The organism is Streptomyces sp. NPDC052012 (assembly GCF_040689265.1).
GTDB lineage: Bacteria > Actinomycetota > Actinomycetes > Streptomycetales > Streptomycetaceae > Streptomyces.
Genome location: NZ_JBFAXA010000015.1, coordinates 127,645 through 172,374 on the forward strand (window position 1 = coordinate 127,645; position 44,730 = coordinate 172,374).

The 44,730-nt window shown below is 71.6% G+C and carries 37 protein-coding genes and 1 pseudogene; 20 read left to right on the forward strand and 18 right to left on the reverse strand.

The window, feature by feature from the left end:
* Positions 1-63: 63 nt before the first annotated feature.
* Together AB0412_RS23330 and AB0412_RS23335 are read right to left on the reverse strand one after the other, a co-directional pair.
* Positions 64-315 (reverse strand): hypothetical protein, encoded by a 252-nt coding sequence (locus AB0412_RS23330; protein WP_366404497.1) that lies wholly within the window; start codon positions 313-315, stop codon positions 64-66.
* Positions 312-1,247, reverse strand: a complete 936-nt coding sequence (locus tag AB0412_RS23335; RefSeq protein WP_366404498.1) for an SPFH domain-containing protein — start codon at positions 1,245-1,247, stop codon at positions 312-314. Before AB0412_RS23335 ends, AB0412_RS23330 begins: the two co-directional genes overlap by 4 nt.
* Positions 1,248-1,489: 242 nt before the next feature.
* On the opposite strand from AB0412_RS23335, the gene AB0412_RS23340 reads away from it, so the two are divergent.
* Positions 1,490-3,772: a transglycosylase domain-containing protein gene (locus AB0412_RS23340; protein WP_366404499.1), complete on the forward strand. Its 2,283-nt coding sequence runs from the start codon at positions 1,490-1,492 to the stop codon at positions 3,770-3,772.
* Between the two features lie 141 nt (positions 3,773-3,913).
* Here the strand turns inward: AB0412_RS23340 and AB0412_RS23345 are convergent, their stop codons facing one another.
* The 4 genes from AB0412_RS23345 to AB0412_RS23360 all read right to left on the reverse strand — a co-directional run bounded on the left by AB0412_RS23345 (position 3,914) and on the right by AB0412_RS23360 (position 10,457).
* On the reverse strand, positions 3,914-6,121 hold the full coding sequence (locus AB0412_RS23345) for a SpoIIE family protein phosphatase (RefSeq protein WP_366404533.1): 2,208 nt from the start codon (positions 6,119-6,121) through the stop codon (positions 3,914-3,916).
* Between the two features lie 402 nt (positions 6,122-6,523).
* Positions 6,524-7,216, reverse strand: a complete 693-nt coding sequence (locus AB0412_RS23350; protein ID WP_366404500.1) for a DUF402 domain-containing protein — start codon at positions 7,214-7,216, stop codon at positions 6,524-6,526.
* 83 nt (positions 7,217-7,299) lie between these two features.
* Positions 7,300-8,703, reverse strand: coding sequence for a class II fumarate hydratase (locus AB0412_RS23355; protein WP_366404501.1), 1,404 nt, complete (start codon positions 8,701-8,703; stop codon positions 7,300-7,302).
* Between the two features lie 77 nt (positions 8,704-8,780).
* Positions 8,781-10,457, reverse strand: coding sequence for a fumarate hydratase (locus AB0412_RS23360; RefSeq protein ID WP_366404502.1), 1,677 nt, complete (start codon positions 10,455-10,457; stop codon positions 8,781-8,783).
* 146 nt (positions 10,458-10,603) lie between these two features.
* Here AB0412_RS23360 and AB0412_RS23365 point away from each other — a divergent pair, with 146 nt between their 5' ends.
* The gene (locus tag AB0412_RS23365; RefSeq protein WP_366404503.1) at positions 10,604-11,320 is read left to right on the forward strand and encodes a DUF1707 domain-containing protein; all 717 of its coding nucleotides are present in this window, start codon (positions 10,604-10,606) and stop codon (positions 11,318-11,320) included.
* A 119-nt stretch (positions 11,321-11,439) separates the two neighbouring features.
* Entirely contained in the window at positions 11,440-11,817 is a 378-nt protein-coding gene (locus AB0412_RS23370) for a WhiB family transcriptional regulator (RefSeq protein WP_366404504.1), read from the forward strand.
* A gap of 152 nt (positions 11,818-11,969) precedes the next feature.
* Here AB0412_RS23370 and glpX read toward each other — a convergent pair whose 3' ends face one another.
* The gene (gene glpX / locus AB0412_RS23375) at positions 11,970-13,004 is read right to left on the reverse strand and encodes a class II fructose-bisphosphatase (protein ID WP_366404505.1); all 1,035 of its coding nucleotides are present in this window, start codon (positions 13,002-13,004) and stop codon (positions 11,970-11,972) included.
* 143 nt (positions 13,005-13,147) lie between these two features.
* Here glpX and AB0412_RS23380 point away from each other — a divergent pair, with 143 nt between their 5' ends.
* Positions 13,148-13,654 carry a DUF4245 domain-containing protein gene (locus tag AB0412_RS23380; RefSeq protein ID WP_366404534.1) on the forward strand — a complete coding sequence of 169 codons (507 nt, stop codon included), beginning with the start codon at positions 13,148-13,150 and terminating at the stop codon, positions 13,652-13,654.
* A gap of 71 nt (positions 13,655-13,725) precedes the next feature.
* Here the strand turns inward: AB0412_RS23380 and AB0412_RS23385 are convergent, their stop codons facing one another.
* The 3 genes from AB0412_RS23385 to xseA all read right to left on the reverse strand — a co-directional run bounded on the left by AB0412_RS23385 (position 13,726) and on the right by xseA (position 15,970).
* Positions 13,726-14,316: a malonic semialdehyde reductase gene (locus AB0412_RS23385; RefSeq protein ID WP_366404506.1), complete on the reverse strand. Its 591-nt coding sequence runs from the start codon at positions 14,314-14,316 to the stop codon at positions 13,726-13,728.
* Between the two features lie 151 nt (positions 14,317-14,467).
* Entirely contained in the window at positions 14,468-14,752 is a 285-nt protein-coding gene (locus tag AB0412_RS23390) for an exodeoxyribonuclease VII small subunit (RefSeq protein ID WP_366404507.1), read from the reverse strand.
* Between the two features lie 9 nt (positions 14,753-14,761).
* On the reverse strand, positions 14,762-15,970 hold the full coding sequence (gene xseA / locus AB0412_RS23395; protein WP_366404508.1) for an exodeoxyribonuclease VII large subunit: 1,209 nt from the start codon (positions 15,968-15,970) through the stop codon (positions 14,762-14,764).
* Between the two features lie 66 nt (positions 15,971-16,036).
* Here xseA and AB0412_RS23400 point away from each other — a divergent pair, with 66 nt between their 5' ends.
* Together AB0412_RS23400 and ppgK are read left to right on the forward strand one after the other, a co-directional pair.
* A complete protein-coding gene (locus AB0412_RS23400) occupies positions 16,037-17,062 on the forward strand; it encodes a 4-hydroxy-3-methylbut-2-enyl diphosphate reductase (protein WP_366404509.1) in 1,026 nt (341 codons plus the stop codon).
* A gap of 59 nt (positions 17,063-17,121) precedes the next feature.
* Positions 17,122-17,868 carry a polyphosphate--glucose phosphotransferase gene (ppgK, locus tag AB0412_RS23405; protein ID WP_366404510.1) on the forward strand — a complete coding sequence of 249 codons (747 nt, stop codon included), beginning with the start codon at positions 17,122-17,124 and terminating at the stop codon, positions 17,866-17,868.
* Between the two features lie 18 nt (positions 17,869-17,886).
* Here the strand turns inward: ppgK and AB0412_RS23410 are convergent, their stop codons facing one another.
* The gene (locus AB0412_RS23410) at positions 17,887-18,657 is read right to left on the reverse strand and encodes a DUF6542 domain-containing protein (RefSeq protein ID WP_366404511.1); all 771 of its coding nucleotides are present in this window, start codon (positions 18,655-18,657) and stop codon (positions 17,887-17,889) included.
* Positions 18,658-18,856: 199 nt separating this feature from the next.
* On the opposite strand from AB0412_RS23410, the gene ychF reads away from it, so the two are divergent.
* Entirely contained in the window at positions 18,857-19,945 is a 1,089-nt protein-coding gene (gene ychF, locus AB0412_RS23415) for a redox-regulated ATPase YchF (RefSeq protein WP_366404512.1), read from the forward strand.
* Positions 19,946-20,020: 75 nt separating this feature from the next.
* Here ychF and AB0412_RS23420 read toward each other — a convergent pair whose 3' ends face one another.
* The 3 genes from AB0412_RS23420 to AB0412_RS23430 all read right to left on the reverse strand — a co-directional run bounded on the left by AB0412_RS23420 (position 20,021) and on the right by AB0412_RS23430 (position 23,213).
* Complete coding sequence (locus tag AB0412_RS23420; protein WP_366404513.1) at positions 20,021-20,749, reverse strand: SDR family NAD(P)-dependent oxidoreductase; 729 nt, start codon at positions 20,747-20,749, stop codon at positions 20,021-20,023.
* Positions 20,750-20,851: 102 nt separating this feature from the next.
* Complete coding sequence (locus tag AB0412_RS23425) at positions 20,852-22,168, reverse strand: phosphatase PAP2 family protein (RefSeq protein WP_366404535.1); 1,317 nt, start codon at positions 22,166-22,168, stop codon at positions 20,852-20,854.
* Positions 22,169-22,298: 130 nt separating this feature from the next.
* Entirely contained in the window at positions 22,299-23,213 is a 915-nt protein-coding gene (locus tag AB0412_RS23430; protein WP_366404514.1) for a LysR family transcriptional regulator, read from the reverse strand.
* A gap of 91 nt (positions 23,214-23,304) precedes the next feature.
* Here AB0412_RS23430 and AB0412_RS23435 point away from each other — a divergent pair, with 91 nt between their 5' ends.
* From AB0412_RS23435 to AB0412_RS23490, 12 genes and pseudogenes are all read left to right on the forward strand, one after another.
* Positions 23,305-24,135 carry an oxidoreductase gene (locus AB0412_RS23435; RefSeq protein ID WP_366404515.1) on the forward strand — a complete coding sequence of 277 codons (831 nt, stop codon included), beginning with the start codon at positions 23,305-23,307 and terminating at the stop codon, positions 24,133-24,135.
* A 118-nt stretch (positions 24,136-24,253) separates the two neighbouring features.
* Positions 24,254-26,458, forward strand: coding sequence for a DEAD/DEAH box helicase (locus AB0412_RS23440; RefSeq protein ID WP_366404516.1), 2,205 nt, complete (start codon positions 24,254-24,256; stop codon positions 26,456-26,458).
* 186 nt (positions 26,459-26,644) lie between these two features.
* Positions 26,645-28,213 carry a S8 family peptidase gene (locus AB0412_RS23445; RefSeq protein WP_366404517.1) on the forward strand — a complete coding sequence of 523 codons (1,569 nt, stop codon included), beginning with the start codon at positions 26,645-26,647 and terminating at the stop codon, positions 28,211-28,213.
* 505 nt (positions 28,214-28,718) lie between these two features.
* Positions 28,719-29,954: a DUF4190 domain-containing protein gene (locus AB0412_RS23450; protein WP_366404518.1), complete on the forward strand. Its 1,236-nt coding sequence runs from the start codon at positions 28,719-28,721 to the stop codon at positions 29,952-29,954.
* 147 nt (positions 29,955-30,101) lie between these two features.
* Entirely contained in the window at positions 30,102-30,854 is a 753-nt protein-coding gene (locus AB0412_RS23455) for a GntR family transcriptional regulator (protein WP_366404519.1), read from the forward strand.
* Positions 30,855-31,180: 326 nt separating this feature from the next.
* Positions 31,181-31,402, forward strand: a pseudogene (locus AB0412_RS23460) (SPOR domain-containing protein); the annotation flags it as partial.
* Positions 31,403-31,440: 38 nt separating this feature from the next.
* Positions 31,441-31,866, forward strand: a complete 426-nt coding sequence (locus AB0412_RS23465) for a (deoxy)nucleoside triphosphate pyrophosphohydrolase (RefSeq protein WP_366404520.1) — start codon at positions 31,441-31,443, stop codon at positions 31,864-31,866.
* A gap of 154 nt (positions 31,867-32,020) precedes the next feature.
* On the forward strand, positions 32,021-32,449 hold the full coding sequence (locus AB0412_RS23470) for an ATP-binding protein (RefSeq protein WP_366404521.1): 429 nt from the start codon (positions 32,021-32,023) through the stop codon (positions 32,447-32,449).
* Positions 32,450-32,696: 247 nt separating this feature from the next.
* Positions 32,697-35,357: a SpoIIE family protein phosphatase gene (locus AB0412_RS23475; protein ID WP_366404522.1), complete on the forward strand. Its 2,661-nt coding sequence runs from the start codon at positions 32,697-32,699 to the stop codon at positions 35,355-35,357.
* Positions 35,358-35,362: 5 nt separating this feature from the next.
* Positions 35,363-35,905, forward strand: coding sequence for a GNAT family N-acetyltransferase (locus tag AB0412_RS23480; RefSeq protein ID WP_366404523.1), 543 nt, complete (start codon positions 35,363-35,365; stop codon positions 35,903-35,905).
* Between the two features lie 63 nt (positions 35,906-35,968).
* On the forward strand, positions 35,969-37,102 hold the full coding sequence (locus tag AB0412_RS23485) for a hypothetical protein (RefSeq protein ID WP_366404524.1): 1,134 nt from the start codon (positions 35,969-35,971) through the stop codon (positions 37,100-37,102).
* A gap of 112 nt (positions 37,103-37,214) precedes the next feature.
* Positions 37,215-38,102, forward strand: coding sequence for a class I SAM-dependent methyltransferase (locus tag AB0412_RS23490; RefSeq protein WP_366404525.1), 888 nt, complete (start codon positions 37,215-37,217; stop codon positions 38,100-38,102).
* On the opposite strand, the gene AB0412_RS23495 is transcribed toward AB0412_RS23490, so the two are convergent.
* From AB0412_RS23495 to AB0412_RS23510, 4 genes are read right to left on the reverse strand one after another with little or no spacing between them, the layout of a single operon-like run.
* On the reverse strand, positions 38,094-38,870 hold the full coding sequence (locus AB0412_RS23495; protein WP_366404526.1) for a succinate dehydrogenase/fumarate reductase iron-sulfur subunit: 777 nt from the start codon (positions 38,868-38,870) through the stop codon (positions 38,094-38,096). The genes AB0412_RS23490 and AB0412_RS23495 overlap by 9 nt on opposite strands.
* Positions 38,867-40,801: a fumarate reductase/succinate dehydrogenase flavoprotein subunit gene (locus AB0412_RS23500; RefSeq protein ID WP_366404527.1), complete on the reverse strand. Its 1,935-nt coding sequence runs from the start codon at positions 40,799-40,801 to the stop codon at positions 38,867-38,869. The genes AB0412_RS23495 and AB0412_RS23500 overlap by 4 nt, the downstream gene beginning before the upstream one ends.
* Positions 40,801-41,637, reverse strand: coding sequence for a hypothetical protein (locus tag AB0412_RS23505; RefSeq protein WP_366404528.1), 837 nt, complete (start codon positions 41,635-41,637; stop codon positions 40,801-40,803). The genes AB0412_RS23500 and AB0412_RS23505 overlap by 1 nt, the downstream gene beginning before the upstream one ends.
* Before the next feature lie 55 nt (positions 41,638-41,692).
* On the reverse strand, positions 41,693-41,986 hold the full coding sequence (locus AB0412_RS23510) for a hypothetical protein (protein WP_366404529.1): 294 nt from the start codon (positions 41,984-41,986) through the stop codon (positions 41,693-41,695).
* A gap of 291 nt (positions 41,987-42,277) precedes the next feature.
* Here AB0412_RS23510 and AB0412_RS23515 point away from each other — a divergent pair, with 291 nt between their 5' ends.
* Entirely contained in the window at positions 42,278-44,536 is a 2,259-nt protein-coding gene (locus tag AB0412_RS23515) for an ABC transporter family substrate-binding protein (protein ID WP_366404530.1), read from the forward strand.
* Positions 44,537-44,730 lie beyond the last annotated feature (194 nt).

The window sequence follows — 44,730 nt, forward strand, 5'->3', positions numbered from 1 at the left end:
CGAGTGTGTAGATCATGGCGGGGTGTAGGAGAGCGCAGGTGGGGCGCGATTGTCACGGTTCTGCTACTGAGGCCGCTGACCGTCGCCGGGAGGCTGTGCGGGTGGCCGGCCCCGGCGGGGGAGCGGCCCGGTGTTGCCCGGCAACCGCCCGGCCTCCGCCAGGGCCCGCCGCAACAGGAACTCGATCTGTGCGTTGGCCGACCGCAGCTCGTCGTTCGCCCAGCGGGCCAGCGCCTCGTACACCGCCGGGTCCAGCCGCAGCAGCACCTGCTTGCGCTGCGGCCGGCCGCGGGAACCTTCTGAGGGGGCCGTCACTGGTAGAGGGTCCCGGTGTTGAGGACCGGCTGCGCGGAACGGTCGCCGCACAGCACCACCATCAGGTTGGACACCATCGCCGCCTTGCGCTCGGAGTCCAGCTCCACGAGGTCCCGCTCGGCGATCCGGGTCAGCGCCGACTCGACCATGCCCACGGCGCCCTCCACGATCTGCTTGCGAGCCGCCACGACCGCCCCGGCCTGCTGCCGCTGGAGCATCGCCGAGGCGATCTCGGGAGCGTAGGCGAGGTGGGTGAAGCGGGACTCGATGATCTGCACGCCGGCCGCCTCCACGCGGGCGTGCAGTTCGACGGCGAGCTTCTCGGTGATCTCCTCGGCGTTGCCGCGCAGCGACAGGCCGTCCTCGTCGTGGGCGTCGTAGGGGTACTCGATGGCGATGTGGCGTACGGCCGCCTCGGTCTGGGTGGAGACGAACTCGATGTAGTCGTCCACCTCGAAGGTGGCCTGCGCGGTGTCCTCCACCCGCCACACCACGACCGCGGCGAGCTCGATCGGGTTGCCGTAGGCGTCGTTGACCTTCAGGACGGCGGTCTCGTGATTGCGTACGCGCGTCGAGATCTTGGTGCGCGAGGTGAAGGGGTTCACCCAGCGCAGCCCGTCCTGCCGGATCGTGCCCCGGTAGCGGCCGAAGAGCTGCACCACGCGCGCCTCGCCCGGCGCCACCATGTTCAGCCCGGCCATGGCCAGGAACGAGGCGAGCACCACCAGGACGCCGGAGATGATCAGCGCCGCCTTGCCCCCGGCCCCGGAGACCGCCGTGGCGCCCACGATCAGCCCGGCGCCGGCCAGCAGTCCGACCAGTCCGAGCAGCAGGGCCAGCCCGCCGCCGATGCTGTGCGCCGCGAACTCCCGTACGCGCGGGGCGGGCATCTCGGGTACGTCGGCGGTGGTCTGCGCTTCGTGTGCGGACATGAGCTGTCCCCCGTTTCGTCTAGCTCAGTGCTTACTAAGTGCTAGCACTTTACCCGATTGCGGCAACCTCAACCCCCTCTCGGACGTCGGTTCCGTTGGGGCGGGTGCTGATTGTCACGTCCGTAACGACCGCATCGGCAGCCCTTTGTCATATCTCCCGGTGTTAGCTTTCTGAGCTGACCTGAGCGGCGAATCTGTGTGGCACGCGGGCACACACGAGCGAAGCGGAGCAGAAGGAACCCATGGGACGAGCGGAAGAAAGACGCGCACGACAGCGCGGTGGGCGCCGTGCGGCACCCAACGGCCGCCGCTCGTCGGGCGCGGCCGGCCGCACCGGCATACGCCGCTTCTTCACCTGGAAGAAGATCCTCGGCACGTTCTTCGGCCTCTGCCTGCTCGGCATGGGCGCCTTCATCGCGCTGTACATGATGATCGACATCCCGGCCGCGGGGAACGAGGACGCCAAGCGGCAGGGCAACGTCTACAAGTACAGCGACGGCTCGATCCTGGCCCGCAGCGGCTTCAACCGCGAGGTCGTCGACCTGGCGCAGATACCGAAGCCGGTCCAGAAGACCTTCGTCGCCGCCGAGAACAAGACCTTCTACAAGGACGCCGGCGTCGACCTCAAGGGCACCGCACGCGGTCTGTTCAACACGCTGTCCGGCAAGGGCGCGCAGGGCGGCTCGACGATCACCCAGCAGTACGTCAAGAACTACTACCTGACGCAGGACCAGACCGTCACGCGCAAGCTGAAGGAACTGGTCATCTCGCTGAAGCTGGACCGCGAGAAGTCCAAGGACTACATCCTCGCCGGCTACATCAACACCAGCTACTACGGCCGCAACGCCTACGGCATCCAGGCCGCCGCCCAGGCCTACTACCGCGTCGACGCCGAGGACCTCTCCGTCGCGCAGGGCGCGTACCTGGCCGCGCTGCTCCAGGCACCGAGCCAGTACGACTGGGCGGTCGCCTCCGAGAGCAGCAGGAAGCTGGTCAAGGCCCGCTGGAACTACGTCCTGGACAACATGGTCGAGCAGGGCTGGCTGGACCGGTCCGAGCGCGCCGGCATGAAGTTCCCCGTGCCCGAGTCGCCCAAGGGCGACCCCGGCCTGAAGGGACAGGCCGGCTACCTGGTGAACGCGGCCAACTCCGCGCTGAAGGAGCAGCTCGTCGCCGAGGGCACCGCCGAGGACGCCAAGCAGGCCGACGCCCTGGTGGACGCTGGCGGCTGGACGATCACCCTCAACATCGACAAGAAGAAGCAGGCCGCGCTCGAGAAGGCCGTCAAGACCCAGCTCACCAGCAAGCTGGACCCGAAGGACCGCAAGGTCGACGCGGACATCCAGGCAGGTGCCGCGTCCGTGAACCCCAAGACCGGCGCGGTCGTGGCCATGTACGGCGGCGAGGACTACCTCAAGCACTACATGAACAACGCCACCCGCACCGACTACCAGGTCGCCTCGACCTTCAAGCCGGTCATCCTGGCCGCCGCCCTGGAGGAGAAGGCCCAGACCCAGACCGGTAGGCCGATCACCGCCAACACGATCTACGACGGCACCAGCGAGCGCGAGGTCGTCGACGACGGCAGGAAGGTCGGCTTCGCCCCCGAGAACGAGGACGACGGCAACTACGGCCCCATCACCGTGCAGTCGGCGATGAACAAGTCCGTCAACTCCGTCTTCGCGCAGATGGGCGTCGACGTCGGCATGCCGAAGGTGATGGAGACCGCCGGCAAGCTCGGCATGCGCGTCGAGGACCTGGAGGCGGTGCCCGCGCAGACCCTGGGCTCCATGGGCGCGAGCCCGCTGGAGATGGCCGGCGTCTACGCCACCCTCGACAACCACGGCAAGAAGGTCACCCCGACCCTCATCAAGTCGGCCGAGCACCGCACCCGTACGGTCACCATGCCGGACGCGGTCGGCGAGGAGGTCATCAGCCGTGCGACCGCCGACACCGTGACCTCGGTGCTCACGGGCGTGGTCGACGACGGTACGGCCCGCCGGGCCGTGCGGGACAACCCGCTGCGCGACGGCCAGCAGGTCGCCGGCAAGACCGGCACCTCCGACAACAACAAGTCGGCCTGGTTCACCGGCTACACGCCCGATCTGGTCACCGCGGTCGGCCTGTTCGGCGAGGACGACAAGCCCCCGCACAAGCAGGTCGAGATGTACGGCGCGGGCGGCAACGACCGTGTCAACGGCGGTGGCTTCCCGGCGGAGATCTGGGCGGCGTACATGTTCGGCGTGCTCGACGAGACCAGCAAGTTCGACCTGGACACCGACCAGGGCGCGGCCGTCCAGCCGTCGTGGACGCCGTCGGCCACGCAGAGCCCGTCACAGACGCCCAGCCAGGAGCCGACGACGAAGGCACCGACCTCCGAGGCCCCGTCGCAGACGCCGTCCCAGGAGCCCACGTCCGAGCCCCCGAGCCAGACGCCGACGACCAAGCCGCCGACGGACGAGCAGCCCACGGCCCCACCGACCTTCGAGATCCCGAAGGACCCGGACGAGCCCCAGCAGGACTAGAAACAGGCGGCGACCGCCACCCCCTGAGGGGCGCGGGGCTGTGTTCACCGTGCGGCTCCGCCGCGTGGGCGCGACCAGCCACAACACACCGGCACGCGCGCACGCACCTCGCGCCCCGAGCTCATAGGCGCCCCGACGACATCAGCCGCCCCGGTTCAGCTCGAACCACACCACCTTGCCGGTACTCAACCGAGTCGCACCCCACCGCCGCGCCAGCCGGTTGACGAGGTAAAGACCACGGCCCCCCTCGTCCGTGGCGCGAGCCTGCCGCAGCCGCGGCAACTGCGGCACATCGTCCCCGACCTCGCACCGCAGCACATCCGTCCGCAGCAACCGCAGCGTCACCGGCCGGGTGGCATACCGCACGGCATTCGTCACGACCTCGCTGACCAGCAGCTCCACCGAATCACTGAGCTCCTCCATGCCCCAGCGGGACAGCGCCCGCCGGGCCAGCCGCCGGGCCCGCCCGGGCGCCGCGTCCTCCGGCTCCAGGAACCAGTACGCCACGTCGCTCGGCGCGATCCCGTCGAACCGGGCGGCCAGCAGCGCGATGTCGTCGTCCCGGTCGCCCGGACCGAGCATGTCCAGCACCTCGTCGCACAGGGCCTCGAGGGGCGGCGGATGATCGGGCCCGGTCAGCCGGGCGGTCGCGGCGAGCTTCTCGCGCAGCTGCTCGATGCCGGTCCACACGTCGCGCAGACGCGACTCGACCAGGCCGTCGGTGTACAGCAGCAGCGTCGCCCCGGCGGGCGCGTCCAGCTCCACGGCCTCGAAGTCCACCCCGCCGACGCCGATCGGGGCGCCCGCGGGGACGCGCAGCACCTCCGCCTCGCCGCCCAGGTGCAGCAGCACGGGCGGCGGGTGACCGGCGTTGGCGATGGTGATGCGGTGGGATACCGGGTCGTAGACCGCGTACAGGCAGGTCGCCATGCGGTCCACGCCGAGCCGCTGCGCCTGCTCGTCGAGATGGTGCAGCACCTCCTGTGGCGGCAGGTCGAGCCCGGCGAGGGTCTGCGCGGTGGTGCGCAGCTGACCCATGATCGCGGCGGAGGTCATGGAGTGCCCCATGACGTCACCGACGACCAGCGCGACCCGGCTGCCGGGCAGCGGGATCGCGTCGTACCAGTCGCCGCCGACCCGCGCGGTCTCCGCCGCGGGCAGATAGCGCGAGGCCAGCCGTACGCCGGTGCAGCGGGGCAGGTTCTCCGGGAGCATGGTGCGCTGCAACTCGTCCGCGATGTACGCCTCGCGCCCGTACAGCACCGCCTTGTCGATGCCGAGGGCGCTGTGCGTGGCGAGCTGCGCGGCGACCAGCAGATCGTCCGCCTCGAACGGGATGCGCTCAGGGCCGCGCAGGAACAGCGCGGCGCCGATCACCCGGCGCCGGCCGCGCAGCGGCGCGAGGATCGCCCGCTGCCCGTCGGGCACCGCGGACTCACCGTCCTCGCCGAGGAGTTCGGGCAGGGCGGCGCGGGCGGCGGGCGCGTCGGTGAACACCGGGCGCACGCCGCGCAGGACTTCGGCGAGCGCGCTGCCGGGCCGTACGGTGCACAGCTCGGCGCCCACCGACTCCAGCTCGGACGACGGCTCCGGCTGGACGGCCGCGGCGAAGCCGCCCTCGGTGTCACGCTCGGCCGGGACGCGGTCGGTGCGGCGCAGCCGCAGCACCAGCGGGCCGGTGGGACGTTCGTCACCGACCGGCAGCGGGTCGCGCAGATAGACGAGGATCGCGTCGGCGAAGGTGGGCACGGTGGCCCGGCACAGCCCCATCACGATCTCGTCGAGGTCGATCCCGCGGGCGATCCGCCGGGTCGCGGCCCCGACGAAGCGCAGCCGGTCACCGTCCCGCCGCATCGGCGTGGGCCGCCCGGGCGGCGCCCCTTTCCCGGTCCGCCGCTCCTGCCCGTCGGAGCGCTGCGCGGGCGTGCCCGGCTCGCCGGCCGGCTGGACCGGGATGCCCTCGGGCACGGGCCGCGGCCGGTGCGCGTCGGGCTCGGCGCTCTGTTCGGCCCGGGGCTGGGAGTGCTCGGCCCGGGGCACCGATCCGGGGCCGTCGCTGCCCCTGCCCGTGCCGGGCGCGGTCGCCGGGTCCTGGCCGGTGCCGCCGGGCGCGACCGTGTCCGGCGCCGGGGATTTCGACGTGCCGGCCGTTTCCGAGGCAGCCCGGGTCCGCGCGGCATCCGGGATCTGCGAGGCGCCCGACGCCCCTTCGGCGGCGGACGTGCCCGCGGTCGCCGGTGCCGCCGAGGCACCGGACGGGCCCGAGGCGGACGGGGACGCCGCCCCGGACGTCGGCGGCTCCGCGCCGGAGCGGCTCTGTGCCGGTAAGGCGGAGGCCGCACCGGGCATGCGGAGCGGTGCCGGGGTGTGCACGAGTGCCCCGCGGGGATCCGCGGGGGTGACGCCCGGCTGGGGGCGTTCGAAGGAGGTCGGCTGCTCCGTCACGCGTGTCGGGTCCGTCCGTCCGGCGCTGCGCGCCATGCGTGCGCTTCGTCCCGCCGAGATTCCGATACCCGGAATACGTGTCCCGGGAACGGAATTCCCGTGTGGTCAGGGGATGTTCCTGTGCCGTCGGCCGACCGTCCCCGGCCCGTACCGGTGTTGCCGTACCCCTCGCTCACGTCCTGCCGCCCCTCGGTGACGTCCGGTCAAGCCCAGCGCGTGCTCCGGTAGTTGCCGCCCGGTCGATTACTGCTCCCTGTCTTGCGGAGGACGATCCTACGTTTCCTGCCCGGGGGCGCATCAAGGGTCTCATGAGGACACATGCGCGGGCGTGCGGTCCCAGTCCTGCGGCAGCGACGGTACCGGCCAGGACGGATCCGGGCGCCAGTTCTGCCAGCCGTCCGAGAACGGCGGCCCCCACCCGGAGATCACCTCCACCGCGGCCCGCCCGGCCTCCCGCACGCGTCCGGCCAGCGCGGAGTCCACCAGCCCGTCCCGCTGGGCCTGGGCGAACTCGTCCTCGTCGCGCCAGTGCCAGCCACCGTCCGGGTGCACGGAGATGTCCAGGAAGTGATCCTCGGAGTCCACCCCGCCCTCCCAGCGGACCAGCGGCTCCTCGAGGTTCACGTACCAGTTCTTGAACCGCCAGCCCGGCTCCCAGAACAGCCACACCGACCAGGGCTCACCGGGCCGCGCCAGCTTCAGCACACCCGTGCCGAACCACCGGTCGCGCTGCACGGTCCGCGGCTTGGTGTAGCGCGTGCTCAACGGCTCCCGGTGCACCGGCGTGCCGTCCGCGAGGACCGGCTTCACACACTCGGTGCCGGGCGCCAGCCACACGGCGAGCAGCTCCGGGTCGTCGCGTACGACCGTGACGGGGCGCGCGATGTGGAAGCGCGCGCCGCCGTTCTCCCGGTACCGCCACAGGATCTGTGTCCCGGGCGTCCAGAAGACCGCCGCACCACCCGCCTGACCGCGCCTCACCGCTCCGCCCTCTGTCATGCGCAGATATTAGGTGTCACAGGCATACGACGCTGCGGCCCCCGTCACGGTTCACCCTCCGGGGACCGGCCCTGCCGCAGCTTTTACGGCCGTGTCATCCGCAGGACATCCAGCGCCTCGTCGAGCTGCTCGACCGTGAGGTCGCCCCGCTCGACGTACCCGCTCTCCAGCACCACCTGCCGGATGGTCTTCCGCTCGGCCAGCGACTTCTTGGCGACCTTCGCGGCCTCCTCGTAACCGATGTACTTGTTGAGCGGGGTGACGACGGACGGGGAGGACTCGGCGTACTCCCGGGCCCGCTCCCGGTCGGCGACGATCCCGTCGACCGTGCGGTCCGCGAGCAGCCGGGAGGCGTTCGCGAGCAGCCGGACGGACTCCAGCACGTTCTTCGCGATGACCGGCAGCATCACGTTGAGCTCGAAGTTGCCCGAGGCACCGGCCGTGGCGACGGTCGCGTCGTTGCCGACGACCTGCGCGCACACCATGAGCACCGCCTCCGGGATCACCGGGTTGACCTTCCCCGGCATGATCGACGACCCCGGCTGGAGGTCGGGCAGCCGGATCTCCGCGAGGCCGGTGCGCGGGCCGGAGGACATCCACCGCAGGTCGTTGGCGATCTTCGTCAGGCCGACGGCGATGGTGCGCAGCTGACCGCTGGTCTCCACGAGCCCGTCCCGGGCGCCCTGCGCCTCGAAGTGGTCCCGCGCCTCGGTCAGCGGCAGCCCGGTGGCGTGGGCGACCTCCTCGATGACCGCGGCGGAGAACCCGGGCGGGGTGTTGATGCCGGTGCCGACGGCGGTCCCGCCGAGGGGGAGTTCGGCGAGGCGCGGCAGGGAGGCCTGGAGCCGCTCGACGCCGTAGCGCACCTGCGCGGCGTACCCGCCGAACTCCTGGCCCAGCGTCACGGGTGTGGCGTCCATCAGATGCGTCCGCCCGGACTTCACCACGTCGGCGAACTCCTCGGCCTTGCGGCCGAGCGAGCCCGCGAGATGCTCCAGGGCCGGGACGAGGTCCCGGGTGACGGCGGCCGTGGCGGCGATGTGGATGGAGGACGGGAAGACGTCGTTGGACGACTGGGAGGCGTTGACGTGGTCGTTGGGATGCACGTCGCGGCCGAGCCGCTCGCTCGCGAGGGTGGCGATGACCTCGTTGGTGTTCATGTTGGACGACGTCCCCGAACCGGTCTGGAAGACGTCGACGGGGAAGTGCTCGTCCCACCGGCCCTCGGCGACCTCACCGGCCGCCTCCTGGATCGCCTCGGCGACGTCCTTGTCCAGCACCCCGAGCCGCGCGTTCACCTTGGCCGCCGCGCCCTTGATCCGGGCGAGGGCCTCGATGTGGGCCCGCTCGAGCCGCTGCCCGGAGATCGGGAAGTTCTCCACGGCCCGCTGTGTCTGGGCCCGCCACTTCGCGTGCGCGGGGACGCGCACCTCACCCATGGAGTCGTGCTCGGTGCGGTACGCGGTCCTGTCCTGCTCGTCGGCCATCGACGATCACCTCCACGTGTCACAGCGTCCTCGACGCGACGACTGTTCCCCGTGGAGGCGCACCGTCACCGCGGGATTCAGGCGAGTCCGGGTCCCCGCACGGGAATCGACGTGAACGTGGGAGCGGGCGCCGGGTCCTGGAAGAAGTCGTTGCCCTTGTCGTCGACGACGATGAACGCCGGGAAGTCCTCGACCTCGATCTTCCACACGGCCTCCATGCCGAGCTCCTCGTACTCGACGACCTCGACCTTCTTGATGCAGTCCTGCGCGAGCCGGGCCGCCGGGCCGCCGATGGAGCCGAGGTAGAAGCCGCCGTGCGCGGCACACGCGTCGGTGACCTGCTTGCTGCGGTTGCCCTTGGCCAGCATCACCTTGGAGCCGCCCGCCGCCTGGAACTGCTCGACGTAGGAGTCCATGCGCCCGGCGGTCGTCGGGCCGAAGGAGCCGGACGCGTATCCCTCCGGGGTCTTCGCGGGCCCGGCGTAGTACACCGGGTGGTCCTTGAGGTACTGCGGCATCTCCTCGCCCGCGTCCAGCCGCTCCTTGATCTTCGCGTGCGCGATGTCGCGGGCCACGACCAGCGGGCCGGTCAGGGACAGCCGGGTCTTGACCGGGTACTTGGTCAGCTCGGCGAGGATGGCGTCCATCGGCTGGTTGAGGTCGATCTTCACGACGTCGCCCTCGTCGGCGAGCTGTTCGTCCGTCGTGTCCGGCAGGAAGCGCGCCGGGTCCGTCTCCAGCTGCTCCAGGAAGACGCCCTCCGCGGTGATCTTGGCGACGGCCTGGCGGTCCGCGGAGCAGGACACGGCGATGGCGACCGGGCACGACGCCCCGTGCCGCGGCAGCCGCACCACGCGCACGTCGTGGCAGAAGTACTTGCCGCCGAACTGCGCGCCGATGCCGATCTTCTGCGTCAGCTCGAAGACCTTCTCCTCCAGCTCCTTGTCCCGGAAGCCGTGCCCCAGGGGGGAGCCCTCGGCCGGGATGTCGTCCAGGTAGTGCGCGGAGGCGTACTTGGCGGTCTTCAGCGCGTACTCGGCGGACGTGCCGCCGACGACGATCGCCAGGTGGTACGGCGGGCAGGCGGCCGTACCGAGCGAACGGATCTTCTCCTCCAGGAACTTCATCATGGAGGTCTCGTTCAGAACGGCCTTGGTCTCTTGGTACAGGAAGGACTTGTTGGCCGAGCCGCCGCCCTTGGCCATGAACAGGAACTTATAGGCGCCGCCGTCGGTCGCGTACAGCTCGATCTGCGCGGGGAGGTTGGAGCCGGTGTTCTTCTCCTCCCACATGGTGAGCGGGGCCATCTGCGAGTAGCGCAGGTTGAGGTTCTGGTACGCGTCGTAGATGCCGCGGCTCAGCGCCTCCTCGTCCCGGCCCTCGGTCAGAACGTTCTGCCCGCGCTTGCCCATCACGATCGCCGTGCCCGTGTCCTGGCACATCGGCAGCACGCCCGCCGCCGCGATGTTGGCGTTCTTCAGCAGGTCCAGCGCCACGAACTTGTCGTTGCCCGACGCCTCGGGGTCGTCGATGATGCGGCGCAGCTGGGCGAGGTGGGCCGGGCGCAGATAGTGCTGGATGTCGTGGATGGCCTCCTCGGCGAGCTTGCGCAGCGCCTCCGGCTCCACCTTGAGGAAGGTCCGCCCGTCGGCCTCGAAGGTGGAGACACCTTCGGAGGTCACCAGCCGGTACGGGGTGGTGTCCTCTCCCATGGGGAGCAGATCGGCGTACTCGAACTCAGGCATCTCGCCCATTCCTCACTCGACAGACGGCCGCCCGCCTCCATTGGCGGGCGTCAACCAGCGTAGAACCTGCCACTGACGGCGAGCCTGTGAGGTAAGGCTCAGTTGCGAGGAATGGGGGGGTGTCGCGATCTATCGTGTGTGGGTACGCTGCTGTCGTGGACCTTCAGAAGCACGCCCCGCAGCAGGACAGCGCACCGAGCCCCGCCGATCTGCGCGCCTCGGACGCCGACCGTGACCGCATCGCCGACCTCCTGCGCGACGCTCTCGGCGAGGGCAGGCTGACCGCCGAGGAGCACGCCGAGCGTGTCGAGGGCGTGCTGGCCGCCAAGACGGTCGGCGAGCTCGACGCCTTCGTCCGGGACCTCCCGGCCGCCCACCAGCGCCGCGCGGCTCCCGTCTCGGCGCCGAACCGCCCCACCCTCGGCGCCATCCCGATGGACCCCGACGACAACGTGGTCGCGGTCTTCAGCGCCGCCGTCCGCAAGGGCCGCTGGCGCGCCGGCCGCCGCATCCACGCCTACGCGATCTTCGGCAGCGTGGAGATCGACCTCAGCGAGGCGCTCTTCGACCACCAGCAGGTCGTCGTCAAGGCCTTCTCGGTCTTCGGCAACGTGGAGGTCCGTGTCCCGGAGAACGTGTCGCTGCGCGGCATGGGCGGCGGCGTCCTCGGCAGCTTCGAGGTGGCCACGCTGGACGCCGAGGACCCCGAGGCGCCCGTGGTCTACGTGGACGGCTGGGCGGTGCTGGGCAACGTGGAGGCGCGGCCCAAGCGCGGCAAGCTCGTCGCGGACATCCTGGACCGGGTCCAGCGCTCGATGGACCGCGCGCAGCGCTCCGTGGACCGGAGCATGCGCAAGCATCTCGGCCACTGACGCCTCCGAACGCGGCCTGCAGCACCGGGCGGTTGGGGACTCAGTGCATAGGCGCGCGTACATCGGGTAAGCCTTGCTGCATCGTCTCTCGCTCGCGAAGCCGTCGTCAGGAGTAGACCGTGCTGCAACCGCCGCATTCGTCCCTGCAGGTAGCTGCCGTTCCGGCCCAGCGGGTGCCAGCGCGAGACAGGGACCAAGACGCCCCCTGGCACACCGAGGCGGTGTGCCGCCGCGACGAGGCCGGCCTGTTCTTCGCCCCGTCGAAGGAACCCACCGCCGCCCGCCTCTCCCGCGAGGAGGCGGCCAAGCGGGTCTGCGCCCGCTGCCCGGTGATGGTCGAGTGCCGCGAACACGCCCTCCTCCAGCCCGAGCCGTACGGCGTCTGGGGCGGCCTGACCGCGGCGGAACGCCGAGTCGTCCTGGCCCGGCGCCGCCGCCGCGAGATGGAACTGAAGAAGGCGGCCCGCACGACGAGCCGCATAGCGGCGGCAGGCTGAGAACACACACGGGAAAAGGGCGCCCCCTCCGCACAGGGGGCGCCCTTTCATTGCCGGTGAAGGCGACCTACCCAGGGGCGCGGGGAACTGCGCGACCAGCCACGGCGCACCCGCAGCCGCCGACGATCAGCACCCCCACCCACCTGGCGCCTTCACTTGGCGCGGTCGAAATCAATCGCGCTGTAGGCCCGCAGCTTGCTCAGCCGGTGCTCGGAGTCGATCCTCCGCACCGTCCCCGACTTCGACCGCATCACGATCGAATCGGTCGTGGCCGTCTCCGACCGGTAGCGCACACCCCGCAGCAGCTCACCGTCGGTGATCCCGGTGGCCACGAAGAACACGTTGTCCCCGGTGACAAGGTCCTCCGTGGTCAGCACCCGGTCCAGATCGTGCCCGGCGTCGATCGCCCGCTGCCGCTCCTCGTCGTCCTTGGGCCACAGCTTGCCCTGGATCGTCCCGCCCAGACACTTCACGGCACAGGCGGAGATGATCCCCTCAGGGGTGCCGCCGACGCCGAGCAGCAGGTCGATGCCCGTACCCTCACGCAGGGCCAGGATCGAGCCCGCCACGTCACCGTCGGAGATCAGCTTGATCCGCGCCCCGGTCTCCCGGATCTCCTTGATGATGCCCTCGTGCCGCGGCCGGTCCAGGATCACCACGGTGACGTCCTCGGGCGTGACCCGCTTCGCCTTGGCGACCCGGCGGATGTTCACGCTCACCGGCGCGTTGATGTCGACGAAGTCCGCGGCCTCGGGGCCGGTGACCAGTTTGTCCATGTAGAAGACGGCCGACGGGTCGAACATCGAGCCACGCTCGGCGGCCGCCAGCACCGCGATCGCGTTGGTCATGCCCTTGGCCGTCAGCGTCGTGCCGTCGATCGGGTCGACGGCGATGTCGCACTCGGGCCCGGTCCCGTCGCCCACGCGCTCCCCGTTGAAGAGCATCGGGGCCTCGTCCTTCTCGCCCTCCCCGATGACGACGACGCCGTTCATCGAGACGGTCGAGACGAGGGTCCGCATGGCCCGTACAGCGGCCCCGTCGGCGCCGTTCTTGTCTCCGCGCCCGACCCAGCGGCCGGCGGCCATCGCCGCGGCCTCGGTCACCCGGACCAGCTCCAGGGCGAGGTTGCGGTCGGGTGCCTCGGAGGGCACATCGAGCTCGGACGGCAAGTGATGATGCTCGGTCATCGGAGCGCACCTTTCTGTACGACGACGGCCGGATGAGGGTGTTGGGGCCGACTCTATCGTTAGGCAGACAAAATGAGCAGGGGCCCCCACGGATGAGCGCTCCGGGTACCTGCGACGATAGGGGCGTGGCAGGAAAGAACAGCATGCAGAAAACGGCCCGGGACATGATCCTCTCCCTGGGTCTCATCGGACTGGTCGCGGGAGTGGTCTGGCTGTTCATCCCGCACGACGACAGCGACCCGGACCTCAAGCGGGTCGACTACCGGGTCGACCTGCTCACGGCCCGCCGCGCCGCCTCCTACCCGGTGGCCGCCCCCGAGGGACTGCCCGAGGCGTGGAAGCCCACCTCGGTGCGCTATCGCGGCGAGGAGGGCGAGTCCTGGCACCTCGGCTACCACACCCCCGACGGGGAGTACGTGGCGGTGGAGCAGTCCACGCGGAAGCCGGTGCTGTTCATCGAGGACGCGACCCAGGGCGCCGAGAAGACCGGGGTCACCCAGCGCATCGACGGCAAGACCTGGACGCGCTACGAGGGCGAGCGCTACGACGCGCTGGTGCTGGAGGGGACGGACGGCTCGACCACGGTGGTGACGGGCACGGCGTCCTTCGGGCAGCTGACGAAGATGGCGGAGTCGCTGCGCACGCAGTGAGCACCACGGCATACGGGAAGGGCCCCTGCGGAGTGATCCGCAGGGGCCCTTCCCGTATGCCGCGACGTGACTCAGACGACGCTGACGACCTGCTCGTACTCCAGCCGCGGGCTGCGCGGGAACCAGGCGTCCGGGCCGGGCCGGCCGATGTTGACGATCATCAGCGGGGTGTGGTCGTCGTCCAGGAACTCCTTGCGGACGCCCTCGAAGTCGAACCCGGTCATCGGTCCGGCGGCCAGTCCCGCGGCCCGCACGCCGACGATGAAGTAGGCGGCCTGGAGGGCGGCGTTCAGCGCGGCGGCGTTCTCACGCACCGGGCGCTCGGCGAAGAAGACGTCCTTGGCCTGCGGGAAGTGCGGGAACAGGGCGGGCAGCTCCTCGTGGAACTCGTTGTCCGCGGAGAGGATCGCGACCAGCGGCGCGGAGGCCGTCTTCGGCCGGTTGCCCTCGGCCATGTGCGCCACCAGACGCTCGCGGGCCTCGGGGGAGCGGACCAGGGTGACGCGCAGCGGGCTCTGGTTGAAGGCGGTCGGGCCGTACTTGACCAGGTCGTAGATGGCCCGCACCTGCTCGTCGGTCACCGGCTCGTCGGTGAACGTGTTGGCGGTGCGCGCCTCGCGGAACAGCAGGTCCTGGGCGGCCGGGTCAAGAACGAGAGACATACGTGAACCTTCTGAGGTGGTGCGGTCTGACGTCATCGACCGTACGCCCAATGAAGTTCAACGCTCAACAAAATCCGGAGTGTGGTGATCCACTTCACAGACTCCGTCGAGGGGCACCCGGGGGTTGCTACGACCTGCTCGCCCCTATGCCCTACCCGGCTTCCCCGGTGTCGGCCTCGGTCTCGGCCTCCGCCTCCTCCGCCAGCGCCGCGTCCAGCCGCGCCCGCGCGCCCTCCAGCCAGCGCCGGCACACCTTGGCCAGCTCCTCGCCGCGCTCCCACAGCGCGAGGGACTCCTCCAGCGTCGTACCGCCCGCCTCCAGCCGCCGCACGACCTCGATCAGCTCGTCCCGCGCCTGCTCGTACCCCAGTGCCTCGGCCACCGCCGCCTTCTGCTGCGTCCCGCCGGTCACCGTCTGCTCCGTCTCGCCGGTCATCCGCCCACCCTACGCATCCACCCGGACCGTGAACTCGCCCTCCGACACCCGCGCCCGCAGCGCCTCACCGGCCTCCACCTCGCCCGGGGCGCGCACCGCGTGACCGTCGGACCGCTGGAGCACCGCGTACCCGCGCTTCAGGGTCGCCGCGGGGGACAAGGCCACCACGCGTGCGTGCGTGTGGGTCAGCTCGGAGTCCGCGCGGTCGAGCTGGTGCCGCAGACAGCGCCGGCCCCGCTCCAGCAGCGCGGTCACCTCCTCCGCCCGCGTGTCGATCATCCGGTGCGGATCCTGTATCGACGGGCGGGCCAGCGCATGCGCCAGCCCCCGCTCCTCCCGGTCGACGAGCGCCTCCACGCAGCGCCGCGCCCGGTCCCGCAGCAGCCGCACCCGCTCGAACTCCTCACCCACGTCCGGGACCACCTTCTTGGCGGCGTCCGTCGGCGTCGAGGCGCGCAGATCCGCCACGTGGTCGAGCAGCGGATTGTCCGGCTCGTGCCCGATCGCCGAGACGACCGGCGTACGGCACGCGGCCACGGCCCGCACCAGCTGCTCGTCGGAGAACGGCAGCAGGTCCTCCACGCTGCCGCCGCCCCGCGCCACGATGATCACGTCCACGTCGTCGATCGCGTCCAGCTCCTTCACGGCCTGGACGACCTGCGGCACCGCGTGCACCCCCTGCACCGGCACATTGCGCACCTCGAAGCGGACCGCCGGCCAGCGGTGCCGGGCGTTCTCCAGGACGTCCCGCTCGGCCGCCGAGGCGCGCCCGCACACCAGCCCGATCAGCTGCGGCAGGAACGGCAGCGCCTTCTTGCGCTCCGGCGCGAACAGTCCCTCCCGCGCGAGGGACTTCTTCAGCTGCTCCAGCCGCGCCAGCAGCTCCCCGACCCCGACCGGCCGGATCTCGGCGGCCCGCAGCGACAGCTGCCCACGCGGCGCGTACCACTCGGGCTTGCAGTGCACCACCACGCGCGCACCCTCGCTCACCACATCGGCCACCGCGTCGAACACCTGCCGGTAGCAGGTCACGCCCACCGAGATGTCGTACGACGGATCGCGCAGCGTCAGGAACACCACCCCGGCGCCCGGCCGCCGCGACAGCTGGGTGATCTGTCCCTCGACCCACACCGCGCCGAGCCGGTCGATCCACCCCCCGATGAGCCGCGACACCTCACCGACCGGCAGGGGCGCTTCCGCAGACGTGTTGACAGCCATGCCGCGAGAGTAGTGCGCCCCACCGACAACGCACCGTGATCGGCCCCTGTGGACTCGGCCCTTACGATGGGACGCATGACTGCTTCGCCTGGCCGCCGTGTCCTGCTCGCCGCCCCCCGGGGCTACTGCGCGGGTGTGGACCGCGCCGTGATCGCCGTCGAGAAGGCCCTGGAGCAGTACGGGGCCCCCGTCTACGTCCGGCACGAGATCGTGCACAACAAGTACGTCGTGCAGACCCTGGAGAAGAAGGGCGCCATCTTCGTCGAACGGACGGAGGAGGTCCCCCCGGGCAACATCGTGATGTTCTCCGCGCACGGCGTGGCCCCCGTCGTCCACGAGGAGGCCAAGCGCGGCCGGCTCGCCACCATCGACGCCACCTGCCCGCTGGTCACCAAGGTCCACAAGGAAGCGGTCCGCTTCGCGGGCGAGGACTACGACATCCTCCTGATCGGGCACGAGGGCCACGAGGAGGTCATCGGCACCTCAGGCGAGGCACCCGACCACATCCAGCTCGTCGACGGGCCGGGCGACGTGGACAAGGTCGAGGTCCGCGACCCGTCGAAGGTCGTCTGGCTCTCCCAGACCACCCTCTCCGTCGACGAGACCATGGAGACCGTCGACGCCCTCAAGGAGAAGTTCCCGGAGCTGATCTCCCCGCCCAGCGACGACATCTGCTACGCCACGCAGAACCGCCAGCTGGCGGTCAAGCAGATGGGCGCCGAGGCCGACCTGGTGATCGTGGTCGGCTCGCGCAACTCCTCCAACTCCAAGCGGCTGGTCGAGGTCGCCAAGCTCGCGGGCGCCCGCGAGGCGTACCTGGTGGACTTCGCCGACGAGATCGACGAGGCCTGGCTGGAGGGCGTGACCACGGTCGGCGTCACCTCGGGCGCCTCGGTGCCGGAGGTGCTGGTCGAGCAGGTCCTGGAGTGGCTCGCCCAGCGCGGCTTCGAGGACGTCGAGATCGTCAAGGCGGCCGAGGAGTCCATCACCTTCTCGCTGCCCAAGGAGCTGCGCCGCGATCTGCGCGAGGAGGCGGCGACGCTGGTGGCCGAGCGCGGCGGCGCCGGGACCGGTGACAACGCGGGGGAGTGAGTGTGACGGTCACGGAGATCGACTCCGTGACCGTCCGTCGTCCGTCGTAACGTAGGGCCATGCAGATCTTCGGCGTGGACATCGGCGGATCCGGGATCAAGGGTGCCCCGGTCGACCTGGACGAGGGGGACCTGGCGCAGGAGCGCTGCAAGGTCCTCACCCCGCACCCGGCGACGCCGGACGCGGTGGCCGACGGCGTCAAGCAGGTGGTCGACCACTTCGGCTGGACGGGCCCGGTCGGCGTCACCTTCCCCGGAGTGGTCACCGAGGGCACCACGATCCGTACGGCGGCCAACGTCGACAAGAGCTGGATCGACACCGACGCACGCGTGCTGCTCGGCGACCGCCTGGGCGGACTGCCGGTGACGGTGGTCAACGACGCGGACGCCGCGGGCATCGCCGAGATGCACTTCGGCGCGGGCCGCCACCGGCGCGGCACGGTCGTCATGCTGACCTTCGGCACCGGCATCGGCAGCGCCCTGTTCACGGACGGCGTGCTCGTCCCCAACAGCGAGCTCGGGCACCTGGAACTGCACGGCCACGACGCGGAGAAGCGCGCGTCCAGCAAGGCCCGCGACGACCACGACCTGTCGTGGGAGGAGTGGGCGCACCGGGTGCAGAAGTACCTGGCCCACGTGGAGATGCTGTTCTCGCCGGAGCTGTTCATCATCGGCGGCGGCGTGAGCCGCAAGGCCCACAAGTTCCTGCCGCACATCGAGGGCATCAAGGCCGAGATCGTCCCCGCACAGCTGCAGAACAACGCGGGCATCGTCGGGGCGGCGATGCGGGCGGCGACGGGCGTCTGACGGGGGTGCGGGGGCGAGTCACTGCTGGACGCGGCTGCGTGCGCCGCGGCGGTTGCGGGTGATCATGCGGATCCTGCGGCCGATCACGATGATCCCCGCGACCAGCGTCCCCCCGTACAGCCACCCGGCCTGCGTGGCGAGGCCCGTCACCAGCCCCATCAGCTTGCTTCCGGTACTGCCGTCCCCGTCCTCGGCGACCGGCACGAGCCCCACCAGGAAGGCGATCGGCACGACGACGGGCGCGGTGAGCAGATCACTCCGCCGCACCCACACCGCCGTGAGCACGCACACGGGCAGGAACAGCACGCCGTAGACGGTCTGAGCCGCGCCCCCGAACAGCACGGCGGCCAGGAGACCGAGGGCGAGCATCACCAGCGCGCAGAAGAGACCACCGCCGAGGCCGGTGAGCCGGGGGTTGGGGAGTGCGCGGGCGGCAGCGGGCGGGGCGGCGGGCGGCCGTCGTACGGTCGCGGGCCGCCGCTGCGGTGTGCGGGGCGAGGACCGCGCGGCCGGGGCGGACCGTACGGGCCGGGCAGCGGACCGGTCGGACGACAGGGGCTGCTGCCCGGAGGCTGATCGGGCTGATTGGGGAGACCGCGCGACGCCACCCCCGGACGTGCGCCCCGCCTGCGGAGGCAGAGGCGGTCCGGTCGTCCTGGCCGACGACTGGGCCGAACGGGCCGACGACCGGGCCGCCCGGGCTGACGACTGGGCCGATCTGGTCGCCCCGGCCGCCGGCCTGTCGCGTCGCGGCGTGTCCTGCGCGGATCGCGTCCTGGGTTGCTCCACTGGACCAACTTAGGTCGGTTTATGTGCCGAATAGCCCGACAGACACGCCGGGGGCGGCGGCTTGGCCAGGCGTTCGATACGCCGCCGGGGCGGGCGCGGGCACGCCGTAGACTGGTGGATCGGCCCACGCGGACCAGTCGGCCAGGCCCACCCCCCAGTCCTGATCCAGTCCTCATCCTCACGTACGGGAAGTCGCAACGTGTCGCTCACGATCGGAATCGTCGGTCTGCCGAATGTCGGCAAGTCGACCCTGTTCAACGCCCTGACCAAGAACGACGTGCTGGCGGCCAACTACCCGTTCGCCACGATCGAGCCGAACGTGGGCGTCGTCGGCGTCCCCGACGCCCGGCTGGCGAAGCTGGCGGAGATCTTCAACTCCCAGCGGATCCTCCCGGCGACCGTCGACTTCGTCGACATCGCGGGCATCGTGCGCGGCGCCTCCGAGGGCGAGGGCCTGGGCAACAAGTTCCTGGCCAACATCCGGGAGTCGGATGCGATCTGCCAGGTCATCCGGGCCTTCAAGGACGAGAACGTCGTGCACGTCGACGGCAAGGTCTCGCCGAAGGACGACATCGAGACGATCAACACCGAGCTGATCCTCGCGGACCTCCAGACGATCGAGAAGGTCCTCCCGCGCCTCCAGAAGGAGTCGCGCATCAAGAAGGACCTCGCCCCCAAGGTCAAGGCCGTCGAGGAGGCGAAGGAGATCCTGGAGAAGGGCGACACCCTCTTCTCGCAGGGCATCGTGCAGGGCAGCGAGCGCGCGGAGCTCCTCCACGACCTGCACCTGCTGACGACGAAGCCCTTCCTCTACGTCTTCAACGTCGACGAGGAAGAGCTGATCGACGAGGACTTCAAGAACGAGCAGCGCGCGCTGGTCGCCCCGGCGGAGGCGATCTTCCTGAACGCCAAGCTGGAGGCGGACCTCGCCGAGCTGGACGAGGACGAGGCCCTGGAGCTCCTCCAGTCCGTCGGCCAGGACGAGCCCGGCCTCGCCACTCTGGCCCGCGTCGGCTTCAACACCCTCGGCCTGCAGACCTACCTCACCGCCGGCCCCAAGGAATCCCGCGCCTGGACCATCAAGAAGGGCGCCACCGCCCCCGAGGCCGCCGGAGTCATCCACACCGACTTCCAGAAGGGCTTCATCAAGGCGGAGGTGATCTCCTTCGACGACCTCGTGGAGACCGGCTCGGTCGCCGAGGCCCGCGCCAAGGGCAAGGCCCGCATGGAGGGCAAGGACTACGTGATGCAGGACGGCGACGTGGTCGAGTTCCGCTTCAACGTGTGAGCGAGCGCCGCCAAGATCATCCTGACGAACTGCAGGTCAGATGGGGTCTGCTCCTTCGCGAGCAGGCCCCGTGCTTCAGCTGAGCGCGACGCCCGTCTCCTCGGCCAGCGCCCGCAGCAGACGGTCCTGGAAGTCCTCGTCGTGGACGGCCGGATGCGGCTGCTGCCGCCTGCGGTGGTACCAGTAACCGCCGGTGGTGCGGGCCTCGGGGCTGTCGCTGACGGCGAGCCACTCCTGGGTCCGGTGGCCGAGTTCCAGATCGTCCGGCGCGTTCGGTCCGCCCATCCTGGTCGGGACCCAGCCCGGATCCACGGCGTTGCTCAGCACCCCGGGGCGCAGCCGGGCCACCGCGGCGGCGAGGGCGGTGACGTAGAGCTTGCTGTCGGCGTACGAGCCGGCGCTCCTGCCCTGCCAGTCGACGCGGGCGAGCGTGGGGCGCCCGCTGAAGTGCGAGCCGCTGCTCAGGTACACCAGGCGGCGCGGTGCGGGGAGCAGGGCCGTGAGCAGGTACGGGGCGATGATGTTGACCGGCATGACCGCAGGGCCGCTCCACACGCCGGCGTTGTGGACGACCGCGTCGAGCGGCTCGGCGTCGTTCAGCTCCGCGGCCATGTCCCGTACGGCGTCGCGGTCCGCGAAGTCGCCCACCACCAGGTGCGCCCCGCGGTCGGTCAGCGCGTCCAGGGCGGCGGCGCGCCGCTCGTTGCGGGCGTGCACGATCACGTCGTGCCCGGCGGACAGCAGGGCGTCCGCCGCGGCGCGTCCGAGACCGTCCGCGGAACCGGTCACCAGGACCCTGCTCACGGGGCCTCCCTTCGCTCTGCCGTCTTTCTCGACCAGGCCGCCGAGCGTACCGGGCGATGCGTGAGCGCCGTGCCGGCGACTCGCTGCTCGCCGTCCGAGCGATCAGACCAGTTCGGCCTGCGGGCCCGCGGGCTGCGGCCCCGCGGCCTCCGGCTCCGGAGGGGCGGTGGGAGCGGGCTTCCGCTCCCACCGCCGGGTGACCCGTACGTAGCCGTAGACGACCGAGGCCATCGCCAGGAGGACCAAGGGGCCGGAGGCCCACGCGTGTTCGGCCATCCGCACCGGCAGGAAGCGGTACGACAGCAGGAGCGCGGTGAAGACCGTCGCGCCGTACGTGACCAGCTGGATGCCGGAGCGGTCCCAGCCGAGGGCGCTCGCGCGCATCGCCGCGTCGATCGTGAGCACGAAGACCACGCCCGCGACGAGGTCCGCGCCGTAGTGGTAGCCGAAGCCCAGGGTCGCGCCAAGGGTGCCGATCAGCCAGAACGTGCCCGCGAAGCGCATCGGCCGTGAGCCCTTGCGGGAGTGGATGAACAGGGTGACGGCCCACGCCGTGTGCAGGCTGGGCATGCAGTTGCGCGGGGTGATCTCGTCGAACGGCATCGGCTGCGGGACGTCCAGCGGCGGGAGCGTGTTCGGCCACAGGTGGGCCGTCGCCCAGGCGCCGCCGTCGGCGCCGAAGGCGTACACCGGGCCGACGACCGGGAAGATCATGTAGATGCCCGGTCCGATCAGGCCGATCACCAGGAAGGTGCGCACCAGGTGATGGCTCGGGAAGCGGCGCTCGACCGCCACGCGGCGCAGCTGGTAGAGCGCGACGAGGGCCGCCGCCAGCGGAAGCTGACCGTAGACGAGGTGGAGGACGAGCGTGCTGACCGGCTCGGTGGCCTCCACGATCCGGCCGGCCAGCCACGAAGGGTCACCCAGCGCGTGATCGGCGGTGACCACGTACTCGTCGAGCACCGTCGCACGGGTCTTGGACGTGATGAGGAGCCAGGTGTCGCCCGCCTTCTGGCCGGCCATCAGCAGCAGGCCGAGACCTACGCCCTTCAGCAGCAGCGCGCGTTCGGGGCCGGTCCGGCGGATGACGGCGATGCCCGCGATGCCCACGATCACCCACAGCGCGCCGTTGCCGAAGTTGCCGTCGGCGAGGGTCGTCTCGGCGCCGATCGCCCACCGCACCAGAAGGAAGGCGAGGTCGATGACGAGCGCGGTGCCCACCGCGATGAACCGCTGCCGCCAGGTGAGCACCACCAATGTCAGGGCCAGGCCGGCGTAGAGGCGGGGTCCCGATTTGGGCGGAAATATCAGTTCCTGGAGCTGGAGGGTGAGAGGTCCCGCCGTGCCGTAGCGGCGCGCGGCGACTTCCATCGTGAGCAGGAAGGCCAGCGCCGCCACACCGGCCGTGGTCCACAGCAGCGCCCGTCGTGGGGATATGCGGGCTCGTGCGGGTCTCAATTGTTGCGCCCCCGTGAAGAACAGATGACCAGTCGATGGTCGTGAGTTCGAACATGCTAAGGGGTCGCTGTGAGCCGTCGGTGCGGTCCCGCTACTTCCGCCCCGTCGCCTCCCGGCACGCATCGGCGTACGCCCGTACCAGCGGACGGTGAGCGTCCTCCTTGCGCCAGGCCAGGGCGTAGCGCGTGGGGGAGAGGTCGTGGACCGGGCGGGTGGTGATGCCGCCGAGGGTGATGAGCGGGGCGTTGCCGGTCGCGACGAAGCAGACCCCCAGACCCGCCACCAGTGCCTCGTACGTCTCCTCCGTGCCGGCGATCTCCGCGCCGATGCGGGGCGGACCGGTGGGGCGTTCGTCGAGGGCGAGCCAGTGGTCGCGCAGGACGCCCGCGCTCGCGGGGAGGGCGAGGAACGGTTCGTCGGCCAGGTCCGCGAGGCTGAGGTCGGTGCGAGCGGCGAGCGGGTGGGTGTCGGGGAGGGCGACCAGGCGGGGCTCCTCGGCGACGACCGTCACGTCATAGCGATCGGCACCGGGCAGGGGCAGCCAGACGAACGCCACGTCCACCTCGCCGTTCGCCAGGCCGGCGGTCGGGTCCTCCCAGGTCATCTGCCGCATCCGCACCACCGCGTCGGGACGCGCCGCGGTGAACCGGGAACGGATCGCCGGGAGCAGGCCGCCGCGGCCCGGGCTGGTGCTCATGCCCACCACCAGCGTGCTGCGCCGGGCCGCCCGCGCCCGTTCCACCTCCGCCGCGGCCTGCTCCCACGCCGCCAGCACACGGCGGGCGTGCGGGAGCAGAGCCGTACCGGCCGCGGTGAGGGCCACGCCCTGCTGCCGGTCGCGGCGGAACAGTTCGGTGCCCAACTGCCGCTCCAGCGCGCGCACCTGCTTGCTCAGGGCGGGCTGGGACACATACAGGCGCTCGGCGGCGCGTGTGAAGTGCAGTTCCTCGGCGACCGTCACGAAGTAGCGCAGGTCTCGTACGTGTACGTCCCTCGTCATAGCCATCGGTTATCAGCGTGGGTCTTGGACGGGCAACTCGGCGCCACGGCAGGGTGGTTCCCGTAACCGAAGGGCAACCGAGACGCGAGGAGCCGTCATGAACAAGGTGTGGCTGATCACGGGTGCGAGCAGCGGGTTCGGGCGGGCGATCGCCGAGGCGGCCCTCGCCGACGGTGATGTGGTGGTCGGCGCGGCCCGCCGCCCCGAGGCGCTCGACGACCTCGTCGCGGCCCACCCCGACCAGGTGGAGGCGCTGCGCCTGGACGTCGCCGACACCGCCGCCGCCGAGGCCGCGGTACGGGACGTCGTGGAGCGGTACGGGCGTATCGACGTCCTGGTCAACAACGCGGGCCGTACGCATGTCGGGGCCTTCGAGGAGACCACCGAGGCGGAGCTGCGCGACCTGTTCGACGTTCATGTCTTCGGGCCCGCCGCCCTCACCCGGGCCGTGCTGCCGCACATGCGCGAACGTCGGTCCGGCGCGATCGTGCAGATGAGCAGTATGGGCGGGCAGATGTCCTTCGCGGGCTTCGGGGCGTACAGCGCCACCAAGTTCGCCCTGGAGGGCATGTCGGAGGCGCTCGCCGACGAGGTGCGGGACTTCGGGATCAAGGTGCTGATCGTCGAACCGGGCTCGTTCCGCACCGGGCTGTTCGACACCAGCAGGGCCGGGATCAGCGCGGACAGCGGCGTGTACGCCAAGGTCGGCGAGACCCGCGGCTTCGTCACCGGCGGCGACGGCACGCAGCCGGGCGACCCCGCCAAGGCGGCGGCCCTCATTCTGACGGCCCTGCGGGCGGAGCGGACCCCGCTGCACCTCCCGCTCGGCGACGACGGCGTCACCGCGGTCCTCGCCCACCTCGACCAGGTCCGCGAGGAGGTCGTGGCCTGGGAGAAGCAGACCCGCGCGACGGCCTTCGACGACTGAGCCCCCTCCCCGCTCCCCGCCACCCGCCCCCGCCCCTCGTCCTGCGGCCCCGCTCTGTCAGTCCTCCGTGCCACGATGGCCCTCTCATCGAGCTGCCGATTCCGGGCCGGGGGGTGTGATGGCGACCGAGGGGCCGCAGGCCGGGCGTGGGGTGCGCCGGGTGTGCGCGCAGGCCGGCGAGTTGTACGGGGCGGCCCGCGCCCTGCGGGAGGATCATCACCGTGCCCTGGACGCCGTGCGCTTGGCGCTCGCTCCGATCCGGGACCGGCTCGTCGCCGAGGAGCTCGAGTCCATCCCCGTCGGCCGGCTGAAGGACGTCACCGAGGGGCGCCTGCGGCTCCAGGCGATGGAGGCCGCGGGAATGACGTCCGTGCGCGCGGTGCACGAGGCGAGCCGGTACGAACTGCGGCAGCTGCCCGGGGTCGGGGAGCAGACGGCCGACCGGGCGCTCGCCGCCGCCCGGCAGATCGCCCGCGCGGTCGCCGAGACCGTCTCCGTCCGCATCGACGTCGACCGTCCCGAACCCCGCACCACCGCCCTCGTCGTCGCCCTGCACCGGCTGGTCGAGGCCGGTCCCGAACTGCGCCGCGCCCTGGACGCCGCCGCGCGGCTCGACGAGCGGCTCGGCGCGCTGCTGCCGGTGGCCAGGCCCGCCGCCGGCCGGCTGCGGATGGTGTTCGCCGGGCGGAAGCGACGCACGCGAGCGCTCGCCGCGGTCGCCGAGCTGCAGCAGATCGTCCGTGACGCACAGGAACGCGACCTGCGGCTGCTGCTCGCCCAGGCCACCACCGACCTGCTGCGCCCGCCCGTCTCCGAGATCGAGGCGTGGGTCGACTTCGAGCTGCGTTCCGCCGAGTACTACAGCCAGCTCGCCGAGATCTCCGAGCACCGCACGGACGTCGCGGCGGGCGAGGGCTTCCTGCCCTCCGAGGTCGCCGAGCGGGTGCACGCCCAGCCGCTCGACGACACCCACCGCCGGGTCTCGCTGCGCGGCTACCAGTCCTTCGGCGCCCGCTTCGCCCTCGCCCAGCGCCGGGTGATCCTCGGCGACGAGATGGGGCTCGGCAAGACCGTCCAGGCCGTCGCGGCACTCGCCCACCTCGCGGCCGAGGGGCACAGCCGCTTCCTGGTGGTCTGCCCGGCCGGCGTGCTGATCAACTGGACCCGGGAGATCCGCGCCCGCAGCACCCTGCGCGCGCTGCCCGTGCACGGCCCGGACCGGCAGGACGCGTACGCCCAGTGGCGCGAGCGCGGCGGAGTCGCCGTCACCACCTTCGACGTCCTGCACACCCTCCCCGCTCCGGACACCTCCAAGGGCAGCGCCCCCGCCCTGCTCGTCGTCGACGAGGCGCACTACGTCAAGAACCCCGACACCCGGCGCGCCCGCACCGTGGCGGTGTGGGCCGGTCGGTGCGAGCGGGTGCTGTTCCTGACCGGCACGCCGATGGAGAACCGCGTCGAGGAGTTCCGCGCGCTGCTGCGTCATGTGCGCCCCGACCTGGTTCCCGCGGTGCGGCGCAGCGACGCGGTCGCCGGCCCGCAGGCGTTCCGCACATCGGTCGCGCCCGCCTACCTGCGCCGCAACCAGCAGGACGTGCTCACCGAACTGCCCGCGCTGCTCCAGGTCGACGAGTGGGAGGAGTTCAGCGCCGCCGACCAGGACGCCTACCGCGCGGCCGTCGCCGAGGGGAACTTCATGGCGATGCGCCGGGCCGCGTACGCCGATCCGGAGAAGTCCGCGAAGCTCCAGCGGCTGCGTGAACTCGTGGAGGAGGCGGCGGACAACGGGCTCAAGGTGGTCGTGTTCTCGTACTTCCGGGACGTCCTGGCCGCCGTGGCGCAGGTGCTCGGGGAGACGACCGCGCGGACACCCGTCCTCGGCCCCATATCCGGCTCCGTGCCGGCCGCCCGCCGACAGCAGCTGGTCGACGACTTCACCGGCGCCGGCGGTCCCGCCGTGCTGCTCTCGCAGATCGAGGCAGGCGGCGTCGGGCTCAACCTCCAGGCAGCGTCCGTGGTCGTGCTGTGCGAACCACAGGTGAAACCCACGCTGGAGCACCAGGCCGTGGCCCGCGCCCACCGCATGGGCCAGACCCGCCCGGTCCAGGTGCACCGGCTGCTGGCGGCCGACAGCGTGGACGAGCGGCTGCTGCACATCCTGGAGAACAAGCGCCGCCTGTTCGACGCCTACGCCCGGCGCAGCGACACCGCGGAGGCGACCCCGGACGCCGTGGACGTGTCCGACGCCGCGCTCGCCCGCCGCATCGTCGAGGAGGAGCAGCAGCGGCTGGCAGGCAACGCCGCGGGCACCGCCCGCATATGACGGCCGCATGGCGGCTCTGTTTCGTTCGTGCAGGGCCCTTGTGCAATTCCTGTGGAACCCTCAATCTTTCGGCTGACGCACACGTGCCGCTCCCGCTTGTCATGGTCATGACCTGTATGGCGGAAAGGGAGTGGCCAGCTCGGCGTGCACCACCCCACACGCACCACCGACTGAGGAGGACCCCTCATGCGTCACGCCCGCAGCACCCGGCGAAGACTGGCCGCGATCGGCGCGGCGGCCACCGCGGCCCTCACCGCGAGCCTCGTCTCCGCCCTCCCCGCCACGGCCGCCACGGCCGCCGAGGGCCGTATCCAGTACGAGGGCGCCGCGAACGCCGTACCCGGCAGCTACGTCATCACCCTCAAGGGCACGAAGGCCGGCTCCGCCGAGGGTCGCGCGCTCGCCGCGAAGTACGGCGCCGACATCGAGCGGACCTACACCAAGGCCCTCAACGGCTACGAGATCGAGGCGTCCGAGACCGAGGCGAAACGTCTCGCCGCCGACCCGGCCGTTGCCTCGGTGATCCAGAACCGCACCTTCCGCATCACCGGCACCCAGCCCAACCCGCCTTCCTGGGGCCTGGACCGGGTCGACCAGAGGAACCTGCCGCTCAACAGCTCGTACACCTACCCGGACTCCGCCGGGCAGGGCGTGACCGCGTACGTCATCGACACCGGCGTCCGCATCACGCACAGCGACTTCGGCGGCCGGGCCTCCAACGGCTACGACGCCATCGACAACGACAACACCGCCCAGGACGGCCACGGCCACGGCACGCACGTCGCCGGCACGGTCGCGGGCAACGCCTACGGTGTCGCCAAGAAGGCCAAGGTCGTCGCCGTCCGGGTGCTGGACAACTCCGGCTCCGGCACTACCGCGCAGGTCGTCGCCGGCATCGACTGGGTGGCGCGCAACGCCGTCAAGCCGGCCGTCGCCAACATGTCCCTCGGCGGCGGCGCCGACAGCGCCCTCGACACGGCCGTCCGCAACGCGATCGCCTCCGGCGTCACCTTCGTCGTCGCGGCCGGCAACGAGTCCACCAACGCCTCCACCAAGTCCCCGGCCCGCGTCACCGAGGCGATCACGGTCGGCGCCACCACCTCCAGCGACGCCCGCGCCAGCTACTCCAACTACGGCTCGGTGCTGGACCTGTTCGCGCCCGGCTCCTCCATCACCTCCGCCTGGCGCACCAGCGACACGGCCACCAACACCATCTCCGGTACGTCCATGGCGAGCCCGCACGTCGCCGGTGCCGCCGCCCTGCACCTGGCCGACAACCCCTCGGCCACCCCCGCCCAGGTCTCCTCCGCGCTGACCTCCGCCGCCACCACCGGCGTCGTCGGCAACCCCGGCACCGGCTCGCCCAACCGCCTGCTGTACGTCGGGGACGGCGGCACCACGCCGCCTCCGGGTGACCGCTTCGAGAACACCGAGGGCGCGGCCATCGCCGACAACTCCACCGTCGAGTCCCCGGTGACCGTCACCGGAGTCGCCGGCAACGCACCGTCCGACCTGGCCGTCGACGTGGACATCACCCACACCTACATCGGCGACCTCCGGGTCCAGCTGATCGCCCCCGACGGCACGGCCTACACGCTGAAGGCGTACGGCACCGGCGGCAGCTCGGACAACATCAGGACCACGTACACGGTCAACGCCTCCTCGGAGACGGCGAACGGCACGTGGAAGCTCCGGGTCAGCGACAACGCGACCTGGGACACCGGCCGCCTCAACAGCTGGGCCCTCCAGTTCTGACCTGACGCCGGCCCACTGACACACCCTCATCACCCTCGTCCTCGCGGACGGGCCCCGGGTCCGTGACCCAGCCCGCCGCGAGGACGAGGCGCGTCTCCCGGGTGCACGGCGAGGAATCCCGGCACCACCGCGCTCGCAAGCGCCAGGTCCGTGTCGGGGGCCGGGGCGACCGGCGTTCGGGCCACGGCTCTGTCCGAACGACTCGCTCGCCCACGCGTCGAGCGCTGTCCGGGCGGCACCCGCGTCGGAGGGGAGCCCGCGGTGTGTCGCGTCCGGGAGTTCCCGTCGCCATGCGTCGCGGACCCGCAGCCGGGCCGCCGTCCCCGCACCGCCCGGACCGTCGTGTTCGCCACCCCGGTGTCTCCCCCGATCCTCCCGCGCTTACGATGCGGCCAGCCGCACGTCGGCCGTCCCCTGCCCGTCCTGTCGTCCCGTCCTGTCGTCCCGTCTTGTCGTCCCGTCTTGTCGTCGCGTCGCCCGCAGCCGAAACAGGAGCACGGTACTCGTGTCCATACCTCCGCCCTCCGGGCCCCAGCACCCGCAGGACCCGCAGGGCCTCCAGGGCCCGTACCCGGCTGCCCGGCCTCAGCACCACACCCAGCCCCAGCCCCAGCCCCAAGGCGCCTACTCGCCACCCCAGTTGCCCTATGCCGCCGCGCCGGGATTCGCGCCGTACGGTCTCTACGGGCCCTACGGCCCGCGCCCCCCGGCGGCCGTCAACGGGGTCGCGATCGCCTCGCTCGTCCTCGGTGTGCTCTGCTTCCTGCCGGCCGTCGGGCTCGTGCTGGGGCTGATCGCGCTGCGGCAGATCCGGCGGCGGGGCGAGCGGGGCCGGGGGATGGCCGTCGCCGGGTCCGTGCTGTCGTCCGTGGGGCTCGCGCTGTGGGTGGTGTCGCTGTCCACCGGCGTCGCGGCCGACGTCTGGCAGGGCTTCAAGGACGGCGCCCGCGCCGACAGCGTGCTCGCGCTGCGCAAGGGCGACTGCTTCAACTCGCCCGGCGGTCTGGAGGGCTGGGCGACCGAGGCCACCACGGTGCCCTGCGCGAGGGCGCACGACGGCGAGGTCTTCGCCGTCCTCACCCGGCCCGACGGCGCCTACCCCGGCGACGACCGGCTCACCGATCTCGCCGACGAGCGGTGCTACGCCCTCCAGGACGCCTACGTCATGGACAGCTGGGCCCTGCCGGACGACGTGGCCGTGTACTACCTCGTGCCGTCCCGGCAGAGCTGGCGCTACGGCGACCGCGAGATCACCTGCGTCTTCGGCCACCAGGACGCGAAGACCAGGCTCACCGGATCCCTGCGCCGGGACGAGACCACCCTCGACACGCACCAGGTGACCTATCTCGAGGCGGCCCAGGGGCTCAACACGGCCATGGAGAAGGCACCGGTGGCGGAGCCCTCCGACGAGGAACTGGCGGACCACACCGAGTGGGCGCGCGAGGTCGCCGACGCGCTGGCCGAGCAGACCGGGACGCTGCGTGCGCATCCGTGGCCGGGCGACGCCCGGAGGCCGCTCGCGGAGCTGGCCGGCGAGCTGGAGAAGGCCGAGGAGGAGTGGACGGCGGCCGCCGGGGCCACGGACCTGGACACCTACTACGACCACTACGACAAGGGCTGGGCCCTCCTCGACGCCCGGAAGTCGGTCACCGCACGCAAGGCTCTGGGCCTGGCCACCACCCCGCCGGAAGCGGAGAGGGACGCCGAGCGCGGAGGGGGAGGCGGGGCCATCGAGGTGTGAGGGCCGCCACAGCGGGGAGAAAGTGCCTGCGTAAACGCCTCCCCCGGCGCATGTCATCACATCGAGTGATTCTCTGGCCTTTGCTTGCCTGGCCGAACCCTCGGTTGCCACGCTGTTGCTGTCTGTACAACCTGATGGGAGCGGCCAGTGACATTCGGTGAGCAGCCGGCGTACCTGCGTGTCGCGGGTGATCTCCGCAAGAAGATCGTCGACGGCCTGCTGCCACCGCACACCCGCCTCCCCTCCCAGGCGAGGATCCGCGAGGAGTACGGCGTCTCGGACACGGTCGCGCTGGAGGCCCGCAAGGTGCTCATGGCGGAGGGCCTCGTCGAGGGCCGCTCCGGTTCGGGGACGTACGTCCGCGAGCGGCCGGTGCCCCGGCGCATCGCGCGCTCCGGCTTCCGTCCCGAGCGGGGGGCCACGCCCTTCCGGCAGGAGCAGGCCGACGCCGGTGTCCGCGGCACCTGGGAGTCCAGCAGCGAGCAGACCGAGGCCCACGGCGCCGTCGCCGAGCGGCTCGGCATCGAGCCCGGTGACCGTGTGATGCGCACCAAGTACCTGTTCCGGGAGGCCGGTGAGCCGATGATGCTCTCCACCTCCTGGGAGCCGCTCGCGCTGACCGGGCGGACGCCGGTGATGCTGCCCGAGGAGGGGCCGCTCGGCGGCATGGGCGTCGTCGAGCGCATGCGCGCCATCGACGTGATCGTGGACAACGTCACCGAGGAGGTCGGCGCCCGCCCCGGCCTCGCCGAGGAACTGGCCCTCCTGGGCGGGGTCCCCGGCCATGTCGTCCTGGTCATCCAGCGGACGTACTTCGCGTCGGGCCGCCCGGTGGAGACGGCGGACGTGGTGATCCCCGCGGACCGGTACCGGGCGTCGTATCACCTGCCGGTGAAGTAGCTCACGTCACCCTTCTGCTGCGCGCCCTTTCGCGCGCCCCGCGTGCGGCAGGGCGCCGGCGCACTCGCCCGGCCGGGAACGACCCCGCGCCGTAGCAATCCGGTCGTTCTCGCAGGTCGATCGCAGGTCGCTACGGACCCGGGTGCATGGGGCGGTGTGCCGCTGACCGGATGCGTCGAGGGGCGTGCGCGGCGCGTTCACCACCGTGCGCCCCCTGCGTTCTGGCTGGTTGCGTACCTCTTTGTGAAAAGGCGTATTCGCTGCGTGAAGGTAAGGCGTAGGCTCGGGCATATGCGGACTGCGGTTTCCTTACCGGGCGGGGCGCGGCACAGGCCGCGGGCGGGAAGTGGAGGGGCGCGATGAACGACGGCACGGTCACTCTTCCCTGGCTCGTCGTGCGGCAGGACGACAACGGCAATCGCTACCGCGTGGGCCGGTACGCGACCCGCGCCGAGGCGCAGAAGATCGCGGACAGCCTCGACAGCCGCGGGCACAAGCAGCTGTACTGGGTCGAGCGCATCGGCCAGAACGGCACGGGCGCGGGCTGAGCCCCGGCCGGTCACCGGTCTCCCGTAGGCTCCGGCGCATGAGCGAGCGGATCGTGGTGGTCGGCGCGGCCCTGTGGCACGAGGGGCGGCTGCTCGCCGCGCGCCGCAGCGCACCGGCCGAGCTGGCCGGGCGGTGGGAGCTGCCCGGGGGAAAGGTCGAGCCGGGGGAGACCGGAGAGGCGGCCGTCGTACGGGAGTTGCGCGAGGAACTCGGCGTCGACGCCGAGGCCGGTGAGCGCGTGCCGGGGGAGTGGCCGCTGAGGCCCCCGTACGTGATGCACGTGTGGACCGCGACCCTGCGCCCCGGATCCGCCGCCCCCCGCCCACTCGAGGACCACGACGCACTGCGCTGGCTCACCCCCGCCGAGATCTGGCATGTCGACTGGCTCGACCACGACATCCCGGCCGTCGAGGCCACCCTCACCCACGACACCGCCGCCTCCCCGCGGCGGCGGGACCCTTGAGGGCTTCCGGCGGAAGAGCCGCGGGTGCACCGAAGCACTGCCCGGTGCGGCGCGCGAGCCCCCGCGCGTCCCGTGCGCTGCGATGCGCCCTGCGGGCGGTAATCCGCCCCGGATATCGGGTATGTGCCCATTAACCCCACGAAACCGGACAGGGGTGGACTCGCTCGCCTGGGAAGTGATCCGTGTGATCGAGACCGAGGGCGACCGTGCCGCCTGGAGCTTCCCCGCGGAGCCGGGTGCCGTGCGTGCCGCACGCTCCGCCGTCCGCGCCCAACTGCACGGCTGGGACCTCGATCGCCTGGCCGATCTGGCGGCCCTGCTGGTCAGCGAACTGGTCACCAACTCCCTGCGGCACGCCACCGGTCCCATCGAGGTGCGCCTCGTGCGCCCCACCGCCCTCGACGAAGTCCTCCTGGTCGAGGTCTCCGACCCGCTGCCGGACTTCCCGCGCGAGCGCGTCGCCCGCCCCGACGACGAGAGCGGACGCGGACTGCAACTCGTCGCCTCCGCCTCACGCCGCTGGGGCACCCGGCCCGGCGGCGCCGGAAAGACGGTGTGGTTCGAACTCGGAGTGCCCACCTGACGGTGTACGCGCACGCCCCGCCTGTCGATCGGCTGGTTCGGGCCTGCGGCGGTTGCCGAAGAGGGGGATTCGACGACGTGTCCGCTGGTTAGAAGACTGGGAGTGTTCTCACGGCGCGGACCGAAAAGCATCGGGACCGTGCTGTGATCGTGAACACCGTGTTGTGCGGCGCCGTAGTGCTGGATACTGCGGGCAGCCGCCCCCGGTGACCGGTGCCGGACGCGGTGAGCTGGAGGGGACGGTTCGCGTGAGCGAGATACCAGCGAAGGCCACGGAGTCCGAGGACCCGTCGGACGGCGCGACGACCGATGCCGTGGGCGGCCCGGTGCCGGGGCCCGGCGGCGATGCCGAATCCGCCGACGCGATGTGGCAGAGCAGCCCACCCGGCTCCATGTACGACTACATCAAGGTGGCCTCCTTCTCCATCGGCCCGGACGGGCTGGTCGACCAGTGGAGCCTGCGCGCCGAGCAGCTCTTCGGCATCCCCGCCGACCGTGCCGTCGGCATGGACCCCATCGCGGCCTTCGTCGACCCGCACCGGCGCGAGCAGGGCCAGCGCAAGATGGCCGAGATCCTCGACGGCCGCGAGTGGACCGGAGTGGTGCCCTTCCGGGTGCCGGAGACCGGCGGGACGGCGGAGCTCCGACGCGGACAGACCGGCCTCGCCGAGGTGTACGTCATGCCGACGCGCACCGAGGACGGGGAGCGGGCCGCCGTCTGCATCGTCGTCGACGTACGCACCCTGCGCCGCATCGAGACCGACCTCGCCGCCTCGCAGGCCATATTCGGCCAATCCCCCTTCGGCTTCCTGCTGATCGACACCGACCTGCGGGTGCGCCGCGCCAACGAGCGGTTCGCGTCCATCTTCGGCGGCACGCCCGACGACCACCGCGGCAAGGGCGTGCACGACTATCTGCCGCGCGGTGAGGCCGAGCGGGTCGCGGCGACCCTGCGCCGGGTGCTGGAGACCGGCGACTCCATCACGGACATGCACGTCACCGGCTTCGTGCCGGGCTCCGACGAGCGCCGCCACTGGTCCGTGAACCTCTACCGCGTGCACAGCGGCACCGGCCGCCCCATCGGGATCGCCTGGCTGGGCACGGACATCACCGCCCGCCGCGCCGCCGCCCGCGAGGCCGCCGCCGCACGGCGCAATCTCGCCCTCCTCAACGAGGCCGGCGCCCGCATCGGCAACTCCCTCGACCTGGAGACCACCGCACGCGAACTCCTCGACGTGGTCGTCCCCGGCTTCTGCGACCTGGCCACCGTCGACCTGTACCAGGGGCTGCTGGCCGGTGACGAGACCCCGCCCGGACTGGCCGACGGCAGCGCGGAGGTACGCAGGGTCGCGTTCGCCAGCGCCGTGTCCGACGGGCCGTTCAGCGGGACCGGTGAGCCCGTGAAGCTGGGCGCGGTCCACCACTACCCGTTCAACTCGCCCTGCGCGGACGCCCTGCGCACCGCCCGCCCGCAGATCGTCCCCGGAGAGGACGGCGGGCTCGTGCAGTCCACGCTCGCCGTGCCGATGGTCGCCCACGACACGGTCGTCGGGCTCGCGCAGTTCGCCCGGACCAAGGGCAGCGAGCCGTTCGGGGACCGGGACCGGGCCCTCGCCGTCGAACTGGCCGCGCGGGCCGCCGTCTGCATCGACAACGCCCGCCTGTACCGGCGCGAGCACGAACGCGCGTTGATACTGCAGCGGTCCCTGCTCCCGCCCGGCGACCCGGAGGCCTCCGGCCTCGACATCGCCTGCCGCTACCTGCCCGGCAACGCGGCGACCGGCCGGCCCAGCGAGGTCGGCGGCGACTGGTTCGACGTCATCGAACTCCCCGGTCACCGCACGGCGTTGGTGGTCGGCGACGTCATGGGCCGCGGCCTGCGCGCGGCGGTCGCGATGGGCGAACTGCGCACCGCGGTGCGCACTCTCGCCCAGCTGGACCTCGAACCGGCCGAGGTGCTCTCCCAGTTGGACGAGATCGCCCGCGGCCTCGGCGCCCCCGGAGGGCCCTCGCAGGCGTTCGGCTCGGCGGGAGGCGTCCAGCAGGCCACCCGCGCCGCCCGCCGCCCCCGCGAGGCCGACCTCTCCGAGGTCTACCTGGCGACCTGCGTCTACGCCGTCTACGACTCGGTGACCAGACGCTGCACCTTCGCCAACGCCGGCCACCTGCCGCCCGTCCTGGTCGAACCCGGCGAGTCCGCGCTGATGCTGGACGTGCCCCCCGGCATGCCGCTCGGCGTCGGCGGGGAACCCTTCGAGGAGGTCGAGGTCGAACTGCCCGAAGGCGCCCTGCTCGCGCTCTACACGGATGGACTGGTCGAAAGCCGCGACCACCCCCTCGACGAGGGCCTCCAGGCGTTCGTCGGCGCGCTCACGGACCCGGCCCGCCCCCTGGAGGACGTCTGCGATCACGTCCTCAACACCCTCGACACCCACCACGGCGAGGACGACATCGCCCTGCTCATGGCCCGCGTCCAGGGGCTGCCCGCCGACTCCGTGGGCGACTGGACCCTGCCGCGCGAGCCGCGCAGCGTGGGCCGCGCCCGCGAGTACGCCCGTGCCCAGCTCCTCAGCTGGGACATGGAGCCCCTCGTCGACACCACGGAACTCCTGGTCAGCGAACTGGTCACCAACGCCCTGCGCTACGGCGAGGGCGAGATCAGACTCCGCCTCCTGCTCGACCGCACCCTGGTCTGCGAGGTCTGGGACTCCGGCCTGGTCCAGCCGCGCCGCCGCCGCGCCCGCGACACCGACGAGGGCGGCCGCGGCCTCCAGCTCGTCGGACTCCTCAGCGCGGCCTGGGGCTCCCGCCGCACGCCGCGCGGCAAGACGGTCTGGTTCGAACTCCCCCTCCCGGGCGGCGACACCGGCCTCACCGACCCGGCGGAAGCCCTGCTGAGCCTGTTCTGACGCCCATGCACACACCCCAGCCCCGCCTGACGGCACCCGGCCTCACCCTGCGCCCCTGGAGCCCCGCGGACGCACCCGCGCTGGCCGAGCTGTACCAGGACGTGTCCCTGCGCCGCTGGACGAGCGCTCCGGTACACGACGAGCCGAGCGCGGCCGCCTGGGTGGCCGGGCAGCTGCGCGGCTGGGAGACGGGCACCCGGCTCGCCTTCGCCGTGCAGGACGCCGACGGCCGCCTGGCAGGCCATGTCGTCGTCAAACGCGCCGCTGCCGGCGCCGATTGCGCCGAAGTCGGCTACTGGACCGCGCCGCACGCCCGCGGACGGGGCGTCGCCCCGCGCGCCCTGAGGACGCTGACCGACTGGGCGTTCGCGACCTACGCCGAGCGGGGACTCACCTGGCTCGGCCTCCTCCACCAGGCCGGAAACACGGCCTCGTGCAGGGTCGCCGAGAAGGCGGGCTACGAGCTGAAGGACGTCCTCCCCGCGGCCCCGCCCGCCTTTCCCCAGGCCGGCCACCTGCACATCCGGCGCGCACCTTCGAACGGCTGATCGCAACCGGCGTCCCCCTGATCGTCGTCCTCCCCGGCAACATCAGCTGCGAGGGGGTCCCGGATGACGGCTACGGAGTCACAGGAACAGGCGGCCGGTCAGGGCGAGAACCCCTCGGAGGGATCGGCGGGTTCGGCGGGCCCGGAGGGTTCTGCGGGCCCGGCGGCTGACGACAAGCGCCGCAGGCCCTGGGTGCGGTGGGGCCGGCGTGCCGCGCTCGGACTCGTCCTCCTCCTGATCGTCCCGCTTCTCGTCGCCGAGACCGCCCTGTGGATCAACAACACCGGTGACCCCGCGGACGGCACCCGCACCCGCAACCGTGACGCCCTCTGGCTCGGACACGCCTGGGTGGACGGGCGGAAGAAGGACGCCGACGTCGAGGCGCTCGCCCGGCGGCTGCGTGACACCGGCGTCCGGGATCTGTACGTCCACTCCGGACCGCTGGAGCACGACGGCACCCTGCCCGAGTCCGCCTACCCCCGCGCCCGTTGGTTCATCGACGCCGTGCACCGGGAGATGCCCGGCGTCCGCGTGCAGGCCTGGCTGGGGGACGTCGTCGCCCCCGAGCACCCCGAGGGGCTGCACCTGGAGCGGGCCGGGTCACGGGCCGCGATCCTGACCTCCACCCGGCAGGTCCTCGACGCCGGATACGACGGCGTGCACTTCGATCTGGAGCCCCTCCACTCCGGCGACCGGCACTTCCTCACGCTCCTCGACGCCCTGCACCGCGAGACCCGCTCCCGCGACGTTCCCCTGTCCGTCGCCGCCCACCAGATCGACCCGCTGCCCGGTTTCCACTCCGTGTGGGGCACTCTCACCGGTCACCCCAAGTGGTGGTCCCAGGAGTTCTTCGGCCAGGTCGCCCGCCGCGTCGACCAGATCGCCCTCATGTCCTACGACACCAAGCAGCCCCTGGAGAGCACCTACGGCGGCTACGTCGCCCAGCAGACCTCCCTCGCCCTGGAGGTCACCCCGCCCAGCACCGACCTGCTGATGGGCCTGCCCTTCTTCTACGAGAGCGACTTCAGCCACTGGGGTCACGCCGAGACGGTCCCCGCGGCCGTCCGCGGCGTCCGTCTCGGTCTGTCCCGCACCGACGCCGACCGCGCGGGCTTCGGCGTCGCCCTCTACGTCGACTTCGCGGCCAAGGAGGCGGACTGGGCGGCGTACCGGAAGGACTGGGTGGGCAAACCCTGACGGCACCCAGACGTCATCGGAGCTTTCCCCGACAGCGACCCGTTGTTTGTTGTTGTCGTCCCGTTCGCCCCCTACGGTCCGTTACTCCTACGTCCGTGAGGAATACCGACCCATGCGAGCGCTACTCACCAGCAAGGTCGCACGGCGCGGCCTGCGTCCGATCCTCGGCCTGATCGACCAGCGCATCGAGCGCCAGGTCAGGCGGGAACTCACGAATCTGCGCGACGACCGCCGGCCCCTGGAGTTCTTCTTCGACGGCACCGGCCGCGGCATCTCCCGGCTGCCCTCCCCACCCCATCTCGAACGCACCGTCGCCGAGCTCGCCAAGGTCACCGGCGACCGCGACGGCGCGGAACGCAACATCGCCCAGGCATTCCGGCTGCTCGTCGCCCTGGAGGCGCTCGGTGTCGGCCGGATCGCGGGCGGCACCATGAACATCTGCGGCAAGCTCTCCGCCGTGCCGCTGCTCGACCCGCCGAACGACGACATCCTGGAGATCGGCACCCTGTACGGCATGTTCGGCACCGGCCTGATCCGCATGATGCAGCGCGCCGGACACGACCCGCGGCTCACCATCGTCGACCCGCTCGCCGGTGAGCAGCTCCAGCCCGGCACCAAGACCACCGCCGACCCGACCGGCACGCCGGTGCGCGAGGCCGCGGTGCGCGCCAACCTCGCCCTCGCCGGTGAGGCCGGCACCGCGGCTCGCATCCAGCGGGGCTTCTCCGAGGACCCGGAGGTGCGCGCGCAGGTCTCCGACCGGTCCTACGGCGTGATCATCGTGGACGGCGACCACTCGGCCGCCGGGGTCGCCGCCGACCTGGAGTGGGCCGAGCAGATCGTCGCCCCCGGCGGCATCGTCGTCCTCGACGACTTCGGCGACCCCAAGTGGCCCGGCATCAAGGAGGCGTTCGACAAGCACATGGCCACCGACACCCGCCTGACCTTCCTCGGGAAGGTGGCCCGCTCGGGCTATCTGCGGGCCAGGGCGTCAGGATGACGCGGACCTGCGCCGGATCTTGTTCCCCAGCCACACCAGCGGGTCGTACTTGCGGTCCACCGCCCGTTCCTTCAGCGGGATCAGCGCGTTGTCCGTGATCTTGATGCCCTCGGGGCAGACCTCCGTGCAGCACTTGGTGATGTTGCAATAGCCGAGACCGTGCTCGTCCTGGGCCGTGCGCTTGCGGTCCAGGCCGGTCTCCTCCGCCGCGTCCAGCGGATGCATGTCGAGCTCAGCCACCCGCATCAGGAACCGCGGTCCGGCGAACGCCTGCTTGTTCTCCTCGTGGTCGCGCACCACATGGCAGGTGTCCTGGCACAGGAAGCACTCGATGCACTTGCGGAACTCCTGCGAGCGGTCCACGTCCTCCTGCATCATCCGGTACTCGCCAGGACCGACCCCCTCCGGCGGCACGAACGCCGGGACCTGCCGTGCCTTGGTGTAGTTGAAGCCGACGTCCGTCACCAGGTCACGGACCACCGGGAAGGCCCGCAGCGGGGTCACGGTGATGGTCTCGTCCCGCTCGAACACCGACATGCGGGTCATGCACATCAGCCGGGGACGTCCGTTGATCTCCGCCGAGCACGAACCGCACTTGCCGGCCTTGCAGTTCCAGCGCACGGCCAGATCCGGGGCCTGGGTGGCCTGAAGGCGGTGGATGATGTCGAGCACCACCTCGCCGTCGTTCACCTCGACCGCGAAGTCCTCCAGGCCGCCGCCCTGCACGTCCCCCCGCCACACCTTGAAGCGGGCCTCGTAGCTGCTCACTCGTACAGCTCCTCTTCGGCGAGGTACTTGACCAGCTCCTCCTTCTCGAAGAGGGCGAGCAGGTCGGGGCGGATGGGTTCGGTGGTCTCACGGGTCAGGGCGATCTGGCCGCGCACCGGGTCGGTGGCCGCGAGGCCGCCCGTGGGATCGGTCAGCCGGCACAGCAGATTGACGTTGCGCCACTTGCGGTCCATCGCCGCGTGGTCCTCACGCGTGTGCCCGCCGCGCGACTCGGTGCGCTCCAGCGCGGCCCGCGCCACGCACTCGCTGACCAGCAGCATGTTCCGCAGGTCCAGCGCCAGATGCCAGCCCGGGTTGAACTGCCGGTGCCCCTCCACCCCGGCCCGGCGGGCCCGTACCCGCAGCTCGGCGAGTTTCTCCAGGGCCTGCTTCATCTCCGGCTCGCGGCGGATGATGCCGACCAGGTCGTTCATCGTCTGCTGGAGCTCCTGGTGCAGGGTGTACGGGTTCTCCGGCGGGCCCTCGGCCGGTACCTCGCCCTCCGCGGAGAACGGCCGCAGCGCCTCGGCGGCCGCCGTGTCCACCTGCACGTCGTCCACCCGGGGCCTCGCCCCGGCCCGCTCACCGGCGTACTCGGCCGCGTGCCAGCCGGCCCGGCGGCCGAACACCAGCAGATCGGACAGCGAGTTGCCGCCGAGCCGGTTGGAGCCGTGCATCCCGCCCGCGACCTCACCGGCCGCGAACAGCCCTGGCACGCCGCGCGCCGCCGCCGAGTCGGAGTCGACCGCGATGCCGCCCATCACGTAGTGACAGGTCGGCCCGACCTCCATCGGCTCGGCGGTGATGTCGACGTCCGCCAGCTCCTTGAACTGGTGGTACATCGACGGCAGCCGCCGCTTGATGACCTCGGCCGGCATCCGCGTGGACACGTCCAGGAAGACGCCGCCGTGCGGGGAGCCGCGGCCCGCCTTCACCTCGGCGTTGATCGCGCGGGCCACCTCGTCGCGGGGCAGCAGCTCGGGCGGGCGGCGGTTGTGGTCCGGGTCGTCGTACCAGCGGTCGCCCTCCTCCTCGGACTCCGCGTACTTGTCCTTGAAGACGTCCGGGATGTAGTCGAACATGAACCGCTTGCCCTCGGAGTTCCTGAGCACCCCGCCGTCACCGCGCACCGACTCGGTGACCAGGATCCCCTTCACCGAAGGCGGCCAGACCATGCCCGTCGGGTGGAACTGCACGAACTCCATGTTCAGCAGCGGCGCGCCCGCGAGCAGCGCCAGCGCGTGACCGTCGCCGGTGTACTCCCACGAGTTCGACGTCACCTTGAACGACTTGCCGATGCCGCCGGTCGCGATCACCACGGCGGGCGCCTCCAGCACGAAGAAGCGCCCGGACTCCCGCTCGTAGCCGAAGACCCCGCTGACCTGCTCGCCGTCCTTCAGCACCCGCGTGACGGTGCACTCCTGGAAGACCTTCAGCCGGGACTCGTAGTCCCCGGTCTCCCGGAAGTCCTCCTGCTGCAGCGCGACGATCTTCTGCTGGAGGGTGCGGATCAGCTCCAGGCCCGTGCGGTCGCCGACGTGGGCCAGGCGCGGGTACTCGTGGCCGCCGAAGTTGCGCTGCGAGATCCGGCCGTCCTTCGTCCGGTCGAACAGCGCGCCCCACGTCTCGAGCTCCCACACCCGCTCGGGCGCCTCCTGGGCGTGCAGCTCGGCCATCCGCCACTGGTTGAGGAACTTCCCGCCGCGCATGGTGTCGCGGAAGTGCACCTGCCAGTTGTCCCCGGCGTTGACGTTTCCCATCGCAGCCGCGATGCCGCCCTCCGCCATCACGGTGTGCGCCTTGCCGAACAGCGACTTGCAGATCACGGCCGTACGGGCGCCCCGCTCGCGCGCCTCGATGGCGGCGCGCAGTCCGGCGCCGCCCGCGCCGACCACGACGACGTCCCACTCCTGCCGGTCGACCACGGACATCAGAAGAACCTCGGATCCTCGAAGACACCGGACGCGATCAGATAGACGTAGAGGTCGGCGAGCGCCACGCTCACCAGGGAGGCCCATGCGAGCAGCATGTGGCGGGCGTTCAGCCTGCCGACCCACTGCCACATCCGGTAGCGGACCGGATGCCTGGAGAAGTGCTTGAGCTTGCCGCCCACGATGTGCCGGCAGGAGTGGCAGGAGATCGTGTACGCCCAGATCAGCACGATGTTGACGAGGAACACCAGGGTGCCGAGGCCCATGTGGCCCCACTCGTAGTTCTCGTCGCGGAAGGCGAGCACGGTGTCGTAGGTGAGGATGCCCGCGACCGGGATCGCCGCGTAGAAGAAGTAGCGGTGGATGTTCTGCAGGATCAGCGGGAAGCGGGTCTCGCCGGTGTACTTCTTGTGCGGCTCGGCGACCGCGCAGGCCGGAGGGGACGCCCAGAAGCCCCGGTAGTAGGCCTTGCGGTAGTAGTAGCAGGTCAGCCGGAAGCCCAGCGGGAAGATCAGGATGATGATCGCCGGTGAGATGCCCCACCAGCTGCCGAAGATCTCCCAGTTGGGGCCGGCCTTCATCGGCTCGCAGTTCTCCGCGAGGCACGGGGAGTAGAACGGCGAGACGTACGGCGCCGCGTAGTAGTCGGCGTTCGCGAAGGCCCGCCAGGTCGAGTAGACGATGAAGGCGAGCAGACCGGCCGCGGTGGCGGCCGGGGCCAGCCACCAGCGGTCGGTGCGCAGGTGCGGGGCGTCGATCGCGGCACGCGTACCGGCTCGTACGCCGCCGCGACGGGGATGGGTTTCGGTGTCGGGGGGTTCCGTACCAGTGGCCACGTGTCCACTCCGCTAGGGGTCAGGAATGCGCGTCCGGCGAGGTCCCGCCGGGCGGTCAGGGCGCGTGACGGTCGCGGGCGCCGAGACCCTCGTCGTCCGTGTCCACCCACAGCGACGGGTCGTACGGGGTGTCGGAGATGGTGACGAGGTCGGGCCGCTTCTGCGCGCCGGCCGGGGTGGCGGCCGTCTCCCGCAGCAGCGCGACGCTCTCACGCAGGTGACTGGCGTCGGCGCGGACGCGGCGCATCTCCAGGCCACCGCCGCCGAGCTGCTTCTCCAGGCGCCCCACCGACCGCATCAGGTCGTCGAGACACCGCTGGACGGTTGTCAGTTCGTCGTGCACGGACATGACTTGCCCTCACTTCCGCGGGTCCTTCGTGGCCCAAGGCGGCAACGTTCATGCGCCTGCGAGTGTTGCGCGTCACACCTTGCGCTGTGAAGGGATGTGCATCGATTGGCCGAGGCGCATGGGTGCATCGCACGGTGCGTTGCGCCGCACGGGTGGGCTTCCCACCCATGGCCGCCGTGTCGCTCTCGGTTGCCGAACCCTTTCCTCTTCAGTGGCCGCATACATCAGATGAGCTCCAAATACCACCAAAAGTGATCGTAACGCCCGCGGCTTCCCGGAGGTAACCCAGAGATGTCCCACGACGGCGTCGGCCCGCGCGCGGTCATGCGCTCGGTCGCCTTCCTGACCGCGGCCGCTCTCGCGGTGACCGCGCTGGCCGGATGCGGCTCCGAGGACCCGGCGGGCAAGCCGCTCGCCGGACCGGACATCCAGCGCGCCGCCCGCGCCGACATCGCCGACGGCGGCACCCTGCGCTGGGCCGTGGACACCGTCCCCGACACCCTGAACACCTTCCAGGCGGACGCCGACCCCACCACGACCCGGATCGCCCAGGCGGTCCTGCCGTCGATGTTCCGGATGGACAGCCGCGGCCGGCCGGTGCGCAACGCCGACTACCTGGAGTCCGCGGAGGTCGTCGACACCGAGCCCAAGCAGGTCGTCCTCTACAAACTCAGCCAGCAGGCCGTCTGGAGCGACGGCCGCGAGATCGGCGCCGCCGACTTCGCGGCCCAGTGGCGCGCCCTGTCCGGCAAGGACACCGCCTACTGGACCGCCCGCAACGCCGGCTACGACCGCATCGAGAAGATCGAGCGCGGCAAGGGGAACCTCGAGGTCAAGGTCACCTTCAGCCGCGCCTACGCCGACTGGAGGTCGCTGTTCACGCCCCTGTACCCGAAGGAGGTCATGGGCAGCCCGGACGCCTTCAACGACGGGGCCCGCACGAAGCTGAAGATCAGCGCCGGGCCGTTCAAGGTGAAGAAGGTCGACCGGGACGACGACGAGGTGACCCTCACGCGCAACGGCCGCTGGTGGGGCGATCCGGCGCGGCTGGAGAAGATCGTGCTGCGGGCGGTGCCGCGGGACGACCGGATCTCCGCGCTCGCCGAGGGCGACATCGACCTGGCCGAGATCGACCCCACGGCCGCCCGGAGGATCAGCGTGGCCGCGCGGCCGAAGGGTGAGAACGAGCCTTTGATGGGTCCCGGCGACAACAAGTCCGCCGCCGATGCCCTGCGCTCCTGGGCGGTCGCCAACGGCTCCGACGAGGAGGCCGCCGACGAGGAGATCTCCGCCCGGGAGGAGCGCAGCGAGGCGGCGGACCAGTACGCCCGCGAGCAGCGGGCGCTCGCCGGTTACGAGGTCCGCAAGTCGCTGGAGCCCGCGTACACGCAGCTCGCGCTCAACGGGGCCGAGGGGCCGCTGGCCGACGAGCGGGTGCGCCGTGCGGTGGCTCGCGCGCTGGACCGGGAAGAGCTGGCCGAGGCGGTCCTGGGGCCCCTCGGCCTGCCCGCGAAGCCGGTCGGCAGCCACCTCGCCCTGTCCGGCCAGGCCGCCTACGCCGACAACAGCGGGGCGCTCGGTGAGCAGGACACGGCGGAGGCGCGGGCCCTGCTGGCCGACGCGGGGTGGGTGCCGGGCGGGCCGGTCGAGGAGCAGAAGAAAGGGGAGAAGGGAGAGAAGGGAGAGAAGGCGGCGGGCTCGGAGAACTCTGAGGACTCCGAGGACTCGGAGGGCTCGGAGAGCTCCGGGGACTCCTCGGAGGAGTCGGGCGAGTCCGAGGGTGGTGACGACGGTACGTACATCGTCGGGGAGGACGAGGAGGAGGAGAGCGGGGACGACGGCAAGGCGCCGCGTGAGTCCGCCACCCTCGACGGTGAGGGGCAGCTGGCCCACGACGGTGCGGTGCAGCGCAAGCAGGGCAGCCCGCCCGGCGCCTACGCCCCCAAGGGCACCGCGGCACCCGCCAACGCCGAGACCGCCCCGCTCGCCAAGGACGGCAAGGCCCTCACCCTGCGCTTCGTCGTCCCGGCCGGGCCCGGCTCGGACACGCTGCGCACGGTGGCCGAGCGGATCTCCCGGATGCTGAAGAAGATCGGCATCCGCACGGACATCTCCAAGGTGGACGACGAGAGCTACTTCAAGGACCACATCGCGTCGGGTGAGTACGACCTGGCCCTGTACTCCTGGCCGGCCACGGCCTACCCGGCGACGGACGCCCGGCCGGTCTACGCGAAGCCGGTGCCGGCCGCCGACGGCTCGCTGAACGTCGAGCAGAACTACACGCGCGTCGGCACCGACCAGGTGGACCAGCTCTTCGACCAGGCGATGACGACGCTGGACGACTCCGAGCGCAGCGCCCTGCTCCGCAAGGCCGACTCCCGCATCTGGGCAGCCGCCGGCTCCATCCCCCTCTACCAGCGCCCCCAACTGGTAGCGGCCCGCAAGACCCTCTCCAACACAGGCGCCTTCGGCTTCCGCACCCCGCTCTACGAGGACATGGGCTTCCTCAAGAAGGGCGCCCAGGGTCCGGCGCGACCGAGTCCGTCCTGACGAGCGGCTTCGGTGGGGGTGTGCGTTGCGTGCCTGCGGCGCCAGTGCGGCTTCGGTGGGGGTGCGCGTAGCGCCTCATGCCGGTGGGTGGGGCGGGGCCGGGGCGGTGGTGTCCGTCCTCGGTCTGGCGCGGAATCGGTCGACTCGAGAAGCGGGGGGTGTTGACGCGCCGGCCGCTGCGGGCGGACACCACC

What these genes read in the sequence shown, in the direction of transcription:
- AB0412_RS23440 (WP_366404516.1), top strand. Translation starts at nt 24,254, where the DNA reads ATGGCGACCGAGGGGCCGCAGGCCGGGCGTGGGGTGCGCCGGGTGTGC.
- AB0412_RS23380 (WP_366404534.1), top strand. Translation starts at nt 13,148, where the DNA reads ATGCAGAAAACGGCCCGGGACATGATCCTCTCCCTGGGTCTCATCGGA.
- AB0412_RS23345 (WP_366404533.1), bottom strand. Translation starts at nt 6,121, where the DNA reads ATGCCCGGTGCGGCCTCCGCCTTACCGGCACAGAGCCGCTCCGGCGCG.
- AB0412_RS23385 (WP_366404506.1), bottom strand. Translation starts at nt 14,316, where the DNA reads ATGTCTCTCGTTCTTGACCCGGCCGCCCAGGACCTGCTGTTCCGCGAG.
- AB0412_RS23500 (WP_366404527.1), bottom strand. Translation starts at nt 40,801, where the DNA reads ATGTCCGTGGTCGACCGGCAGGAGTGGGACGTCGTCGTGGTCGGCGCG.
- AB0412_RS23510 (WP_366404529.1), bottom strand. Translation starts at nt 41,986, where the DNA reads ATGTCCGTGCACGACGAACTGACAACCGTCCAGCGGTGTCTCGACGAC.
- AB0412_RS23340 (WP_366404499.1), top strand. Translation starts at nt 1,490, where the DNA reads ATGGGACGAGCGGAAGAAAGACGCGCACGACAGCGCGGTGGGCGCCGT.
- AB0412_RS23465 (WP_366404520.1), top strand. Translation starts at nt 31,441, where the DNA reads ATGAGCGAGCGGATCGTGGTGGTCGGCGCGGCCCTGTGGCACGAGGGG.
- AB0412_RS23350 (WP_366404500.1), bottom strand. Translation starts at nt 7,216, where the DNA reads ATGACAGAGGGCGGAGCGGTGAGGCGCGGTCAGGCGGGTGGTGCGGCG.
- xseA (WP_366404508.1), bottom strand. Translation starts at nt 15,970, where the DNA reads ATGGCTGTCAACACGTCTGCGGAAGCGCCCCTGCCGGTCGGTGAGGTG.
- AB0412_RS23435 (WP_366404515.1), top strand. Translation starts at nt 23,305, where the DNA reads ATGAACAAGGTGTGGCTGATCACGGGTGCGAGCAGCGGGTTCGGGCGG.
- AB0412_RS23480 (WP_366404523.1), top strand. Translation starts at nt 35,363, where the DNA reads ATGCACACACCCCAGCCCCGCCTGACGGCACCCGGCCTCACCCTGCGC.
- AB0412_RS23335 (WP_366404498.1), bottom strand. Translation starts at nt 1,247, where the DNA reads ATGTCCGCACACGAAGCGCAGACCACCGCCGACGTACCCGAGATGCCC.
- AB0412_RS23430 (WP_366404514.1), bottom strand. Translation starts at nt 23,213, where the DNA reads ATGGCTATGACGAGGGACGTACACGTACGAGACCTGCGCTACTTCGTG.
- glpX (WP_366404505.1), bottom strand. Translation starts at nt 13,004, where the DNA reads ATGACCGAGCATCATCACTTGCCGTCCGAGCTCGATGTGCCCTCCGAG.
- AB0412_RS23490 (WP_366404525.1), top strand. Translation starts at nt 37,215, where the DNA reads ATGCGAGCGCTACTCACCAGCAAGGTCGCACGGCGCGGCCTGCGTCCG.
- AB0412_RS23390 (WP_366404507.1), bottom strand. Translation starts at nt 14,752, where the DNA reads ATGACCGGCGAGACGGAGCAGACGGTGACCGGCGGGACGCAGCAGAAG.
- AB0412_RS23445 (WP_366404517.1), top strand. Translation starts at nt 26,645, where the DNA reads ATGCGTCACGCCCGCAGCACCCGGCGAAGACTGGCCGCGATCGGCGCG.
- AB0412_RS23360 (WP_366404502.1), bottom strand. Translation starts at nt 10,457, where the DNA reads ATGGGCGAGATGCCTGAGTTCGAGTACGCCGATCTGCTCCCCATGGGA.
- AB0412_RS23485 (WP_366404524.1), top strand. Translation starts at nt 35,969, where the DNA reads ATGACGGCTACGGAGTCACAGGAACAGGCGGCCGGTCAGGGCGAGAAC.
- AB0412_RS23515 (WP_366404530.1), top strand. Translation starts at nt 42,278, where the DNA reads ATGTCCCACGACGGCGTCGGCCCGCGCGCGGTCATGCGCTCGGTCGCC.
- AB0412_RS23355 (WP_366404501.1), bottom strand. Translation starts at nt 8,703, where the DNA reads ATGGCCGACGAGCAGGACAGGACCGCGTACCGCACCGAGCACGACTCC.
- AB0412_RS23400 (WP_366404509.1), top strand. Translation starts at nt 16,037, where the DNA reads ATGGGACGCATGACTGCTTCGCCTGGCCGCCGTGTCCTGCTCGCCGCC.
- ppgK (WP_366404510.1), top strand. Translation starts at nt 17,122, where the DNA reads ATGCAGATCTTCGGCGTGGACATCGGCGGATCCGGGATCAAGGGTGCC.